The sequence below is a fragment of the Microcoleus sp. A6-C6 genome (assembly GCF_036705955.1).
In the GTDB taxonomy this organism is placed as follows: domain Bacteria; phylum Cyanobacteriota; class Cyanobacteriia; order Cyanobacteriales; family Microcoleaceae; genus Microcoleus.
Window position 1 is genome coordinate 28,861 of record NZ_JAUBVR010000003.1, and the last position, 57,671, is coordinate 86,531.

The following is a 57,671-nucleotide window of genomic DNA, read 5'->3' on the forward strand; positions in this document are numbered from 1 at the left end:
TCTTCCTGTGACGGGATTGGGAGGTACTGATCCAGACGGCTCGATCGCCTCCTACGCCATCAACACCCTACCACCAGTAGCCCAAGGAGTCCTGTTCCTAGGAGATCCGGCCAACGGTGGAGTTGCTGTCACCCCCGGTCAAGTGCTGACACCGGTACAGATTCAACAACTATATTTCCAATCCACAGGCAGCTTTACGGGAGCCAATTTCACCTACACTGCTACTGATAATTTAGGTCTCGCCAGCGCAGCGCCTGCGACTGCAACTCTCACAGCTCTGACACCCGCCAACCAACCGCCAGTTGCCAACCCTACCACTGGGTCGGTTCTTCCTGGAAATACTCTTCCTGTGACGGGATTGGGAGGTACTGATCCAGACGGCTCGATCGCCTCCTACGCCATCAACACCCTACCACCAGCAGCTCAAGGAGTCCTGTTCCTAGGAGATCCGGCCAACCGTGGCGTAGCAGTGACAGCAGGACAAGTCCTAACTCCGGCACAGCTTCAACAACTATATTTCCAATCCACAGGCAGCTTTACGGGAGCCAATTTCACCTACACTGCTACTGATAACCTCGGTGCGGTTAGTCCCGCTGCTACCGCTACAGTTGCTGCTTCTCCCGCGACGAACCAACCACCAGTAGCGACAAATACTAACCTCAGCACTCCGCCCAACACCAGCACATTAGTCACCGGATTAGCAGGAAGTGACCCCGATGGGTCGATCGCCTCCTACACCATCAACACCCTGCCACCAGCAGCCCAAGGAGTCCTATTCCTAGGAGATCCAGCCAACGGTGGTGTAGCGGTGACACCAGGACAAGTCCTAACTCCGGCACAGATTCAACAACTATTTTTCCAATCGACAGGCAGCTTTACGGGAGCCAATTTTACCTACAGCGCCACCGACAACCTCGGCGCAGTTAGTCCCCTAGCTAACGCTACTCTCGGTTTAACAGGAGCGACTCCCAACCAACCGCCAGTAGCGACAAATACTAACCTCACGGTAGGGCCAAACAGCAGCGCGCCGGTGCCGGGATTGGGAGCAAGTGACGATGGGTCGATCGCCTCTTACACCATCAACACCCTGCCACCAGCAGCCCAAGGAGTCCTATTTTTAGGAGATCCAGCCAACGGCGGCGTAGCGGTGACACCAGGACAAGTTTTGACACCTGCACAGATAGGACAACTATTTTTCCAATCCACAGGTAGCTTTACCGGTGCCAATTTTACCTACAGCGCCACCGACAACCTCGGCGCAGTTAGTCCCCTAGCTAACGCTACTCTCGGTTTAACAGGAGCGACTCCCAACCAACCGCCAGTAGCGACAAATACTAACCTCACGGTAGGGCCAAACAGCAGCGCGCCGGTGCCGGGATTGGGAGCAAGTGACGATGGGTCGATCGCCTCTTACACCATCAACACCCTACCGCCAGCGGCCCAAGGCATCCTGTTTTTAGGAGATCCAGCCAACGGCGGAGTAGCCGTGACACCAGGTCAAGTTTTGACACCGGCACAAATAGGACAACTATTTTTCCAATCTACCGGCGACTTTAGCGGAGCCACATTCAACTACAGCGCCACAGATAACCTCGGCGCAGTTAGTCCCCTAGCTAACGCTACTCTCGGTTTAACAGGAGCGACTCCCAACCAACCGCCAGAAGCCGACAATACTAACCTCACGGTAGGGCCAAACAGCAGCGCGCCGGTGCCGGGATTGGGAGCAAGTGACGATGGGTCTATCGCCTCTTACACCATCAACACCCTGCCCCCATCCGCCCAAGGAATCCTGTTTTTAGGAGATCCAGCCAACGGCGGAGTAGCCGTGACACCAGGTCAAGTTTTGACACCGGCACAAATAGGACAACTATTTTTCCAATCGACAGGCAGCTTTACCGGTGCCAATTTTACCTACAGCGCCACCGACAACCTCGGCGCAGTTAGTCCCCCAGCTAACGCGAATCTCGGTTTAACAGGATCGACCCCCACACCGACTCCAGCACCAGTACCAACACCCACTCCCACACCATTACCAATACCGACTCCAGCACCAACTCCCACACCAACTCCCACACCGACTCCCAACCAACCGCCAGCAGCCAACAATACTAACCTCACCCTAGACCCCAACAGCACCGCGCGGGTGCCGGGATTGGGAAAAAGTGACGATGGGTCGATCGCCTCTTACACCATCAACACCCTGCCCCCATCCGCCCAAGGAATCCTGTTTTTAGGAGATCCAGCCAACGGCGGAGTAGCCGTGACACCAGGTCAAGTTTTGACTCCGGCACAGCTAGGACAACTATTTTTCCAATCCACAGGCGACTTTACCGGCGCCAATTTCAGCTACAGCGCCACAGATAACAACGGCGCTACCAGTCCCCTGGCTACCGCTACTCTCGGTTCCACAGGAGCAACTCCCACACCAAATCCCCTGAACTTACCGCCAGTAACCAACAATGCTAACTTCACGGTAGACCCCAACAGCAGCGCGCGGGTGCTCGGATTGGGAGGAACTGACCCCGATGGGTCGATCGCCTCTTACACGATCAACACCCTGCCCCCATCCGCCCAAGGAATCCTGTTTTTAGGAGATCCAGCCAACGGTGGCGTAGCGGTGACACCCGGACAAGTCCTGACTCCGGCACAGATTCAGCAACTATTTTTCAAATCCACAGGCGACTTTACCGGCGCAAATTTCAGCTACAGCGCCACAGATAACAGCGGCGCTACCAGCCCCGCCACTGCTACAGTTGCCGCTATCTCCCCGACTTCCAACCAACCGCCATCGATTAACAATGTTAACTTCACGGTTCCGACTAACGGCATCGTGCAGGTGTTGGGATTGGGAGGAAGTGACCCCGATGGGTCGATCGTCTCTTACACCATCACCAGCGTCCCCCCAGCCAACCAAGGAGTCCTGTTCTTATCAGATCCAGTCAACGGCGACGTACCCGTGACAGCAGGTCAAGTCCTGACTCCGGCACAAATAGGACAACTATTTTTCAAATCCACAGGTGACTTTAACGGAGCAACTTTCAGCTACACCGCCACCGACAACCTCGGCAAAGTCAGCCCCGCTAGCGCTACTGTTGCTGCTATCTTGAGGCCAGTTGGAACTGTTCCCCCACTCACACCTACACCCACGCCAACGGCCGGAATCTCAAATCCGATCGCCGAACCAGATACCGACTGTCTGTGTCAGCCCATTCCTGAAAAACCGGGAATTAACTTTGCACCGCCACAGCAACCGCCCGCAGTGAGATTTGTCCGACCGATTTCGCAACTTGGAGAGGGACAAACCACCAAAGGAACCAATGGCGATGACTTGATCGCAGACACCAAAGGCAACCAAAAAATCCTCGGTTTGCAAGGCAATGACCTGCTTTTAGGTCAAAATGGCGCTGATGAAATTCACGGCGACGAAGGCAATGACACGATTTTTGCGGATACTGACACCGATATTGCCTATGGCGGCGATGGCAACGATATCATCCATGCTGGCAAAGAGAACGACTGGATTTCAGGAGACTTAGGCTCTGACACGCTGTTTGGAGATCAAGGTGCCGATACAATTTTGGGAGACAACGGCAACGATAACTCTCGCAGCGCTGCGGATAATCGTGATTTGATCTTCGGATGCGCTGGCAATGACATCATTAACGGTAACGAGGGAAACGATACTATCCATGCCGGCAAAGATAACGATATTGCCGTAGGAGGCAAAGAAAATGACCTCATCTGGGGCGAACTCGGCTCCGATACGTTGATTGGCGGCACAGGTTCCGACAGCTTGTTTGGTGGTTTCAGCGGCAAAACAGACCTCGACTTACAGGGACGCGACTTGCTCTATGGAGGCGACGGTAATGACTTCCTCAGCGGCCAAGAAGGCGACGATACGCTGGTTGCAGGCAAAGATAACGATCGCGCTTACGGAGGCAAAGGCAATGACCTGATCTACGGTCAATTAGGCTCAGATACCCTCTACGGCGGCGAAGGAGCCGATACTCTGCTCGGCGACAGCGGCAGTTCCCAGTCAATCGGGGATACCGGCGAACAAGACTTAATCTTTGGTGATACCGGCAACGACATTATCGGCGGCGGCAACGGTAATGATACCGTCCAAGCTGGCAAAGGCAACGATGGCGTTTGGGGCGGCAAAGATAATGACTTGATTTGGGGCGAACTCGGTTCTGATACCCTTGTCGGCGACAGCGGCGATGACACCATGTACGGCGGCGCTCGCAGTCGAGCTCAAGATGTCAACGGCCAGGACTGGCTCTTTGGTGGTGATGGTGCTGATGCGCTGTTCGGCGATGAAGCTGACGATACCATCAGTGGCGGTGAAGGCAACGACAAAATTTACGGCGGCAAAAATAATGACCTCGTACACGGAGATCTCGGCAACGACTTGATTTACGGCGGTGACGGTAGTGATGAACTCTGCGGTGGCGAGGGCAACGATACCATAAGCGGCGATCGCTCCGATAACCGGGGTTTCGCGGTGGGCGCAAACGACCAGCAAGACTGCATCAACGGCGGTGACGGCGATGACTTGCTCTACGGCAATGAAGGGCAAGATAACATCAACGGAGATGCTGGCAACGACACCCTCTACGGAGGTAAAGATAGCGACATTCTCAACGGCGGTGCTGGCGATGACTGGCTGTTTGGTGGCGCAGGCGAGGATACTTTAATTGGAGGGCTTGGGAGCGATCAATTTGTGTTGGGTGCTGACGGTGGCATCGATACTGTGATTAACTTCGAGGTAGGCGTCGATAAGTTTGTTTTGACTGGCGGCGTGAGTTTCCAGCAGTTACAATTTAGCGCCACTCCTGACGGTACGTTGCTGCGAGTCGCAGGAAGTGGTCAGGTTTTAGCGAATCTGGTGGGGGTTAATGGGGCGATCGGCTCCTTGGATTTCCTATCATCAAATCTCTTCCGTTCTGAGGGTTAGAATTGGCGGCGAAAGTCCGCTATTCTCATAACAAAACGCCACAGAAGTTGCAAGCTGCTGTGGCGTTTCCATCATTTTCAATACTCGTCTAAAACTCGACTTGAAGTACATAAATTGGGAGCATCTCATTAGTGAAAAAAGCATTTTTTATTATAGTGCGATCGGGACGCTGGCGAGTCTTGCACCGATCGCACTATTAAATGCAAGGTTGTCCCTTGGATGTCTTTGGTTGGTGTTCACGCGAGACTGCTATCCTAAAATTACAGCTTGGTGCGATCCACTGCTTGCCCGTCCCTCTTGGCAGCAAACGCAAGTAACGGAGGCAGACATGGCAGCTTTTGCAGCTCGGAGACAAAGTTTTTTGGCACAATCTGAAGTCTAATGAATAAATTAACTCTGGTGCGATCGCTCTTTTTCCTAGCTGTGTTCGCCTGCATCCAACTTCCCGTCGCAGCACTTACACAGCCGGCAAGTCGATCGGGCTATGAAACAATTAACCCCAAACAGTTCATTGCCGATCGCAAAATCACCGTCTCCAACCCCAAAGATATCGCTGCCAAACTCTTTATTCTCGATCGAGAATCTGAAGGCAGAAAAAGCGACCAAATTTCAGTTGAATATCCCACGCGAGACACCGCCGTAATTGTCCAAACTGTCATCGGTTTAGCTGACGATTCTGTTGCCGGAATGCGGCACCGCATCGAGCTCAGACTCAGGCAAAATAAATGGGAAATTGTCTGGATTGGCCGACAATCTCAGTGTCAACCAAATCGCGGACACCAAAATTGGGCAAGCGGGCGCTGTCTGTAGAAAGGTCGATCGGCTTTTTGCTTATTACCCATCAGCGCCTAGAAACCCGCACCGCAAAAGTTTGATGGTTTCTGAATAATCGCGATCGCCTGCACGATATCACCTGGGATGAATTGCCGATAATTAATTCGACCGAAATAGCCAAAGCACAGGGGATTTAAGCCCCCATCTTTAGGTGGATTGTTTTTAGGCCGGGGATTTAAGCTCCAGCCTAAAAACTTCGCTGTCAACTGTCAACTGTCAACTGTCAACTGTTAATCAGAAGTCTACTTGCACATGATCAAGTTTCCAGCCGAGATGAATCCGGGTACAGGGGCTGAAATCTCAACCCAATTGCGGTCTTCTCCATTCTTGTCTTTCACTAACTGGAAATTCGGCACTAGCGTTACTTGACCGTTAGCCGCTACGCCACCTTTAACAGCAGCAGTTTTTGAAGGCTCCGTGCGGATTGCTAGACCCTTCGGCGCTACGCGAGGTTCTACTTGGCGGCACAGACTGACAGGGCCCGTTGCAGGTGCAGGTGCAGGTGCTGGTGTCGGTGCAGGTGCTGGTGTCGGTGCAGGTGCTGGTGCTGGTGTCGGTGCTGGTGTCGGTGCTGGTGTCGGTGCGGGCGCAGGACTTGGACTGGGTGTCGGTGCCGGTGCTGGTGTCGGTGCAGGACTTGGACTGGGTGTCGGTGCTGGTGCTGGTGCTGGCGCTGGCGCTGGTGCTGGCGCTGGCGCTGGCGCTGGTGCTGGTGCTGGTGCTGGCGCTGGTGCTGGCGCCGGTGCTGGTGCTGGTGCTGGTGCTGGCGCTGGAGTTGCGCTTGCTGTTGTGCACGAAACTAAATTACTTTCGTCTTTGGGATATCCGCTAGCCACATACCCTTTGACGGGAGCGGTAATTTGAATCCAGAGGCGGCCGTCGGAGGCTTTAACAGAAGTAGCGCCTTGGAACAGCGTTACCTTAGTATTCATTGCTACACCGCCAACTCTCGGAGATTTGGGGTCTGGGTTCTGGCGAACGGTCAAACCTTCTTTGGGAGTGACTTTGCGACAAAGGGTGTCAGCTTGGGCTATTTGAAAGGTGGCGCTGTTTTCAAAGGAAATATTTTCAGCATCCTGACTGGTAGTGGATGTTGGTAGGGCGGCAATACCGATCGCCTGAGCCTGCAAACTTCCGGCTACGATCGCGATCGCGCCCAGGAATGCAGCGGGTTTGTTCCAGCAATTCAAATTTTTCATCCGTTCAACTCCTCACTTAACCACAATCATTATCTTAATTGCAGGCCAATATAGCAAAAAATAGATTTCTATTCCATACCCACGTTCACATAACATTTTTATGGGGATAAGTCAATTTTGATTTATATAGCTTAATATTTGGTGAGTTAAGCAAGGACAAATTAAGCTGCTACGCCGATCGATGGCTCGTTATGGCAGGGCAGGGGAGACTGAGAGTGGGAGAGAGTGGGAAAGTCAACAGTCAACAGTTTAAATGCGTCACCTGCGATCGCACCTTACTTAAAATTACCGCGAAAAATAGACAGTGGCAGCAAGTGGAAGAACGCCCAGATTCATCTGTAAAGTCAATTCTTGCATCTAAATTATCAAAATTTACTGATTTTAGTTTATCCTTCCAGAGAGCGGCTTTGGAGTCAATTTTTAGATCTAAAATCTCTAGTCTAAAATCTCAAATTGACTCAGTTTTTTTGCTTCAATCTATCAAAAGACTGATTTTTTATAAGAAGTCGTCGCCGGATAACCTCTATCTGGAGAATGGTTTAACCGATCGCCCAAATCGAGTAAAAATAGAATGTCATATCTGATTTTGTATTCTATGAAACTGAATTATTTTATCAAACGGATTTCGACCGTCGGGCGCTATCTAGCTGCAACTGTGCTTTGCGTGTCAGCGATGGCATTTGTTTGGCAGAGTTCGTTGTTCTCGAACACCGCAGCAATGGCCTCTCCTGCTGTAAGCTCGATCGCAGCAGCAGATTTGGGCGATCAAGTTCAAAACAAAGCGAGCACAGATGCTGGAAGAGCCAAGAACTTCATCCGAGATACAGAAGAGAAGGTGAAGGAAACAGCCAAGACAAATGCTGCTAAAGTCGATCGAGCATCAGAAGATGGTAGTGTGGCCGAGCGCAAAGCGAAGAAAGATGCCGCTACAATCGAGAAAAGAGCAGAGGAAGATTCTGCTCGCACTCAGAAAGCAGTAGATAACACCAAGAATGCTGTGGAGCGCGCTGTTGACAGCATCAAGGATGCTTTTAACTAGACAATCAATCAGATCGTGTTGACTCTCCCCACCACTGTCAAACAGGTTCCTAGTGAGGACTTTAGTCCTTCTTTTGAAAAATACTAAAGTCCTCACTAAAAACCAAAAGTATTAAAGGTTCGTAGTGAGGACTTTAGTCTTTCTTTTGGCAAATACTAAAGTCCTTACTAAAAACCAAAAGTATTAAAGGTTCGTAGTAAGGATTTTAGTCCTTCTTGTCCCAAATACTAAAATCCTCACTCAAAACCAATTCAATCGGGGTGATACTATTCGGACATGAGATCGTGTTTTTTCGCCCTTTTCTCATTCCTCGAAACCAAAAGCATCGCTCTGCATTGACAGAAACCTCTATACCGAACCTCAAACCGATCGCAATCCATCATTTAAAATTGCCGCAAAAAACGCAAATCGCTAGCATAAACCCGGCGAATATCGTCAATTTCATAAAGTACCATTGCGAACCGCTCCACACCAAAACCAGCCGCAAATCCAGTATATTTTTCTGGATCTAAACCGACTCCTTTAAGAACATTTGGATCTACCGCGCCGCAGCCCAAAACTTCCAGCCATTTGCCGTTCCACTGCAAATCAACTTCAGCAGAAGGTTCTGTAAACGGAAAGTAACTCGTGCGGAAACGAATTGGCAAATCTTGCCCGAACATTTGCCGCAAAAACTCTTTAATTGTGCCTTTCAAGTCAGTAAATGTCAGATTTTCACCAATTGCTAAAAGTTCGATTTGGTGAAAAACTGCTGCGTGAGTAGCATCCACAGTATCGCGGCGGTAAACGCGGCCGGGAGAAACAATCCGAATCGGCGGTTTGTGCTGTTCCATGTAGCGAATTTGCACCGATGATGTCTGAGTCCTTAGCAAGTCGCCACCGGGCAGGTAAAATGTATCTTGCATATCCCGCGCCGGGTGGTCGGGCGGAGTATTTAGCGCCTCGAAGTTGTAATAATCTGTTTCCATTTCCGGGCCGTTGGCGACGGTGTAACCCAGCCCGACAAAGATATCGAGAGCGCGGTCTATGACGGCATTTAAGGGGTGAATTCGGCCTTGGGGACTGAAAATCCCCGGCATGGTGACATCGAGGGTTTCTGAGGCTAATTTGGCTTGAATTTGGGCGGTTTGGAGGGCGGCGCGTTTGTCTTCTAAGTCGGCTTGGAGGGCTTCTTTTACAGTATTGGCGATCGCGCCTACTTTGGGCCGCTGATCGGCAGACAATTTGCCCATCATGCCTAAAATTTGAGAGAGTTGGCCTTTTTTGCCGAGGTAGCCGACGCGCAACTGTTCGAGTTGTTCGAGGGTATTCGCGGTGGCGATCGCACTTTTGGACTCGCTTGCGAGGGTTTCTAGTTGAGTTTCAATGTCGCTTAGTTGGACAGTCATCTTGATTTTAGATTTTAGATTTTAGATTTTAGCTAGACAGACGGGAATCCCCACACTATACCACTTCGGTTAGTGTGGGATGAAAGACTTGCTGAAGATGAGGATTCCAGACGCCCTGAGCCTCCTACGCCGTAAGCGTTGAGCCGTGAGCGTGTGGATGAGGACATCAAAGCACAATAAGTTCTTTATTGTTTTTAAAAGAATCCCCCACTCTAAATAAGTATAGTGAGGGAATTATTCTTTGAACTAATTTAAGTTCAACTCCTTACGGAGTGGTTTTCTTCGTCAATGTTTGTCCAGGTTTTCATCAGCAACACTTTCCCCTTAACTCCAGAGGTATGTTTAATTACTGACCGCAGTGTTCAGCGCTAGAAAACGGTTTACCAAACCTGTACGCTGAAGTGCCTATATATTCTGAACAAACGTAGCGACCAAGAGTTTAACGAGCCACTGAGACGGTGGGACACGCTCCCTAATTTCTTAAGAAGCCCACACGCTCGACGGTCTTCCGTTCAGTGTGTGGAGTTGTCACATTGATGGCAGTTTTGAGCCAAGCTGAGTTTAGCGCAATTTTGGCTCGACAGTCTTGGAGATTTTAGATTGTAGATTTTAGATTTTCGGTAGTTACGGATAATTCGTAATAGGTAATTGGATGTTAGAGCGATCGCCCTACTTGAATCTAGTTTAAGATTATTCTCAGGCCTCTAAAAATTTCAATGAAACTTTTAATTAGTAACGACGACGGCATCTTTGCCCAAGGCATCCGTAGCCTCGCCAACGCTCTCGCCGCCGCCGGCCACGACGTGAGTGTAGTCTGTCCCGACAGAGAGCGCTCCGCTACGGGCCACGGCCTCACACTACACCAACCCATCCGCGCCGAAATTGTCGAATCTGTTTTTGATCCCGCCGTCACAGCTTGGGCTTGTTCGGGCACTCCCGCCGACTGCGTGAAACTAGCTTTGTGGGCTTTACTTGACAAACCGCCGGATTTTGTGATTTCCGGCGTCAACCACGGGCCGAATTTAGGCACGGACATCATCTGTTCGGGCACGGTTTCGGCGGCAATGGAAGGAATCATGGAAGGCATTCCCAGCATTGCTTTCAGCCTCGCCAGCTATACTTCCCAGGAATTTGGGCCGGCGGTAGATTTCGCTGTCACCTTGCTGGGACAGTTGGAAAAACAGCCAATGCTGAAACCGATGCTGTTGAATGTCAACATACCAGCGGTTACACAAGCAGAAATTACCGGAGTTGCGATCGCCCGTCAAGGCATTCGCCGCTATTTCGACATATTTCAAAAGCGCACCGATCCGCGCGGCAAAACTTATTATTGGCTAGCTGGGGAATTGTTAGAAGATGTAGAAGAAACCCTAGATCTGGCCGTGCCGCATGATATTCCTACAGACGTACAGGCTATTCGCCACAACAAGATAACCGTTACTCCGCTGCAATACAATCTCACCTGCGCTCCCGACTTGCACTCGTTGCGGGATTGGCAATTTGAAGGTTTTCCCAAACAGTCAGCTCCGATCGACCCGATTCGAGCGGTAAACTAGGAATTAAGGAAAAGTGCCTATAAAGGTCTATGCCCCAGGCGTTAACGCAGGCTCTAAATTAGTTGTTGGTTTTTTACTCAAGAAAAACAGTTATGAACGCTCCCACCTATAACACTCATTCTGTCACTTGCCCGATTTGCCATCGTTCCAGCGTCGTGGGCCCAGTCGGAATGGTCAGCGGACTATTCACCTGTCCCCACTGCCATTCTCATATGGTAATTAGCTGGAGTGGCCATTTTGTCCGCGATCCTTTTAGTCTCAAACAATTGACGGTAGGAAAGATGCTCAGGCGAGAGAGCAGGCCACTAGCTCGCCTTCAGCGGGACTTTGGGCTGGGTAAGCATTTTCCGCTGCTGGCAATTTTGGGAAGCGTGGTATTTTTGGGATGTGCGATCGCCGCTACAGAACAATCGCTGCCCCGACAGAATTCATTTCAAGGGTTTGTAGAGTGGGTCAACGGAACTGGCAATTCTCAAGATGTCTCGCGTTAACATTTCTCAACAGTGTGACAGATACTCCGTGCAAACATCTATTCCTTTAGATAGAAATAAGGATACAACACTTACGCATTCCGACTCCGAGAAACCGGGTTTTTACCGTTTTGATGGGATTTAACGAATTATTTTCGTTAAAAACCCGGTTTCTGATCCCCGTGCGTAAGTGCTAGTGGTTTGAACTTATACCCATTTTGAAAAGTATGGCTGCTCTTAAGAATTGGTAATTTTCGATCGCTCAATAGACTTATTGCATAAATCTTTGATTGATAAGTCAACCGCAGATCTAGGCGGATCAACGCAGATGCAACGCAGATAATTTCATTCTTAGGAGAGTGCAGGAATGCAATCTTTGTAATTGAGAAATTAATTGAGAAACTCAGCAATTTTTCTAACTGCTGCTTCCAAAATTTCTGGTGACTCAACTAGGGCAAATCGCACGTAGCCTTCTCCTGATTTCCCGAAACCGGCGCCGGGGGAAGCTGCGACTCCTGTACTCTGTACTAGCTGAGTGCAAAATTTCACCGAATCCGAGGCCCAAGGTGCTGGTAGTTTCGCCCAGACGTACATGGTGGCAGGGGGTACGGGTACTTCCCAGCCGATCGCCCTAAGCGCATTTACAAAGGCATCTCGCCGTTTTCTGAAGGTTTGTACACTGGTGGTGACGGTATCTTGGGGGCCTGTTAATGCCGCACTCGCTCCGTTCAAAATCCCTAAATATTGGTTGAAGTCTACTGTGGCTTTAACTTGTCGCAGGGCTGCAATTAGTTCGGGATTGCCGATCGCATATCCGACTCGAAAACCTCCCATGCTGTAGGATTTGGATAGCGTGAAAAACTCGATCGCCACACTCTTATCTCGATCCGCCTGAAAAATCGACGGCGCCATCAATTTACGCAATTCCTCGATATCCGAGGGCGGGCGCGCACCATCCACCGCCCCTACGGAATCGTCAAACACCAAATCCACATAGGGGAAATCGTGCACTAAAACGAGATCATGTTGACGACAAAAAGCCACGGCTTTCTCAAAAAATGCCAGCGGGGCGATCGCAGTTGTAGGATTGTGAGGATAGCTCAAAACCATCATCTTCGATTGGGCTAATACAGGCATCGGAATATCTTCAAATACTGGCAAAAACTGATTTTCTGCTAATATTGGCATCGGGTAAATTTGACCGCCCGCCAAATACACACCGCCCGCGTGGGAAGGATAGCCCGGATCGAGCAGCAAAGCAAAATCTCCGGGGTTTAGTACAGCTAAAGGCATATGCGCCGTGCCTTCTTGGGAACCAATTAGTGGCAGCACTTCTGTTTCGGGATTGACTGAAATTCCAAATTTTTGTTCATACCAGCAAGCTGCGGCTTCTCGGAAAGAGCGGGTTCCGTTAAACAGTAAATAGCCGTGGGTGCTAGGATCGGATAGCGAAAGGGCGATCGCATCTGTAATGTGAGCAGCCGCTGGCAAATCCGAAGAACCCAGAGACAAGTCAATCACATTTTGTCCGGCGGCTCTGGCTAGAGTTTTCGCCCGATCCATGTCGGCAAATACATTAAATTTGAGGGGTTCTAAACGTTGGGCAAATTGCATATTTTTGTAAGTTTTGGCGATATTAATAAATCATTTTAAATCGCTGAAAAATGATTCTTTTTGATGGTTCTTTAGAGAATGTTTTTTAACCGCAGAGAGCGCAGAGGGCGCAGAGTCAGAGAGGAAGATTGAGGAGAAAAGAGAGATGTTTACAAATTCTTTGGGATTGTTATAGTTGTGACTTGGGAGTTGGAAACTCCCGAATCAATTCAAAATTTTATAAGTGACCGTCGAGCAAACCGATCAAAGTTTGTTTAGTAATCGCTCCCTCATGGGAAAGGACTACTTCGGCATTTTTAAACAGTCTCAGTGCTGGGACTCCTTCTACTTTATACTGCTTGACAGTATTCGGATTAGGGTCAATTTCCATTTTAACCACTTTCAGGTCGCTGTAGTTGGCAGCCACCCAGTCTATCGAAGGCGCAATCAGTTTGCAAGGCCCGCACCAAGATGCCCAAAAATAGGCAAGCACTGGTTGCTCTGCTTTCAGAACTTCTGTTTCAAATTTTTCGTCGTTGATGACAATTACACTGTTGCTCATGATTTTACGATGATTTTTCCTGGTTGGTTATTTATAAAAAAGCACGGGCGGGCTTGAAATTTGCACTAATTTAGAAGAGGGACACAAAAACTGTTACTAATTTTAAAACATTCTGTGAATTTATTGAGTAGAAACTCAGGATTTGAGACTGATGGCTAATTCTGTATGGCGTTTAATTCCGCTGCTGCAAGCGTCTGGTAGTGTGCAGATGGCGATCGACCAATGGCTGCTACAACAGCATCTAGCGGGGAAAAATCCGCCAACTCTGCGATTTTACACCTGGGCACCGGCGGCGATTTCCTTGGGCTACCATCAGCAGCGGTGGCCTGAGTTTTGGCAGCATTTGTCCTGGGAGGGAACGCCTGTGGATTTGGTGAGGAGGCCTAGCGGTGGGCGCGCCGTGCTCCACCAGGGTGATTTAACTTACGCAGTTGTGGCGTCGGGATTTGGCAGCAGTCGCATGAAAGCTTATCAGACTATTTGCGAGTTTTTGATTGAGGGTTGGCGGGCGATGGGTGTGGATTTGCACTACGGGGAAGCTGGGCGCGGTTATATTCACAATCCGAATTGTTTTGGTACTGCTACGGGTGCGGATTTGGTTACACCTGATGGCGGCAAGTTAATTGGTAGCGCGCAATTGCGCCGGGGTGATGCTATTTTGCAGCATGGTTCGATGCGTTTGCGATCGGATATTGGTTTGTTTTCTCAAGTTTTTGGGGAGGAATTAATTCCTGTGAAGTTACCTTTATTTCAAGGGGGAGATGATTTAATCGCCACTGTAATTGATGCTTTGAGTGCGGCGGCTTGTCGGTGTTTTGGGATTGACTTGGAAGTGCGGCCGCTTTCGGAGGAGGAATGGCAGGATATTTCGGAATTTAACACAAAAAACTCTATTTGTCGGTAGGCATTGCCAGCTATATCTAGGTAGTGCGAACAGTAAAAGATATATTTTCTAGCACTACATTAGGAATATTTCCTGCACCTAAAACCTGTGTACCATCTAAAACTTCTATCCCTACCAATAACTCATTTTTACCAATATTTAAAGCAATTTTGTCAGTTAACTGTAATCACACTGATGCTTACCTTCTACAAGCCTAATGTAGAGAGCATCAATTTCTGAATCATAACTAATCTTCATAAAATTTTACCTCAAAAATCAAAAGTATCGATCGCGCTCGCCGACTCTTGACCACTAAAATGAGGGCGATCGCTACTTTTTTCTGATTCTACGATTTTAGATCGGAGTAAGATACTTTGTTAACGAGAGACACAATTTCTGCTATTTTTGCTGAAACTATTGTGGGCGGGCAGACAATCCAGCCCAAAAAGTTAGATTGAAATGCTTTACAGCTTATGGTTTCGGATCAGTTTGAACTTGGACGATCGGCTGTTTGGCAATTTTGGCCAATTTCACCGCATCGAGCAAGCTTTCCCAATCAGAATCCAGCACTGTATCCGAAGGGCGATCGCGGCGAGCAGCAGCTAAATTGCTGAGAGCATCTTGCCAAATCCCATTTTCAGCATAAATCGCGGTTTTTCGGCGCGGATCTGCCTTTTCTAATTGACTGCGGATATCTGCACTGAGTTCAACTCGGCGTACAGTACCGATGTCGAGCAGATCTGCCGATCTATCTTCAGCCTCGCAAATCACTGTAAAATTCCAAGTGTAATTTTTGCCTACTTCCAACGGAGGCACATTTTTGTTAGCGGGGATGCTAACGCCGATTACTCCTGATAAATTGGTAACTGTGAGAGTCTGTTTATAAATCTCGTTCCCGCTGGGATCTAGTAGGATGAATTCGGCTGATTCCGCCTTTGTTGGAGGCAAGTAGAAAAAGAATGTTGGATAGTCAGAAACAGTCCGTCCGATTTTATTTTCAGGGACTAAGCCTGTGAGATTTATTGGATTTAGCTGACTGTTGCGGCAGTTACCGCGAGTCGATCTGCCCGATCGAGGGGGCGATTGATCCATATCTTCAGGGGGCTGAGTGAAACGCGGCCCTCCCGGTACAGTTTGGCGCGGCTTACCACTGCCCCCCAACCCACTTGGCAGCTCTTGTGCCAGACTTACAAATTGGCAAGTCTGAAATGCTCCTATCAACAATAGGGAAGAAAATACCAGCCATTTTAGTGTGAATTTAGTCATTGTTTTCCTAGCAGTTGTATGATTGTTTCAAGATATTTTGTCAGTTGTTATTTTTTCGATCTTTTTTCTCCCAAGACTCGGTAGACATCAACTTTTTTATCCCTGCCTTTTAAAGGTAAAGCTCCCCAAGATTCTACCTCAAATTTTCCCTCAAGATGCACTAAAGTTTCTTCGGCAATCAAGATGCGGCAGGTGTCCTCTTGCCGATTTTTTTCACAGCTTTCTAGGCGAGAAGCGATATTGACACTATCGCCGATTACTCCATATTCTAAACGGGTTTTACCGCCCAAACTGCCCACCATCACAGGCCCTGTAAAAATTCCGACTCGCATTTTTGCTGGCGGCAAACCCCGATCGCTCCAACTTTGATTCAGGGCTGGTAAGCACGCACTTATAGCTACAGCGCAAGATACGGCAAGGCGAGCATCTTCGGCAATTTCTTCGGGAGTTGTGCGGGGAATAGGCACGCCGAATACAGCCAGCATTCCATCTCCGGTAAATTTATTAATCACCCCTTGATGTTTTTGCACTTCCTGGGCCATTGCTGATAAATATTCATTTAACCAAGGCATTACTACTTCTGGCGGTAGTTGTTCGGAAATGGTGCTAAAACCCTGCAAGTCAGTCATGATCATTGTAGCAGTGAGTCTTTGCCCTGGCAATAGCCCCGACTGGAGGAGATGGACGCGCTCTTTCCATAGCGCATTGGCGATCGCCGGTGAAGTTTGCTGTCCTAATAATTTCATCACAATTTCTTGCTGCTGCTTTGACTGCTGGTACTTGTATGTGATGATCACTCCTAAGGTGATTAAAAATCCCAGTGTCGGCCCTGTCACAGATATCCACCCTTGTTGAGTGAATAGAAAAAATGTGAATCCCCATAATATGCCGCCAAGTGCGATCGCGCTCACCATGAAATTGAGCGTATTTTCTAGCCTCCAAGCTAAACAGCCGCCAACTCCTACCCAAACAGCGAGCCAAAGCATTTCTTGCCATTCATCCCAAAACCAAAATAGCTTTTTACCGTCTAAAACTGCGCTGATAATTTGGCTAGTTGCTGTTGCATGAATCAATACCCCAGCCATCATGCGGTTGTCGCTGGCACTAGCGCTATAAGGGGTAGAAAAGACATCTTTTACAGTTGGAGCTGTAATCCCGATTAGCACTATTTTACCCTTCACCAAATTGGGGTCAAGTTTTCCCTCCAAAACTTGAGTTAGGGTCACGGTTTTTGCTATATTTTCAGGAGAGCGATAATTAAGCATAATTTGATAGCCTCGATCGTCAATAGTCTGATAACCTCCTGAGTACGATCGCAGTAGCGGAAAGACTGTTTCTCCGAGCTGAATTTCTTTATTTTCTGTGACTTTTGTCTTGACTTTCTGGCTGGTTAGATAGTTAAAAGCTAGTACCATAGAAAATGAGTTAGTAGTCAATTCTTCATCGGGAAGAAACATCAAATTTCGGCGAATTATACCGTCTGGATCGATGATTAAATTGTTAAATCCTCTGCGTTTTTTGGGTATGTTGGGAGGTGGCAGAGCTCGATCGTACTCTAAGTTGCCGATGAAAGTAATGGCGATGACTTTGGGGTTTTTGAATTGAGCAGTCAATTCTGCGTTTCCCGGTTCGTAGGGGATATCGCGGATTATATCCAAACCAATCACGGTGGGTTCGAGACGCGCTATTTCGGCGATCGCTTTTGCTAAAACGCGATCGGAAATTGGCCATTTTTTTAGAGCATGAATGTCCTTTTCTGTGACTGTCACTACCAGCAACCTCGGGTCAGGCCCTGCATCGGGGCCCAACTGCACCATCAGGTCAAAAAATTTTAATTCCAAGGGCTGCAACCAACCTAAATGTCGCACTCCTAAGAGAGTTCCTGTCACGACAATGCAGGTGATGGCAAGAGGTTGTAAGTCAGCGAATGGGAAGGAGAAACTTAACTTTTTCCAACTCCAACGTTTCTCTCCCAATTGATGATCAAATATCTTAAAAAGATTGGGCATGAGAAATCTTTTAACCATCTTTGACAAAATCTGCTAAGTAGGCGGTCATGATTAACGGAGAAATTCCATCGGTCATAATTTCCTGACAGCAAGGAAATTAGATTTTTAGGTTTAACGTTTAGTTTATTTCTGCACACCTATTTACACCTGAAGTTGTGACTAATCTCGATGATTCATGCCAAATTTTTAATTAATTTTCTTGTACGGTTTTAGCGATCGCACTTAGCTGCAATCCTTGGGGATAACTGTTCTCTGCTTTGCTGCGCTTGATGTCGGCTTCGGAAATCTGGGGTTTGAGGTATTTTGCCAAAACTTTCACCACGTCGCCCCGATCGATCGTCCCTACGACTGAACCAATGGGCGAGAGGACAATGATTCGCGGGAGTTGGCGGGCTTCCATGCTGTTAATCACGTCTGCGATGGATGCTTTTTCTGAGACTGTGGGGGTTTTTTCCAGGGGCTTCAAAATGTTGTGCAATGTCTGAATTTCCCACTGACTGCGCTCTGTGCAGCGGATATCGTCGATCGACACTAAGCCCAAATCCCGCCCGTTGGTCGCAGCGATGTAAAATGGAAACGGATTGACTTCTAATAAATAGCGATCGGCAAATTCTCGCAAAGTCAAATTTGCATCGACAACTCGAAACTCGCGGCTCATTGCATCGGCGGCCTTAGTTTTGATCAGCGCTTCTTGCAACGAAGTAAAGCGGCTGTAGCTACTAGCATTCCGAATCGCAAACCAGCCGATCAGCGCAATCCACAAACCGCCGTACTGGCGCGCTAACACACATAAACTGACACCGAAAGCAACGGCCAGCCAACCCAAAACTTGTCCTGTTTTTGCCGCCCAGCGAACGCCGGCAAATCGAGAGCCGGTGATTTTCCAAATTGCTGCTTTTAAAACTTGTCCTCCGTCCAAAGGCAGACCGGGAATTAAGTTAAATAATCCCAAAACAAGATTGATTACTGCTACCTTTTCTGTGATAATTGATAGCAAACTTGTCGGGGGGAAAACTTGAGAACCCAAACCGAGGATTAAAAACAGCGCGAAGCTGACGAGAGGGCCCGCAATAGCTACTTGAAAAGCTTGACCGGGAGTTTTTGATTCCGAGTCGATCGAAGCTACTCCGCCAAATAAGAATAGAGTAATAGAATTAACTTTAATGCCTTGGGACATCGCCGCCAAGCTGTGTCCGAGTTCGTGCAAGAGCACGGAAGCAAACAGCAGCAAAGCTATTGCCAACCCGGCACTCCAGGAGAGCGCAGGCCCCCACAAGCGGTAACTGCTGGCGTATTCGCGGGTTGCGAGGGCTAAAATTATAAACCACGAATAATCTATGAGTAGCGGAATGCCAAATAATGAGCCGATTCGCCAACCTGTCTGCATGAAATTTTCCTGCCGCATGAGAGGAAGAAAGAGTTTCTATTATATCTTTTTATACCTCTTGCCTTCCCCTTCCCGTGATTTTTAAAGCACTCCGGCGTTACCCAAGCCCAAGATTACTCCAGCCCCGATCAAGTGGCCCAAGCTGGTTGTGGCTAGCAATTCTGGGATGCCGAAGCCTTTGAACATTCCTGGGACTGCAACGGGTAAGGCTGGGCCCTTGCCTCGGTTTTGCTTGTTTATGCCGTAGTAGCCGATCGCGATCGCCAGCAAATTGCATATAATCATTGTCAGTCCTACCATTGGTGTCCACTCCACCGTTAAGGCAGTTGCAGATGGTACGGCTAACAGCAAAGATGAGTTAATCATGTTCTTATGCTCCTGATTTCAGAAATATATTGAGTTCCAGAATTATAAAAAGCGTTTTGCATTAAACTAAGATTTGTTTTAATAGTTAACAATTCCTTGATATTTTGATACAAAGAAAGGAACGGAGGAGCCGGAGTGCGGGTTAAAATTTGTGGAATTACCAAATTAGACCAGGGAATTGCGATCGCAGCTTTGGGAGCCCAAGCTTTGGGGTTTATCTGCGTGTCGGCTTCCCCGCGCTATGTCAGCCCTCAAACAATTCGCTTGATTGTTGAGCAGTTGCCCGAAAATGTCGATCGCATTGGCGTGTTTGCTAATAGCACAATAGAAAATATCTGTCAAGTAACGGCAGAGTCAAATTTAAGCGGGGTGCAGTTGCACGGAGATGAAACAGCGGAATATTGCGATCGACTGCGCGAGTTTTTGCCGGGAATTGAAATTATCAAAGCTTTGAGAGTTAAGACTGCTGAAACTTTAGCCACGGCTGCAATTTACGCCCTTTGTGTCGATACTTTACTGTTGGATGCTTACCATCGAGATCAACTCGGCGGTACTGGCAAAACTATAGATTGGATGATGTTAGCAGAGTTTAAACCGCCTTGTCCTTGGCTGCTGGCGGGCGGTTTAACAGCGGATAATATTTTAAATGCAATCGATCGCACCAGAGGCAATAAATTCAGCGGTGTTGACCTTTCTAGTGGCGTAGAAATAGCGCCGGGAGATAAAGATTTGACCAAAGTTGCTCAGTTGTTCGATAAATTAAAAGCTTTCAAATAAACAGTCCTGAACGTATAAAAAATATGTAGGGTGCGTATTGCGCGAGAACCCGATAAAAAAATGCCTTTTCTCTCTTGCTTCTTGCTTCTTCCCTGGGAGTTACTCCCACGCCGCCTCACCCACGCTTTTTCAACTATTCCCGATTTCACCGATTTACTGGTTACAGCTATGCTCGCCCTAGTTTACAGTGCGATCGCCCTTCCCATCGGTTTTTGGTCGGGATTTCTGAAAGTAGACGTGCAAACTTCTCGGCGTATAATTGCTGGAGCACTCGTGGGCTGTTTGTTGAGTCCCGGTATCACCGAGGAATTATTGTTCCGGGTGTTAATACTGCCGCACCCGTCTGAGAATGCTTCTGGCTTAATGCTGTGGTTTTGGGGATGCTTGAGTTTGGTGCTGTTTGTAGTTTACCACCCGCTGAACGCGCTGACTTTTTATCCGATCGGTCGATCGACCTTTATGAATCCCGTGTTTTTGCTACTGGCGGCTGTTTTAGGGGTAGCGTGCTCCATCGCATACCTGCTCATCGGTTCTATCTGGCCTGCGGTGGCGGTTCACTGGCTCGCAGTCACAGCTTGGCTGCTGCTATTGGGCGGTTACAGGAGGCTTTATGGTTAAATGTACACAGTCCAGCATCACTATATTGTCAGGAGGAACTCCATCGTGGGTATCATAGGAGCGATCGTAGGTTTTTTGGCAGGGATAGCAGTTGCTTACTGGTTAGTGGAAAAGCGGTTGCACAAGCAAAAGCAAGAACACTTGCTGCAAACTCGCAGAATAGCTCAGGATATAGAACTAGCTCAGATATCTCGAATGCAACCAACTACCGAATCTCAGCACGGAGAAGGAGAAGATCGGTTGAGAAAAGCTACTGTTGAACACGAAAATTTACTCAGACAAGTTACTACCCAATACGAAAATCAGCTCAAACAAGTTGCGGATCAATATGAAAATCGGCTCCAACAAGTTCTAGTAGAACGCGATCGGCTCCAACAAGTTGCAGGCGCTCACGAGCAGCAGATCCGACAAGTCAGCCAGGAATTAGAGGCTGCTCACAATGCTAGGCTGCAAGAAAATCTGCAATCTTTGCAAGCAGAACACGAACATCATTTACTCACAGTTTCTGATGAATTGCATCACAGTTATCAAGCTCAAATGGACGAACATTTGCAAAACCTGCAAAAACAACACGAAATTCAATTGAGACAAACTGCTTCGCCATCTGGGAACAGCGAAGTTGAGATGCAATTAACTAGGGAGGCTTTGCAACAGCAATATGATAGTCAGTTGCAAGCTGCTTACGCTCAGTTTCAAGCTCACGAAGCTCAGATGCAAGCTACTATCAAGTCATTGCAAGAGCAGTACCAGAGTAATGTACAACAAGAAGTCCCCGAACAGCAGTTCAGTCAGTTAAATCAAACAGAATTTGGATCGGATTTACCACAACAAGAAGTTTGGGAAGAACAGTCAAGTGAGTTAAATCAAACAGAAGTTGAACAAGAGTTAAATTACACAGCATTTTCCGAACCAGAATCAATTGATTTAGAACAACCAGAAATCGGACAAACGCTTGAATCTCCCATACAAACACCAAACTACTCATCGGTATCAGAATCAATTGATTTAGAACAACCAGAAATCGGACAAACGCTTGAATCTCCCATACAAACACCAAACTACTCATCGGTGGCGCAGTTGATGGGATGCGTTCAAAGTCAGGACACAGAAACCCGCAAGTTTGCAGCGTCTGCTTTAGGTAATATGGGTGCTGCTAATGCTTTGAGAGCCGACGGTCAGCGAGCAATAGAAACCTTGGGGAAATTAGCTCAAGATTTTCACCCGGAGGTGCGGCAAGCTGCTGTGGAAGCACTAGCAATGATTAAGTCTGAAAAAGTGATTCCGCTCTTGCAAAGAGCTTTGCGAGATACAGATAGCGGTGTGGCAAAATCGGCAAGTGCTGCGCTCAATAAGTTTAAGTTTTATCCGCGCACTCCGGCGGTGAAACCGAAAATTGTTGATGTGAAAAAACCCAAGCCTTAAGCAGTTACTGCAACACCGTAGGGACACAAAATTGTGTTGTGTCCCTAAATTTTCTGTGCTTGTCCAGGTGATGCAACGCAAATTAACGCAGATAATTTCTAGATAGTCTGGCAACGAATGCCATCTTGTCTAAGATGGAACAAGGAAGAAGATTTATTGATTAATTTTTTGCCTCTTCCCTCTTCCCTCTTCCCTCTTCTATCAACTATCAACTGCCAACTGCCAACTGCCAACTGCCAACTGCCAACTATCAACTGCCAACTGCCAACTATCAACTATTTAAAATCGCTGCTTTGTACCGAGGACAAATTTGATGTCGCCGCCATCGCTAACACCCAAATCTAAGCGAATTAATCCCAAGGACGATCGCACTCTGACACCCAAACCAACACCAGCCCCAGTCCCCGGTTTATCCCTCACCGAAGCGGGTTTTCCCAACACGCTGTCACCAGTCCCCAAATCCGACGCAAAATCAGCAAATATCACGCCGCCGACATCCCTGCCCACCGGAAACCGATACTCACCTGAAGCCAAGAAATAACTCCGCCCGCTACCAATATCCCCGCCATCGTAACCCCGCACAGAATTGCGGCCGCCGAGTCGAAACGCTTCCGTGGGCGGCAAATCCCCGATTACCGTCCCCCCTTGCAAGTTAAAAGCCAGCATTTCTGGCAAGGCCTCGGACTCGCTGATACCCAGTAAAGTTACTGGTACATATTGTATATAATTTGCCAACAGGCGGTTGCTCACAATGTTACCTCCCCCCAGAGGTATCGATTGCTCGGTGCTGAGGCTGAGAATCGAGCCGCTGGTGGGGTTGAAGGGATTGTTTCGCCGATCGCGAACCGCGCCAAAAGAAACAGTGTATAACTCATCAACGCCCGAACCGCTGAATGTGAGAGGATTGCCCAGTTCGTCGCGGCGGGCAATATTTAAATCGCGATCGCGCGTGCTGATATTTGTATAATTTAATCCTAAAGTTCCCCGCCAATCGCCCAAAGGTCGCGTAACTGCGAGATTTCCCCCGATCCGAATTTCCCGAACTCGATCGCCATTCTGCAAATCGATATCCTTGTTGAAAATTTCGGAGATTTTGCGATCGCCAAAAGCTCTCACACTGTATCCCAAACGGTCATCGGCGGCAACGTAAGGGCTGACAAACTGGACATCGTACTCGATACCTCGGAGGCTGGGCTGAATTTCCACCGCCAACCGCTGCGGGTTTGTGCCGAAAGTGCGATCGACATAGGAAAGAGGAACAGCAACACCAACATCATCGCTAATGCTAGCACTCACGCCAAACGATCGAGCCGATCGCTCTTGAACGTTGTAAATTACATTAACATCCGTCCCAACTTCTTCAGTAGAAACCGTCACCTTGTCAAACAATCCCAACTGCTGCAACTGCTGCAAGTCTAGTCGTACAACTTCCGGGCTGTAATTATCCCCCGCCTTAAGTTTGAGCTCACCCCGAATAAAATCTTCCGAAATTCTGCCCTGAATCGGATTGCCTTTTTTATCAACTGCTTCGCCTTTGGAATTGACAAAGCGAATTTTCACCTCAGCCACGTAAACGCCCTCAGCATTGCCCGCTTGACTGATTTGTCGAGTACCGCCTAGTTGTTGCGCGTTGCTGTTTACTGGTTCGGTTTCGGGTTTGGTGGCGATCGTCCCCGCAGTTGGTAACAGAGAGGTAAAATCTTTATGGTTGCTGAACTTGACTGAGGGCGATCGAACTTCTCCAGCAACCGCGATCTCATCAGATGCCGGCAAATCCCGCACAATTGGACTCACCTCATCCTCCTCCCTCTGTGCCCTTGTGGGATAGGCGTCTCGCCTGTCAATCTCTGCGGTTCCTTCTCTCAACTCCACCTCACGCGGTGCGACTGTCGGATCGATCGCCCGCGCCCCCAATTCACCACCAGCCACCGCCGCCAAAGTCAAAAATGCAATAATTGGAATTCGCATAAACATAAAACTAAAGCATACTCAACGCATATTAACCAAAATTGGTCATGATGCCTAATCCCAAACCTGGATTTAATATCGCTCTATTCTTCAACCCGCCTCCGCGGGTTTTGTCTGTGTAGACGCCATCTCAACCGCCATCTCAACCGCCATCTCAACCGCCATCTCAACCGCCGTCTCAACTACCGTCTCAACTACCGTCTCAACCGCCATCTCAACCGCCATCTCAACCGCCGTCTCAACCGCCGTCTCAACCGCCCAAAAAGAAACCCGGTATTTTTGAAGATACCGGGTTTCTGCGATGCCCTGAAATGTGGGGAAAAGTCCATCGCGGGCGATCGTACAATTGGGAAACCGAAAATTTGTTTAAATAGCTTGTCGAGAAACACGCTTCTCAAAATTAGCCTGAGTCTGCTGCAACAGTTGTTCGCGACTGTCCTTAGCAGTGGTAATGTTAGGGAGCAAGTTGCGAGCTTGTAAAGTCATGTGAAGCTGTAGGTCTGCTACGTACTCACTGACATCTTCGCGCAGGGAGCAAGCCGGGTACCGTTTTAAAGTAGAGTTCAAAGTGTTCTCCTGCTTTGAGTTTGCAGTTATTTCAAATAATAATAGAGACTATCACGCTCTACTTCTAATTGTGTACTCCGTAATGAAGTTTAACCTTTGGACTGCTGTTTTGTTACAATTATTTACATATAATCTTTCTGAAGCCTCAGGAGTCGATCGCCCGTGCAGTCAATAGCAGTAACACATAACACAGTAACCACATTTGTCAATAGCAGCAGCCAAACAGCCGCCTACCTCGACATCGGCAGTGGCCCACCCTTATTGCTGTTGCACGGTTTTTTCGGAGAAAAAACCTGCTGGCTACCCTTAATTGAATTATTGCAATCTCAATTTCGGTGCATCAGTTTAGATATGTTAGGTTTTGGAGAATCTAGCAAACCCAAAATCCAGTACGACGTAGCCGTAGAAGTTGCCTTTGTGCGGCAAGTTGTAGAACAACTAAACATCGAACCCTGCGGCATCATCGGACATTCTTTTGGCGGTTGGGTAGCCTCTGCATACGCCCTAAAATATCCCAATTCTGTCAGCAGTTTAGTGTTAGCAGCACCTGCGGGAATTCGGGACGACAGTTTTTGCGGTCAATACGATGCTTTGCGGCCGCTGCTGTGGGAAACCCCAGCGGTTGATTGGGCCTTACAGTTAGCCAAACCTTTTGCTAGTTTAGTGGGGAAAAGTGAAAAATTGCAGCAAATTGCCGGGTGGCGCAGAGAGTTAATGTCTCAACCCGTAGCAAGGTCATTTTTAATGAGCCGGATGCGGCCGGAAGACGCCGTTGATACCGTAGAAAAAGAAATTCATAAATTGCAAATTCCTGCCTTAGTTATCGCAGCAGCTAGCGACGAAACCATTCCTCTATGGCACTGCGAAACCTACGCTAACGAGATACCAAGGGCTGAGTTAGCAATTATTCCCAATGCTACTCACGGGTTGCCACAAACTCAATCTCAAATCATCGCGGAGTTGATTGCTAAATTTTTGGATCATTAAGAAAAAGTGCGATCGACCACAAACTTGAAACAATAGTGCCTGATTATACCACAGATGCGATCGATACGGAATATATTGCTGACTGTACTTGTACAAAAAAGTTTTTATGGCAATAAAATATTGTGTCAGCACAAGCTACAAACATTTAGTTGATTCTGGAGTATTACGAATGGCGGCACTGAGCAACTACTTTAATCTGGAAGAAATTACGACAGCCAGAAAAGTTAGTGCTGCGGTAATTAACATCAGCGGCCGCCAGCGAATGCTTTCCCAGCGATCGGCATTTTTTTGCATGAGGTTAGTTTGCTCTGAGAATACCGCAGAAAGAGCAAAACTGCGCGGGAATTTGTTAGAGGCGATCGAACTTATGGAAAAATCTCACCACGACTTAATTAATACTGACAGCAGCAACTTATTGAGTTCCCCTTCACCCACCGTCAAGGCGATGTATTTTGAGGCGCCGCTATATCTAGACAAGCAAGTCCGCAAATATATCGATCGCATAAAAGCATTAGTGCAAGTTCCCGACACCGAACTCAACCTAGAAAATCCTCATCTACAGTACATTATCGAAGCTGCCGGTGGCGAATTGCCAGCAGCTTTCGATGCCGTCGTGAGTCAATACCAGCAAGAAAGCGAAATCGAACAATTTGAAATCGACCTCAAACAGGTTGAACTCTATCAAGAAAGTTGTGCAGCTACCTCGAAAGCCGAAGCTCAAGCAGCCCAGATCGATAGCGCACTTCGGGAACTGAAACAAACTCAAGCTCAACTTCTCCATAGCGAAAAAATGTCTTCCCTGGGAGCCCTAATGGCTAGTATCGTCCACGAAATTAATAACCCAGTTAGTTTTATTTACGGCAACTTGAGCCATGCCGAAATTTATACTCAAGATTTACTCTACCTGCTGCGTCTCTATCGAGAATACTATCCGAATCCCTGTGCCGAAATTCAGGATCAAATCAAAGAGATGGATCTGGAATTTCTAGTTGAAGACTTGCCTAAAGTTATGTCTTCTATGCAAATGGGTTCAGTTCGCATTCGCGAAATTGTCAAATCTATGGGCAGCTTTTCGCGAACAGACAACAGTAACATGACGCCGTGCGATTTGCATGACAGTATTGACAGCACCATCTTAATTTTGAGAAACCGTCTTAATGCTAAAAAAGACCGTTGCGAAATTCAAATAGTTAAAAATTATGAAAAATTGCCTGGTGTAGAGTGTTATGCTGGACAGATTAATCAAGTATTTATGAATCTAATTAGCAATGCGATCGATGCTTTGGAAGAGGTAGCAGAAAATCAGCCCAATGCTCAGCTAAAAATTTCTATCCGCACAGAAGTCGTTGGTTGCGATCGCGTCAGAGTGCGGATTGCTGACACGGGATCGGGAATGACAGCAGAGGTAAAAAAACGGATGTTCGAGCAGTTTTTTACCACAAAGGCGATCGGTAGAGGTACAGGTTTAGGATTATCTATTGTCTACAAAATCTTAGTAGAAAATCACCGAGGAACACTCAGGTGCGAGTCCGAACCGGGGAAGGGAACCGAGTTTATCATTGAACTGCCAATACAACAAACTTAAACAGTTGATAAACATCCCAATTTATCTGCATAAATTGTGGCACGTCCCGCCTGTGCAAATAATTGTGGCACGATTCATTACTCCAATCCTCTTCCTTCTTTTGTCAAGTGCTGTCAACTGTCAACTGTCAACTGTCAACTGTCAACTGTCAATTGTCAACTGTCAACTGAATGAAACATCACCTACTCCAATTCTAACTTCAAAGTTGGCAACAACTTTTCTAAATTTTTGAGAGATTTCTGTTGCCAAGGAACATCATTTGAACCCAGTACCAAAAGTTGAATCGTTTTCTTTTTCCGCACACTAATCACAAACTTAGACAGCATATTAATACCAGAACTGTTAACAAAATCCAATTTTTTTAAGTTCAAAGTAATAGTAGGCGGTTCGGGATTAGCGACCTCCTCTAATAAATCAACTATTGGCTTATAATCTGGCGCTCCATCTAAGCTGAGTTCGCCTTGGAAACAGACTGTCACCGATATTGGATCGTATTGAATACTGTAGTCTTGACCTTTGATTTCCTGAATGTCCATTGTCTTGTAGTTTCCTGAGTGAATTATTGTGGCACAACAAAGTCAATATTGAAAAAGTTAAAACTAAACACTAATTTGAACGATCGTCGTAATAGCGATCATATTGGAACTATCAGACATCCTCTCAAATTTCCAACCGATCTTAGCTGAATAGTCATTAATCATCGTCAGCAATCCCAGTCCCGATGTTTCACTTTCAGATTCAGCATTCTTTTCAAGCTGCTGTAAATATAATTCATCAGAATCAGAATTAAGCAATTCTACAATAAATTCCTGCATTTTTTTTGCCGCAGGTTGCTGCACATAGTTAGTTGCAAAAATTACTGCAATAACATCAGCTTCTCCTATAAAATGTATCCCAAATTTTACCTTATAATTGCAACTATCATCAGTAAACTTGATCGCATTTTCTAATAGTTCATTGGCAATGTAACTCACGGCTCCCTTACTTTGTTTAATCCGTTTCTCGCTGCTAGCATCCTGCTCATCCACTGGTAGAAAGCTAGACAAATAATCTGCTACAAAATGAGCAGATACCCTATTGTTGCGCCAGCGCTGCTTGATGGGGCGAGAACTGGGCGTAAATGTAAGTTCCAGGGAGTCGTGATCCGGTGGAAATTGTTCGATGAATTCTCCAAAAATTTCTGTCATAGTTTGTAAACTTCCAGATGTCATTATTTTTCTACCTCTTTTAAATTAATGTATTAATATCATTTATGGGTAAATTTTCACACGCCATTCCAGTTAGCAGGAATACTATTTTCTAACAGTGATTGAATGCGTTTTAGGTAAATTTTGCCGGGTTCATCAGCGGGATTTAGCGCCACTATCTGTTCAAAACAAACTTGGGCATTAGCAAAATTTTCCTGACAATATTGTTCGAGTCCTTCCTCAAAAATAGGCAAAGTTTGAATTTTGAGCGATCGCACTGGTTCTACTTCAACATCTAACACCTCACAAACAGTAATGGCTTCTTGTCTACCTTTGACAATTGCCCGATCCAAAAAACGAATATGATACTTTTCAGGTTGACTCAAACGTTTTACCACATTTCCTGAAATTAATAAAGATACGCCATAATACTTAGTCAAACTTTCCAGACGAACTCTTTCAAGCCCCCACTATATCGGTACTCCGATTAGTGGTGGGTGGTTGACTCGCTCGTACATTACTATAATTTATACGGGCGGATCTGAAAATCCGGCTTCTGCTTCGATGCTTCGCCACTAAATTCAACAGCGATGTTAGAAACCGGGTTGATGACTGTCAATCATAAATTATGCACAATATTTCCCTGTTGCTTCAATACTAGCAAAGTAATGTCATCAAATACCTTTTGTTCTCCAATAAATTCTCGCAAATCATCGATCGCAGCTTGTTTAATTTCTTCGGCGCTCAAATGCCAGTTTTGAGAAACCACTTCACAGAGTCTTTCGATACCGTAGAATTTTTTGTGGATATTTCTGGCTTCGGGAATGCCGTCAGTGTAAAGCACCACGCCGTCCCCTGGCTCTAACTCTACTAAAATATGGCCAATCAAAGCTGAAATATCCTCATCTAAGCCGATGGGAAATCCTAAATCCATTGTATCGATCCGCTCGATTTTACCGCTTTTTCTGACGACAATAGTTTCCTCATGCTGACCGCTGATGCTGATTTTCCCATCGGCATAATTGAGGATAGCCAGTGTCAGATTCTTATCTGAGTTCATGCGCTGAATATTTTGATAAATAGTGCGGTTGAGAGTATCTAAAAAGCGTACCGGATCTGATTCTCGGATTTCGTGAAGAGTGCGGACAACCGATTGAGTCATCACCATCAAAATGCCACTTTCTAGTCCGTGTCCGGTGACATCGCCAATGCAAAGCGTAACCACCCCGTCATTAAAAAGTACGTCGTAGTAATCGCCACCAACTTCATCGGCGGCTTCCATAAATCCGGCAATATCTAAATCTTTAATTGCTGCGAGTTCAGCAGGTTTGGGCAAAATTAACTGCTGCATTTGTTTGATTAGATCGAGTTCGGAACTCATGCGCCGATTTTCCGCTTTCAGCCGCTTGTTGAGTTCTGCAATTTCTTGATTAGCTGTGGCGAGTTCTGAGGTGCGTTCGGTAACTTTATATTCGAGAGTTTCAAAGGATTCTTTTAGTTGTTGTGCCATACTATTGAAGGAATTAGCTAATGTTTCAAATTCAAAAATTTTGCTATGATTAATATTCTGATTTAGAGCGCCACCTGCGATATTTTCGGAAGCCTTAGCAATTTGTAAAATCCGGCGAGTAATCTTGTTGGCGCTGAGAAAGCCGAGTCCTATTGAGGCAATTAGAGCCGCAATACAAAGCAAGATGGTGTTGCGAGTATTGGCATAAATTTGGCTCATAAAGTCGGATTCTGGTACTACAACTACAATTAGCCAGTTGAGACCGTACTTGTCAGTTAGGGGAGAAACTTGGAGAAATTGCCGCTGACCGTTGAGGTTTAAATTAAGTTGAACAGTTTCTTTAATATTGTCTAAGCGTTTGAAGCGATCGAGTAAATAAACTACACTTTTGCTCATCAGCGGGTTGCTGTCATCCTGTGCTTTGATCCGCTTTTGGTCTTGGCCTTTGCCGAGGGACAGAGCCTGATTTTTCAGCGAGCTAGCGATTAATTTGCCGTCCGGCTCAATGATAAATATTTGACCGGATTTACCAATGCTTAAGGTTTGCAGGAAGCCGCGAATTTGATCTAGCCCGATCCTGCAAGTCAGCACGCCAATCAGTTTGCCTTCAGGGTTATAATAGGGTTGACTGGCATTCATTTGCAGCGTACCGTAGGCTAAATTAATGTAAACATCGCTCCAAGCAGCCTGTTTTTTTTCGACAACAACGGTGTAAAAGGGGCGGATGCGAACGTCATAATTGGGCTGAGACCTTTCAATTTCGGTCGGATTTCCATCAGCATCAAGGTTGTAGTAAATTAAGTCTCCACCTCCGGGAGTCAGTTGCTGAGCAAGCTGAGGTTTCTCAGATACATCCAGTCGGTTCACCCAACCCATTCGCAGGTACTCGCCTTTTTCGTTGGCAATTCCCGCGTGACCGATCGCACTAAACCGCAAAAGTTGCTTCCAGAGATAAGGTCTAGATCGCTCCAAATCGTCGAAATCCAACAGTCCCAGAGGTACAGCATCATGATTGAGTTGATTGACTAACGGCGGAGTTTCGATGTAGTTTTGGACGCGATCGTAAACTCTGGCACTGATGGAGTGCTGTAACTGACTGGCGAGATCGTTGACTGTCTTCTGTCCGTTTCTGTAAGAGAGATAGCCAACCCAGCCAACAGCAGCGACAATTTGCAACACAAACGGCACCACCAAGACACGACTGAGACCGATTTGGCGCCTACTGGGGGCGATCGCCCGTTTTTGAGAAACCATTGTTAAAATCACTTCTAGCGGGTTGTTTACCTTGCTTCAGCATCGTCAGCACAAGACAAAATACGATAGTTGAATCTGCTGAAAGTATATCAAATCACCAAAAACTCTGGGCTTTTGGCGGAGTCGCTCTACAGTTATAATTAAAAATTAATTGTTTGCCAACCATGAAAATTACTCAATCCCTCCACGCCGCCCTAGTTATCTCGAATATCGAAAAATCCGAACAATTTTATAGCAAAGTTTTAGGACTGGAAAAAATCGATCGAGAATTAAAATTTCCTGGAATCTGGTATCAAATCGGCGACTTCCAACTTCATCTAATTTTAGCAGCAACAATTATACCAGATGCCATAGATTCCCAAAAATTGGGACGCAACCGACATCTGGCATTTTCTGTGGCAAACTTAGAGGAGGCAAAACAACAATTAAGAGCCAGCAACTGCCCGGTGCAAATGAGTGCGTCAGGTCGATCGGCATTATTTACCCAAGATCCCGACGGTAACATCATCGAACTCAGCGAGTAACAGATGAAAATCATCGCCTATTCATACAGCGAACCGCTGCTAGAATCCACGCCAGCAGCCGAAATTTGGGGCCAAGAGGTCGATCGCACCTATCAAGACTTAGGAGGGCGCCAGCAACTCCAGCAACTCCTCAAAGACTGCCAAACAGAACCAGTCAAATACCTGTTAATTCAGCGCCTTGAAGAACTCGGCGACACAGTACAGCAAGTGTGCACCCACCTAGAACAACTAGAAACCCTCGGCATCCAACTAATTGTCACAGACGAAAAACAAACCGAAAACAGAGCAAACTTACTCAAACTCCTCGCAGAAGTCCAGCGCAGCCAACAAAGCCGCAGCATTCGCAAAGGACACGCCCGCAACCGCATCAAATCCCTTCCCCCACCCGGAAAAGCCCCCTACGGTTATCGGCGCGGCAAAGATAAATATGCGATCGACAAAACCGCCTCCCCCGCCGTCAAAGACTTTTTTGAACACTTCCTCATCTACGGTTCCCTGCGCGGTTCCGTGCGCCATTTAGCCAAGAAATACAACAAAAAAATCTCCGTCAGCACAGGCCGCCGCTGGCTGACAAATCCCGCCTACCGAGGCGATTTAGAATATCAAAACGGCCAAGTAATTTCTAACACCCACGTCCCGATAATTTCCAGAGAAGAAGCCGCCCAAATAGACAGATTGCTGCGGCGCAACCGTAGCCTTGCTCCCCGCAGCGCCAGCGCCCCGCGTTCCCTCGCAGGATTAGCAATTTGCGCCGAGTGCAAATCGCCCATGACAGTTGCCAAAGTCACAGCCTACCGCAAAGAAAAAGAATACCTTTATTTGCGACCGATTAACTGTCTCCAGCAGCCTAAATGCAGCGGCATTTCCTACGAAGAAGTATTGCAATCAACCATAGCAGGAATTTGTCGGGATTTGCCCAATGCTGTTGCTGGCTTGCAAATGCCGGAGATGAAGGGAATTAAAGCAGGAATTGCCGGGGCTATCTGCTCGAAACAACAAATCTTAGAGCAACTTCCCGCCATGATTGAAAGCGGCATTTTAGACACAGAAACAGCAGAATTGAGAGCCTACAAAATCCGCACAGAAATTGCAGAACTCCAAAGCAAATTAGCGCAACTGCCGCCAGTGAATTTGCGAGAAACAGCGCAAACTGTTTCTCTTCCCCAATTTTGGCTGGACTTGTCGGAATCGGAACGCAGGTTCTATTTTCGAGAGTTTATCGATCGCATTGAGATAGTCCGGGAAAAATCCCAGGTAAAACTGCAAATTATTTTCATTTTTTAATTACCCAAACCATTAATTTTATAGCATTTTTTTCTTCCTTCTTCCTTCTTTCTTCTTCCTTCTTCCTTCCGATCTAACTTACCAATTAGCTTGAAATAACTTTTTTAGCCTTGAGCCAATAGGCGATCATATCTCCTTTCCCTTTAAGCAGAATTGCGCCCCGTTCCTCAAATAAATATCCATCTTTTAACTGTTCGTAAACAGCCGCAGTAACTTGAATATACCCCGGCAATCCTTGACATTCCATCCGAGAAGCAACATTAACAGTATCCCCCCACAAGTCATAGATAAATTTTTTAGTGCCAATTACGCCAGCAACTACTGGGCCTGTATGAATCCCAATCCGAATTTGAAGTGGTTCGCCTGTGTCGGTTTGAAAATCTGCGATCGCCTCCTGCATATCCAAAGCCATATTTGCGATCGCCTCAGCATGATCTGCCCTCGGCACCGGCAACCCCCCCGCTACCATATAAGCATCTCCAATTGTTTTAATTTTCTCCAAACCGTGTTTTTCAGTTAATTGGTCAAACTTGGAAAAAATCTTATTGAGAAAATCCACTAATTCTAAGGGTGAAATTCTCGCAGCAAGAGACGTAAAATCGACAATATCAGCAAAGAGGACTGTTGCTGACTCAAACCTCTCAGCAGGAGAACCCTCGCCCTTTTTCAAATTTTCAACAATCGCTGCTGGTAAAATATTCAGCAATAAATGATCCGACTTTTTTTGAGCAAGCCGTAAAGCTAGCTCAACCCCCTGCCGCTCTTTAATTTCGTTTTGCAAACGTTCGACAAGTCCTTCTAATTGCTTCGTTTGCTCTTGAAGTAGCTTTTGCTGACTTTGAATTGTCAACTGACTTGCCACTCGTGCCAATACTTCTTTATCTTGAAAAGGTTTAGTAATATAGTCAACTGCTCCCACATCAAAGGCTTTCACCTTATCTAAAACGTCATCTAAGGCGCTTAAAAAAATCACTGGAATGGAACTGGTTTTTGGTGAAGCTTTCAACTGTGCACACACCTCATATCCATTCATCTCTGGCATCATCACGTCCAGCAGAATTAGAGTCGGCGGAAACTCCTGCACTGTAGCGATCGCCCTTTGTCCGTTCAGCGCTTTACGAACCTGATACCCTTGTGTGGTCAAAATTGTAGATAAAAGCCGCACGTTATCTGGCTTATCATCAACTATTAGAATGTTGGCGGAAATTATAGGACATTGATTGCTGTTCATGTGAGCGTTCACGGTATTTTTTTAATACAAAATATATTAACACTGACGTGCCGTAACTGCCGATTTAGCTAGCTCTATAATATCGTCAAATAGGAAATTATGCGCTAAATTAGTTAAATATTGTGAGGCAGAAGCAAATTCTCTAGGCATTTCCTCTATCAAGCTAAAAATTTTATCATCGCAACATTCATAAGCAGCATTATATATCTTCTCCACCCACTCAACAGGCATTTGACAGAGTTGTGATTCTACAGATTGATTGCTAAAAACTCCGCTAATTTCGCTTTCATTTTCTAGTTTTGTATCAACAGGTTCCTCGTAAATGTAGCGTACTCCTAAAAGTTCTGCGATTTTTGCAAATAATATTTTTGCCTCAAAAGGTTTACGCATGAAATCATTGCAACCTGCTGCCAAAATAGTTTTTCTATCCTCTTCAAAAGCGCTCGCAGTGAGAGCAACAATCACCGTTTCTTTTCCAAGAGGATGAGATTTAATGTGTGTGGTGGCTTCATAGCCATTCATCACCGGCATTTGCATATCCATCCAAATCAGGTGTGGCTGCCAATCCTCCCATATAGCAACAGCCTCTTGACCATTTCTAGCTTCTCGCACGACTAGGCCTAATGGTGACAATAATCTATCTATAACTAGACAATTATCGGCGCGATCGTCAACCACCAAAATGCGATATTCTGGTTGATTGGGTTCTAAACCAATTACTTTTTTATGTGGTTTTAGCATTTTAACATCGGTAGGAGCGGCTAGGCTGATTTGAATATCAAAGGCAAATTTACTGCCCAACCCAATCATACTGTTTACAGTAATATCTCCTCCCATCATTTCTACAAATTTGCGACTAATTGGTAAGCCTAACCCAGTCCCCTGTTGAGATTGCTGACCTGTTTTTGTTTGCTCAAAGGGTGCAAATAACTTATCCATTTCTTCTGCGGCAATGCCAAGCCCAGTATCTTCAATTTCAAACTGAAGGCGTAAAAATACCGGGCGAATGGAATTCGCGTCTACACAATCAAAGTCCGCCTGCGGGGACTGATCGCAACCCGCGTCGGCGGGTTTTGTTTGTGTGCCCGTAAACTCTGCGGTTTTAACCGCCAAGCTTTCTTCTACCTTCATTTTCACTCGCAAGGTAACGCTACCCGTCTCTGTAAACTTGATCGCATTTCCTAATAAATTAATCAAAACTTGGCGCAATTTGCCTTCATCTCCATTGACAAAGTGCGGTACGCCATCAGCCACTTCAAAAATTAGCTGCAATTTTTGAGATTTTGCTTTCAAGCGGAACATCTCTTCCAAGGTTTCTAGTAAGCGGATTAAATTGAAACTGCTTTCATTAAGCTGACTTCTGCCTGCTTCAATTTTAGACATTTCCAAAATGTCATTAATTAGCGACAGCAAATGTTCCCCAGCGCGATTAATAATTTCTAGGTGTTGCTGGTGTTGATTGTTGAGAGATGAATCGCGCACCATCACCTGACTAAATCCCAGAATTGCATTCAAGGGAGTACGCAATTCGTGGCTCATAGAAGAAAGAAATTCACTTTTGGCGAGGTTAGCAGCATCAGCAACCACAACAGCTTTTTGCAGCGCTACTTCTGCCAACTTGCGCTCGGTAATTTCAGTTTTCGCTTGTTCAAACAGGGTGCATTGCTGGATGGCGATCGCTAGCTGTACGGAAATTTGCTTGAGAGATTCTATCTCAGAAGAGTGCCACTGCCTTTGACTGCGGCAGTGATGAGCAATGAGTAGCCCCCATAATTTTTCACCTTGCAAAATGGGAACCACGAGGTTAGCTTTAATTTCAAACTGGCTGAGTAAATTAATGTGGCACTCTGAAATACCAGCCGTATAAATATTATCGATCGCGCGAATGTGTCCCTGCTCGTAAACAGAAACGTAACGTTCCCGAAAACAAGGGTCATTAATGTCAATTCCGTGAATTGGCATCACACCCCCTGCTACCGATTCGACAGCTATAAATCCGCTCCAATCTGGGTTGAATTGGTAAATAACTGTCCTATCAGTTGACAAAAACTGGCGCACTTCTTCCACAGCCATTGTCATAACTTCTTCTAGGTTAAGAGAAGAGCGAATCCGCTCTTGAATGGAATTCACCAGTCGCTCCCTTTTTAGTTGCTGCTGCAAAGCTGCTTCTGCCTGTTTGCGAGCAGTAATATCTACTCCATAACCAACACACTCCACAGGTATGCCAGCAGCATCTTTGACCAACTTAACTTCATCGTAAATCCAGCGATAACTACCGTCTTTGTGCCGTTCGCGGTATTCGTAGGAAATCCATTCTTTTTCCAATATCTGAGCGAATGCAGTATCTACAGTTTTTCGATCTTCCGGGTGAACGAGGCTGCGCCAATCAAGGGAACCTTCAAAAAAATCTTGCGCTTCGTAGCCAATCAATGAAATAATGTTTTCGCTGACAAATGTTACGTCATAATTTTCCCCTAATTTGCAGCTAAAAATAACTGCTGGAGTAGTAGCCAATAAATATTGCAAGCGTTCGGTAACAGAGCGCAAATTTAACTCGGCTTGCTGGCGCTCGCGAGCTTCCATTGCTAAGCAAGTATTGGTTTCTGTCAACTGTGCGGTACGCTCTTGCACTTTAAGTTCTAAATCTTCATAGGCGCAGCGCAGAGCTAATTCTGCCTCTTCGCGCACGGCGATTTCCCGCTGTAATTTGATATTAATTACTTCTAATTCTTGAGGGGTTTTTAATGATAAAAACTGGGGGATTAGCCCGAACAGCGTTCCAGCAGTGTAGCAGGAAACGAGGCCAGTAATTCCTTTTTCAATCCCCGACAGCCAATAAGCGGAATGCCACAGCGTCCAAATGTCTATCAAGTGACCAGTACCGCAAAGAACAATAAATGTACTAAATAAAGCAAATATTCCTGAGAAGGGAACGTCGCGTCGCTTCAAAATAAAATAAATTAGCATCGCCGGAATTGAATAGTAGGCGAGCGCGATTAAAAAGTCGCCGGTTACGTGCAGCCACACCAAAGGCGTTTGCCACAGATAGCAGTGACCGTGCGGCATATACTGAGTTGGAGAAAAAATATTTTTGAGTAATTCCCACATAATACTTGTTATTGGCAGATAATATGGATTTGATGATGCCTAAGTTAGGCAAAAAATAAAATAAACCGAAAATTGTATGTAGCTGGATTCAGCATTATTTATTAACGCCTCAACCCAGCTTGTTCATAACAGCTTGCTTCTGCACTAGGTGGCGCTCGCCAAATTGCGATCGCCAAGGAATTTCAATGATAAACTCAGTACCTCTCCCAACCTCGGAAGTGCAGCGCAAATAACCTTCATGGGCTTGAATAATCTGATAAGAAATCGCCAAACCCAGCCCGGTACCAGCACCGATAGGTTTCGTTGTATAAAATGGATCGTAAATTTTAGCGATCGCATCATAATCTATGCCAGTGCCATTATCAGCAATGTGAATCTGCACCCACTTGCCATCAACTAAAAGCGTGCGGATGCGAATTTTTAGCAGTGGGCAATGGGCATTTTGTAAGTTGTCAGATAAATTATTTTCCCAATAGCCGTTGGTCAAATCTCCCTGCTGTGCCATCTGTTCTAAAGCATCAATAGCATTAGAACAAATATTCATAAATACTTGGTTAAGCTGCCCAGCGTAGCATTCCAATAGTGGCAAATCTCCATACTCTTTAATCACTTGAATCGGCGGACGGTTTGGTTGTTCTTTCAAGCGGTGCTGCAAAATCATTAAAGTGCTATCGAGTCCTTCATGAATATTTACCTTTTTCATGTCGGCTTCGTCTAACCGGGAGAAAGTTCGTAAAGATTTAACAATTTCCCTAATTCGCTCTGCTCCAATTCTGATTGAACCAAAAAGTTTTTGCAAGTCTTTTAAAATAAAATCGAGTTCGATAGTGTGAATTTTGTCTGCAATTTCCGGCGCAGGAGTGGGGTAATAAACTTGATAAGCCTTAATCAATTCCAAAATATCTTTAATGTATTCCTCCGCCGGAATCAGATTGCCATAAATGAAGTTAACAGGGTTATTGATTTCGTGAGCAACGCCAGCTACCATTTGTCCCAAAGAGGACATTTTTTCAGTTTGCACAAGTTGAGTTTGGGCGCCTTTGAGTTGTTGCAGAGTCTTTTCTAGCTGCTGAGTTTGTTCGAGCAGTTTAGCTTCCGAGTGCCGCAATGAATTTTCAGCCAAGGAGCGATCGCGATTTTCTTGTAGCAAAAGTTCATTGGTTGATTCTAAAGCCAGCGTCCTCTCCAGAACCCGTTTTTCCAATTCCAGCATTAATTCTGAGAGTGCTTCCTGAGCTTGTTTGCGATCGCCAACCTCATTTTGTAAAGCCAAATTGGCCGCCGCCAATTGATCGGGACTGGGGATAGCCAAGATTTTTGGGATTAGTTCCACCAGCACTGCTGCTGTACATAGCGAAATCAGCGCCGTAATCCCTTTAAGAAAAACCAGAGAACCAATAATTAGGATGCCACAGCGTCCATATTTCCATAATATGGGTAATGCCGCAGCAGACAATAAAAGAGCCAAACAACATGAAAATCCAGTCAAAAGGCACGTCTTTCCGCTTCTTGACAATATAAATCAGCGTGATGGGTATCAAAAAATAAGCGGTGGCAATCAAGGCATCGGACAAAATGTGCAGCCCCACTAATCCAGGCTTCCACAAGTAGCAATGACCGTGAGGAATAAAATAATTTGGGAACATTTTATGAACCATTTGCATCTAATCAACTCGGTTATTTGCTAATATTGGTAGTCCTATTTAGGTAAGGATGGATATAGCTCTTTTCCTGTATGTAAGGCTTTCAGAGCTTGGAGCCAACCTTACAGACCTGAAGTATCCTGGCTTTTTTAATGTATTTGCAGCTACAAAGCCAAGACATTAACGAAATAATCAGCACTTTGAACCCTGTCCTGAGCAGATACTTGGATCTTTCTACATGGTAGTAAATCAATGAACTCCAGACTGCCAAGGAATTTCAACCATCCTTACCTTTAGGGCACTACCCTAATATTTTGTATAGGGATTACAGGAGGAGTGTCAAACCTGCTGGCACAAAAAGAAGAATTAGGCTTTTAAACTTAACACTTGTGATGAGTAGATACAGCGATCTGAAACTACCTTTAATTAAATTAACATCAATCCACTAAGCTTTAGCAAGGTCAACTGTCACATTTTTAATTGTTGCTTTACGACCAAATGTGACACCTGCATGACATTTTGGCGAATTCGCTTTGAAAAACTGAGCACTGCTACCTGAAAGGGAACTCAGCCAACGCCTCTTGAAATTGGGTTATGGCGCTCAGCATAGGTGTCAACTTAAGTCTAGATCCCCCCTAGCCCCCCTTAAGAAGGGGGGAACCGGAAGTTATCAAAGTCCCCCTTCTTAAGGGGGATTTAGGGAGATCTCGCCAGAGGATAAAAGCGAGATGTCTCAGGTTTCATACTTAAGTTGACACGCCTTTGGGCGCTCAGTGACCAGTAAATCCTTTATTGATATTGGTGCGCCGCGGTGAGATTTAACGGATTTGACCTGTTATTCCCTGAGAAATGTAGGTACAGGCTGGCGTCGCAATCCAATAGGCGATCGGCTTTACAGTCAATCATAAGTGATAATATCAACGATATACTTACTTATAATTGCAAATTATGACGATAGATGAGGTAATACAGCTAACTCGTGCCCGATCGCAAAAAGACTTACATCCCGTACAAGAAATCATACTCCGCCAAGTTTGGGAAGGAAAGACTTATACAAGCATCGCATCTGCCTCTCATTACGGAGAGCATTACCTGAGAAACATCGCCTCCGGTTTGTGGCAATTTCTCTCTGAAATCTTGCAGACACCTATTAGTAAATCAAATTTTCGCTCCTCTCTAGAATCGCGTTCCTTGACTGCGAAGGAACAAAAATTAATTGAAGAATTCACCCGCAGCCAATGCCTAGTAACACCTTTAGAATATCCCGGCTCTCCCGTACCCCTCGGTTCGCCATTTTATATTCCTCACCCGCTAATTCAAAAACTCGCGTATCAAGAAATTGCCAAACCTGGAAGTGTTCTGCGGATTAAAGCTCCCAGGAAGATGGGTAAAAGTTCCCTCCTGCTACGGATTTTAGATCGCGCTAATTCTCTTGGCTGCCGAACTGTAAGTTTGGATTTTCAGCAAGCCGAGGAAGCTGTTTTAGACAACCTAGATAAATTTTTACGGTGGTTTTGTGCGAACATCAGCCGTCACCTAGAATTGCCACCTCTATTAGATGATTATTGGGATGAAGATATGGGTAGCAAAGTAAGCTGTACCATTTATTTGCAACAATATATATTAACTGAAATTAATAGCCCTCTGGTTTTAGCTTTAAATGAAGTCAATAGAATTTTTGAGTATCCCAAAATTGCTAGAGAATTTTTGCCACTGCTGCGAAGCTGGCATGAAGAAGCAAAGCGGACTGAAACTTTGGGAAAACTGCGGTTAATCGTCCTTCATTCCACAGAAATTTATATTCCTTTAAAGCTCACTGAATCGCCTTTTAATGTCGGTTTGCCGCTGCAATTGCCCTATTTTACAGAAGAGCAGATACTTGCTTTAGCGCAGCGTTACGGACTGGATTGGACAGATAGCCCCGATGCCAAGCGACTGATGGCAATGGTGGGGGGACATCCTTATCTGGTACGGCTCGCTTTTTACCACCTCTGTCAAAAGGCTATAACGCTAGATCAGCTTCTACAAGAAGCTCCCACAATAGGAGGAATTTATAAAGATTACTTGCGGAGTTTTTGGGTGACATTGCAAGAAGATCCCGAACTCGCAATTGCACTTAAACAAGTCGTAAAATCTGAGCGTGGCGTGGAATTAGATCCGATAGTAGCTTCTAAATTAGTTAGTATGGGTCTGATTAATATCGATAACAACCGCTGTATGCTGAGCTGCGAGTTGTATCGCCTGTATTTTGGTTCCCACAATTTTATTTAAATCGAGGTTTTAGAGTTTATTTGTGTAAGTTATATTAGAATCAAGCGATCGCACCACATCCTCACCTCTCAATAGATTCATTACATACTCACCTTTAAACCAACCTATAAACGGCATGACCAAAATTACATACCAAATTGGCGGCAGTCTCGCCAATGATGCACCTACTTATGTAGTGCGACAAGCAGATTCCGAACTCTATCAAGCCTTAAAAAACGGCGAGTTTTGTTACGTCCTCAACTCGCGACAAATGGGAAAATCTTCCCTATTAGTCCGCACCCAACACCGATTACAAGCAGAAGGCTGCCAATGCAGCACCATTGACATGACCCGCATTGGCAGCGAAAATATTACCCCTTTACAATGGTATAAAGGCATAGTTGGGGAACTTTGGCGCAGCTTCAATCTCTTAGGAAAGATGAACTTAAAAACCTGGTGGCGCGACGAAGAAGATATCTCCCTGCTTCAGAGATTGAGTAATTTTATTGAAGATATCCTACTCGTCAAATTTCCTCAAGATAGAATTTTTATATTTATTGATGAAATTGACAGTATTCTCGGTCTAGATTTCTCCGTTGATGATTTTTTTGCCTTAATCCGGTTTTGCTACAATCAACGAGCGATTAATCCAGAATATAATCGCATTTGTTTTGCAATCTTTGGCGTAGCGACACCGAGCGATTTAATTGCTGATAAAAAACGGACACCTTTTAATATTGGTCGTGCTATAGATTTGCGGGGTTTTGAACTGCACGAAGCCCAGCCATTAGTAGAGGGATTGGTAAGTAGAGTGAGTAATCCTCAAACAGTTATCAAACAGATATTGTTTTGGACTTCAGGACAGCCATTTTTAACGCAAAAGCTGTGTAATTTAGCTTATAGAGCCAGCCGGGAAGCGGCGCGAGGCTTAGTAAATATTCCACCAGGAACGGAGGCATTTTGGGTGGATAATTTAGTGCAAAAAAATATTGTTACTAAGTGGGAATCCCAAGATGAACCAGAGCATTTAAAAACAATACGCGATCGCATCCTTCGTAACGAACAGCGTGCTGGTAGATTACTCGGTATCTACCAACAAATTTTGGAATCAGAATCATTTTCAATGGTACTAGGAGGTATTTTAACCGATGATTCTCCAGAACAAATCGAACTATTATTATCAGGATTAGTAGTTAAAGAGAATGGTTATTTGCAGGTAAAAAACAGGATTTATGCTGAAGTTTTTAACCTTGAATGGGTAGAGAAACAATTATGGCAACTGCGCCCTTACTCGCAAACCTTCGATGCTTGGATTGCTTCACAACAAACAGATTATTCGCGGCTATTGCGCGGGCAAGCTTTAAAAGATGCCCAAATCTGGGCGCAAGAAAAAAGCTTGAGCAACCTAGACTATCAATTTTTAGCTGCTAGTGCCGAACTAGACAGGCGAGAAGTTCAACAAGCTTTAGAAGCAGAACGCACTAAAGAAGTTGAAGCACGACTAATAGAGGAACATAAGCGATTAATTCAAGAGAAAACAGCAGCCAAACGACAGAGAAGATTACTATTTGCAGTTAGTATTGCACTGCTGCTTGCCTGTGGTTTAGGAGTAACAAGTTATTTTCAATACCGACGTGCAGCTATTAGCGAACGCGAAGCAAGAATTAGCGAAATTCAAGCGCTGGTTTCTTCTTCTGAGGGACTGTTTGCCTCTAATCGCCGATTGGATGCACTAATAGAAGCGATTAAAGCTAAACGCAGACTGCAAAAGTTAGGCAATACAGACACAAATATTGAACATCAAGTTATCAATGTATTGCGGCAAGCAGTTTATGAAGGCGATGAATACAACCGTTTATCGGGACATAAAGCGGCGGTGATGACTGTCGATATTAGTCCTGACAGTAAGCTAATTGCCTCTGGAAGTGTAGATAAAACTATCAAACTGTGGGGGAGGGATGGTACAGAAGTGGCAACCCTCAAAGGTCATCAGGCGATCGTGAGATCGGTTAAATTTAGCCCTGATGGTCAGTTAATTGCTTCTGGAAGTGATGATGGTACTGTGAAATTATGGCAACAAGACGGCACGTTGTTAAAAACTTTTCAAGGTCACAGTGCTGGCATTTGGCTAGTAGCATTTAGCCCCGATGGTCAAACTATTGCCTCTGCTAGTGTGGACACAACTGTAAAACTTTGGCAAAAAGACGGAAGTTTGCTGAAAACTCTCCAAGGTCATACTGCTGGGGTATCCTCAGTAGCATTTAGTCCCGATGGTGAAACGATTGCCTCTGCCAGTGGAGACAAAACGGTAAAACTTTGGCACAAAAACGGCACTTTGCTAAGAACTCTTCAGGGTCATACTGCTGTGGTATCCTCAGTAGCGTTTAGTCCCGATGGTCAAACTATTGCCTCTGCCAGTGGAGACAAAACGATAAAACTTTGGAATAAAAACGGCACTTTGCTAAGAACTTTTCAGGGTCATACTGCTGTAATATCAGCCGTTGTGTTTAGTCCAGACGGTCAAATTATCGCCTCAGCAAGTCGAGATAAAACGGTAAAAGTTTGGAATATTGACGGCACAGAATTGATGACATTTAGAGGTCATAGTGCTGGGATTTGGGGGATAGCTTGGAGTCCTGACGGCAGCTTTATTGCTTCGGCGGGTGCAGAAAATAGCGTCATATTATGGCGAAGTCAAAATCCATTGCGTAAGATGATTACTGCACATAAAGCTGGGATTTGGGCTTTAGATATTAGTGCTGATAGTTCTACAATTGCCACAGGTAGCGAGGATGGCACGACTAAAATTTGGAGTCGGCAAGGTAAATTGGTAGCAACTTTGAGCGAACAAGATGCTGCGATTTATGCAGTTGCTCTGAGTCACGACAATCAGTTAATTGCTTTTGCGAAAAACGATAATATTGTGAATATCTGGGATCGTAAAGGCGTTTTGCGGGAAAGTTTTGTAGGTCATAGCGCTAGACTGACTGGATTAGCTTTCAGTCCTGACGATCGCACGATCGCATCCGCAAGTCAAGATAATACGATTAAGCTTTGGCGGCATAACAGCATTTGTAGGGGGGAAACATCCGCCGCCAAATCTCTAGGCAACACCAATAGATGCGCCCCTATCACCCTCATAGGACATCATACTCCTATTTGGCAGGTAGTATTTAGCCCCGACGGTCAATTAATTGCCTCCGCAGGGGGAGATGGTACTGTAAAGTTATGGAAGCTTGATGGTACGTTAGCGAGAACTTTCCGAGGTCATCAAGCTGCGGTATGGAGAGTGGCATTTAGCCCTGACGGTAAGATGGTCGCTTCTGGCAGTGGGGATAATACGATTAAGCTTTGGACTATTGATGGCAAGTTGTTAAGAACTATTGAAGGTCATCAAGCTGCGGTATGGGGAGTGGCGTTTAGTCCTGATGGTCAAATGATTGCTTCTGGCAGTGTGGATAATACAGTAAAGCTTTGGAAACTTGACGGTACGGAATTAACAACTCTCAGAGGTCACAGTGCGGCGATTAGGGGAGTGGCTTATAGTTCTGATGGGACGTTTGTGGCTTCCGTTAGTGAGGATAACACGCTGATTCTGTGGAATGTGCAGCGAATTCTGAGTCTGGATTTATGGAGTTATGGGTGCGATCGCGTGGGGGATTATTTGCGGGTGAATGCGGAGGTGGAAAAGGGCGATCGCTTATTGTGCTCGCGCAACTGAGATGCTCCCCCTTCGAGTTTCACACCCGAAGCGGTTAAAACCAATTTTTTATGAGGCTGCACATATCTCGATCCCCCCTAGCCCCCCTTAATAAGGGGGGGACAAGAATGCTCTCAAAGTCTCCCTTGCTTTCGGGGGATTTAGGGGGATCGAGATATGTGCAACTTCACGTTAAATTGGTATAAAACCGCCGCATGATACGCCGAAGCATAAAAGGGGTCACTACAGAGTAATGAAATCGCTAGCGGTGAGAGTACCGGGTGCTACACCGTTAAGCTTAGCTAACAATTGATTAGTTCCAGTCACACTAATCAAAGTTTGATTGTTGCTAGACGTAATACTGAGTTGATTGAAACTCAAACTGGGATTCAACCCAATTAAATCCTCGCCCTTGTGGAAATCAGTAATGATATCGCTACCCAAACCTTGATTTAGCAGAAATACATCATTTCCCGAACCTCCAGTCAATGTATCGTCCCCAACATCCCCGGAAAGGAAATCGGAACCGCTGCCACCGCTGAGAATATCATTACCTTTGCCGCCGTAAAGCGTATCGTTACCAATGTCGCCGCAGAGTACATCATTCTCATTGTTGCCGAACAGCAAATCATTGCCCTCGCCGCCATCGAGACTGTCGTTTTCTTTGCCTCCGTAAAGCGTATCATTTCCCGACCCGCCAAAAATCAGGTCTGTACCTTCATTGCCAAACACAATATCGTTGCCATTCCCAGCATTAATTGTGTCATTTCCCAAGTTGCCTAAAATGTAGTCGTCGCCATCTTCACCCAGCAAAATATCGTCATCTTTGCCGCCAAAAATGGTATCGTTGCCCAACCCACCAGCAACAGTATCTTTGCCGATATCTCCCCTCAAAAAGTCCTCGCCATCTCCGCCAACAACAGTGTCATTGTCTTTGCCGCCGTAGATGGTATCGTTGCCAGCGTCGCCAGAGATGAAATCGCTGCCTTCATTGCCGAAGATTGAGTCGTTATCTGCACCGCCTTGAATGTTGTCATTGCCGCCCATGCCGTAGAGAGTATCGTTGCCGGCTTGTCCGTTAATTGAGTCGTTGATGTTACCGCCCATGATGAAATCGGTAGTGTCGCCGCCGTTGATAGTTTGTTGGACGGGGTTGGGGGTGATGGCAGCAGAGTCGAGATCTGGGGCGGTCAGGTCATCTAGCAGGCAATCATCTTTGTCGGGTGTGGGTGTCGGAGTTGGTACAGGTATCGGAGTCGGAGTCGGTGCAGGTATCGGAGTCGGAGTCGGTGCAGGTGTTGGAGTTGGAGTTGGAGTTGGAGTTGGAGTTGGAGTTGGAGTTGGAGTCGGAGTTGGTGTGGGAGTCGGTGTCGGCGTGACTGTAGTTGTGAATTCAAAAGCGCCGATATCGACGATCGCACTTCCGTTACCATCACCATCAGCCGGGCGAGTCACACCGCGCTGATCCTTAGCTGGCGCACCCGCACCAGTACCTGTGTCAATGGCAGGACTTCCGACTAGCAGCGGCAGCACGAAAGCGCCGTTAATATTTTGCAAAGGGCCGAGTTTCGGATCTGCGATCGTAATACTTGCCGTCGCATTATTGTCATTAGGATCGCCCGTCGTCAGTTTAGCAGGAAATTGCAGATTATTTCCCCCGTCAATTAGTGCCCTTCCAGTTTGGTATTTAACTTTAAAAGGATTGCCAGCCGTATTGCTATCAAAAATCGAATTCTTGACAGTAATTGGCTGATTTCCAAAAGTCGCAATACCGCCAGAATACTCTCCAGCAGTGTTCTTGGCTAAAGTCGAGTTGACAATGTTAGTGGAAAAGGAATCTCTGTTGCCGACAACTATTCCCCCGCCCTGTTTAGCAGCGGTATTGCCGGAAAACGTACTGTTTACAATGCTGACATTTCCATCTTCTCCTATCCACAAACCGCCACCGTTATCATCCGCTGTGTTGTTGGCAAAAGTGGTATTTGTTACTGTCAAATCAACATTTCCGTGGCGGACTCCGCCGCCAGAACCTCCTTGGCCTGCTGCATTTTTGATAGCCTTGTTGTTAACAAAAGTGCTATTTTCCAAAACTACTTTGTCTTGGTTGTAACCAAACAAAAAGGATCCACCTCCTTCTCCTGTCCCGATATTGCCGTCAAAAGTGCTGCCTCGGATGATAATATTGCCAGCAACAGGGCCCGGAGTTGCATTGGGGCCCGAAGCATTAGCGCCATCGACGTAAACCGCCCCGCCAGGGCCTTTATCTGTGCGGTTGCCAGTGAATTTAGAGTTTTCGATCGTCATGCTGCCCAACAGGTTATTCACAGCCCCGCCGTAGCTGCCTTTGTTGTTGGTAAATTCGCTATCTCTGATATTCAGAACACCGCCGCTTTTAGTAGCGATCGCCCCGCCGCCGCGTTCGGTATTGCTAGCCAAAGAACCGTCATTGCCACTAAACTTGCTGTTAATTACTGTTGTGGTGCTGCGAAAACCCGTGTAAATTCCGCCGCCGAAACCGGCAACATTATTGTTGACTTGGCAATTTTCTAAAGTTAAAGTGCTGTTACCGCCAGTTTGAATGCCGCCGCCGCTGCTAGTTGTCTCGTTATTGGGATCGGTTCCCGAAACTTTGCCATTGGCAACAATCAGGTTTTTTAGAGTAACATTTGTTGAACCTTCGGTGAGGATTACCCGCGAAGTGTTGTTGCCACTGATGGTTAAATTACTAGCACTAATTGCATCAATTGTCAAGTTTTTGTTGATGACAAGTTGACCGGAAGTCAGAGTAATTGTTTGATTGGCAAGAGTGGAGGCAAATTGAATGGTGTCGCCGGCTGCTGCGGAGGCGATCGCACTTCTCAAGGAACCGGGCCCGCTATCATTATTGTTGGTAACGGTAACAGTCGCTAAAGTCCCTTGGTAATTTGCCATTGCTTCTGGAGTCAACGCTAGCGGTGCTTCAATATCACCCTTGGTAAACTCCAAATTCCAGTTACCACCGCGGCCAGTGCGATCGCTAGATGCCGCAATATCAGCCCCGGTTAACTCCGAAAGGCGATCGACAAAATCGCTTCCATCACCCGCAGCCACATCGCAACCATAAAGCATGATATCAGCTTGGTCGCTCAGTGCAGTGCGCCACCCTTGCAACTGGCTTTCATACTGCGGCAAATTATCGGAATTCAACGTCGCCGAACCTAGCTGCAAACTGCCAGAATTCCCGTGAGAAAAAATGTGAATTTGGTCTACAGTTCCCCCCGCAGCAGCAATTGTTTGCAGTTTCGCAGTAATTTGCTCGACTCCGTTGCTATTTTTATCTAAAATGATTGTCTCAGCATTCCCGATCACGCCCCCCGCCAGGGTTTGATAGTCATCTAAGTCCGAGTCAATGAAGACAAGAGATTTAGAACGAGACTTGCCGAGAACAGACTGTGAATCAATACTGGTAAAAGTTGAGTTCATTTTGCATACCCTATGATCGTGTTTACTATTTGCTGGTAGATTCACCTTCAAGGCAGAAGGATCTCTGATGCTGCCTTCACTCGGTCGAATTAAAACCTCCGCGATAAATCGGGGGATTTCAATTAAGAAGAAAACCAGGTTTTCCTCGATGATTTAAATTCGTGAAGTGCATCAAAATTCAAATTCTGGTAGGTGGCAATTGCTGTTATTTCAATTAACCGTAGAGGATGTAATGTCAATCCTGAAAAGAGATGCTGCGGTTCCGAATTACTGAGGATTGATTTAGCGCTGCATACATTCGTCTTACCTAGAACCATAAAATCTGCACTCCTGCTCGGTCAATCTCACCTGGAAAGCGCGATCGCAAAAAGTTCCAAAAAATCCGAAATTTAGGTAACTAACAGTAGGGTGCGTCAGGGAGAAAATCCTTGGTCTTTCGTCAAAACATTCAGCCCTGACGCACCTACAAAAACTAACAGATGTCGTGCCAGTAGTAAGGTGCGCGTTCACACCCTACCAGAGGCAATTAGATTGTTACCTGAGTGAAATCGCTAGCAGCGAGAGTACCGGGTAAACCGTTCAGTTTCGCTAACAATTGATTAGTCCCAGTGACGCTAATCAAAGTTTGATTGTTGCTAGACGTAATACTGAGTTGATTGAAACTCAAACCGGGAGCCAATCCAATTAAATCCTCGCCCTTGCGGAAATCAGTAATGATGTCGCTACCCACACTTTTAGTTAGGAAAAACACATCACTTCCCGAACCGCCAGTCAAAGTATCATCTCCTACATCGCCGGAAAGGAAATCGGAACCAGCACCGCCAATGAGGAGATCGTTACCCTTACCGCCGTAAAGCGTATCATTACCGACGTTGCCCGCAAGCACATCGTTTTCATTGTTACCGAATAGCAAGTCGTTGCCCTCACCGCCAGCGAGACTGTCGTTGTCTTTGCCACCGTAAAGAGTGTCATTTTCCGCCTCACCAAAAATCAGGTCTGCACCTTCATTGCCGAACACAAGATCGTTGCCGTTTCCAGCACTAATTGTGTCATTTCCTAAGTTACCCAAAAGGTAGTCGTCCCCATCTTCACCGAGCAAGATATCGTCATCTTTGCCGCCAAAAATAGTGTCGTTGCCCATACCGCCGGCAACAGTATCTTTGCCGAGATCTCCCATTAACGAGTCGTTGCCATCCCCGCCAACAATAGTGTCATTATCTTTGCCGCCACTGACGGTATCGTTGCCAGCGCCACCTTGGATAAAATCGTTGCCATTATTGCCGAAGAGCAAGTCATTATCCGCACCACCATCAATGTTGTCATTGCCGCCCATGCCGTAGAGAGTGTCGTTACCGGCAAGTCCGTTAATCGACTCGTTGATGCCACCGCCCATGATGAAATCGTCTGTGTTACCGCCGTTGAGAGTTTGTTGGGCGGGGTTGGGGGCGATCGTAGCAGGGTCGAGTTGCGGGGGGTTGAGACCATCCAGCGGGGAACCATCCCCAGCCGGAGTTGGAGTCGGCGCGGGTGTGGGAGTCGGCGCCGGAGTTGGTGTGGGAGTTGGAGTTGGCGCGGGTGTGGGAGTCGGCGCCGGAGTTGGTGTGGGAGTTGGAGTTGGCGCAGGTGTGGGAGTTGGCGCCGGAGTTGGTGTGGGAGTGGGAGTTGGCGCAGGTGTGGGAGTTGGCGCCGGAGTCGGTGTGGGAGTGGGAGTTGGCGCAGGTGTGGGAGTTGGCGCCGGAGTCGGTGTGGGAGTTGGAGTTGGCGCGGGCGTTGGAGTCGGCGCCGGAGTCGGTGTGGGTACGACTGCACTGCTGTATTCAAAAGAGCCACTGTCAACGATCGCACCTGGAATGGTATCGCCATCTTGAGGGCGAGTCACACCACGCTGATCCGCAGCAGGCGCACCACTTGCAACCCCTTTATCAATTGCCGGACTTCCGAGCAGCAGAGGCCTGACGAAAGCGCCGTTGATATTTTGCAGAGGGCCGAGTTTGGCGTCTGCGATCGTCACACTTGCCGTAGCATTGACATCGCTGCCGTCATTGGGGTTTTTTGCAGGCCATTGAAAATTCCCTCCTTGATCGGCGTATTGGGCAGTGACGTGTTGCTGAATTCCCCAAGGGTTTCCTCCGTTAGCCGCTGTATTGTTGGAAAAAATCGTGTTTTTGAGGGTGACATTATTGGCATCGGCGAAGATACCTCCACCAACCCAGCCGGCGCTATTATCGGCGATCGTCGTGTTGACAATAGTTGTAGGTGCACCAAGAGTCATTGCACCGCCGAGTTTGTTGAAATCACCAGCAGCAAACACCGTGGAGTTGCCAGAAAACGTACTGTTAGTAATCGTAGCAGGGGCATTGCTTGTCCACAGACCACCACCTTGATTGTTGGCTTTGTTGCCAGCAAAGGTGGTGTTGGTAATGGTCAATCCCTGGTTGGTGCTGTCGCTCAAATTCGTTACCGCACCACCGTTTCCAGAACCTCCACCGTTGGGTAGCGCCAGAATTTCGTTATTTTGGAAGGTGCTATTTTCCAAAATTACCTTGTCTTGGCTGCCGGTGAACAGATAAGCTGCTCCTCCTTCGCCCCGACCTTTATTGTCTTGAAATACGCTGCCACTAATCCGAATTGTGCCGGAAGCTTCAGTTGTAGAACTAGCTCTGTCTGTGTAAACTGCGCCACCAAAACCCCTTAAAAAGGGATTATCTTGGCCTGTTGCGTAAACGGCTGCGGTGGTGTCGTTGCCGATGAATCGGGAGTTTTCAATTGTTAACTTGCCTTGAAGGCTGTTAATTGCTCCACCATTAATTCCTTTGTTGTTGGTGAAGTCGCTGTTGGTGACAGTAAAAGTTTTGGAGCTCAAAAAGCCGATCGCACCTGCACCGCGTTCGTCATTACCTGCGGTGGCGATGTTGCCGTTAAATTTACTGTTCGATACTGCCAGGGTATTGTTGAAATTACCGAAAATTGCGCCACCACCTTGATCGGCAACGTTGTTATTGAACTGAACGTTGTCTACTGTGAGGCTTACTTCGTCGGTTGTGCCGATCGCGCCACCTGTCCCAGTCGTTTTACCGTTGACAATAGAGAGATTTTTGACGGCAAAATTCGTGGCAGTCACAACGTTTGCATTGACAAAAAAGGCGCGGGATGCGTTATTACCGCTGATGGTTAAACCCGCGGCTGCCGTGCCGTCAATCGTGATATTTTTGCCAGCAGGAATATCGAGTTGACCGCTGGTGAGGGTGATGGTTTGACCAGCCAAACCGGGAGCGAAGGTAATTGTATCACCAGCTACAGCGGAGGCGATCGCAGCCCTTAACGAACCTGCTCCGCTATCGCTATTGTTGGCTACAACGATAGTAGCTAAATCACCTTGGTAATTTGCCATTGCCGAAGACTGTAAAGCTAAAGGAGATTCTATTTGACCCTTAGCAAATTCTAAGTTCCAGTCGCCGTCTTTGCCGGTGATATTGGTAGACGCGGCAACGTCAGCTCCAGTAAATTCACTGAATTTGTTAACGAAATTAGCACCTGTACCTGCTGCTACATCGCAGCCGTACAGCATGATGTCTGCTTGTGGGGCGAGTGAAGTTTGCCACTTTTCCAACTGGCTTTTATATTGCTCGATGTTATCTGAACCCAGAGCGGTATTACCCAGTTGTACGCTGCCAGAACTCCCGTGAGAAATAATGTGAACCGAATCGATCGCCCCATTACTAGAGGCATATTTTCCAATTTCAGAGGTAATTTCTTCGATGCCATTTTTAGTGCGATCGAGTATTACCACCTGCTGTCCTGGCAGCACTCCTGCGGCAATTGACTCGTAATCTTCCACACCAGAATCAATGAAGACTAAGGAACGGGGTGGCAGTTTTTCTAAAGAAAGTTGTGAGTTAACTTGAGCGAACGTAGAACTCATATTTGATACTCCATTATGGGCGTTATTGGTAGATACAGCCCTAGAGTAATCTTATCAGTCTTGTTTGATTACATATTAACACAAATTTTTGGTTTAGTGCAATATTGAAAAGTTTTTTTTGAACATCTTTTGATCCGGATTTACTTTTGAGCGCTTGTAGGAACTGGGATTTTTGACTGCAATCACTGGGGAGTAAATAACAAAAATTATCGGGAACATTTAAATAAATTTAGCTTCTACTAGCCGAATTTTGTCATAAAAATGGGCGGTTGAAATAGTATCTATACAAACAAAACCCGATTTCAGAAAGGTTGAATATCGGGCGGTTTAAATTACCTTATTTTCTTTACCCCACGGAGGTGAAATACCCTTCCCGAAGGCTAAAGCGTTTTTATAGACGCGGTTTTAACCGCCGTCTAATCTGATATTAAATGTTGGTTAATCGATCGCAATTAAGTTGTTTTTGTGCTGCCGCGCGTACTTTGGGAAATGCCGTAGTTACTACAAAGGTTATGAGAATTATTGAGCGGGAGTTGATCTGATCGATCGCACATTCAGTCAAATTTAATCGTTGATTGCGATCGCCCCTACATCCGCTAATGAGCGTTGCACTCTAGCCAGTTGCCCTCAGCACGCTCCACATCCTCAATTAAATCTCTCCTTAATTAGCAAACAGTCGATCGCCCGTGCGGTCGTTGCTGAGTGTGTCGATATCTCGATCGGCATAAGCCAAGGTAATATTCTTGATAAGTATGTGGGTACATATAAACATTAGATTCGGAGTTTCAAACCGCTGGAGTCAGATCATCGGAAATTGGTAGTGACCTGGTTTGTTTCGCCGATCTTTATCAACCTACATATTAGTCTCGCCTATTTCTGCGATGCTGCCATCCGCGATCGCACGGAATTTATGTTCTGCATATTTTCCCAAACGGCCGGCAGGCCCGTAATTACCGATCGATCCTGTATCCTGGCATTAACATCGCTCAAGATTCTGTGGAAGATGGCGGTTTTTTCCCAGAATTCCGAATATTAATAATCTTGTTGAGGGCATCGAACCAAAAACTAGCTCCCATTGAAATAGCTACGCCGCTCAATATCCAACCAAACAATTTTGCGATCAAAGCCGGCAACAATAAATTACCCTGCGCGTCTATTTCTAACCTGTTCGGTTCGCTCCATCCAAAAGGCAGAGCTACATTATCCAAAGCTCGATCGACATCCTGCTGAACTTGGCTCAGACCGGTTAAATTATCTAATTTAGTCTTAGCGTTTTTTTCCACCAACTGCTGAGCATACAAATTGACAGTCGATCGCAGCATCGAATCCTTCGACAACCGATTAACAATATGAATGCTATCAGCATTAACGGTAATCGCGATCGCAGTTCCCAGCAAAATCGCCACCCCTCTAGAATTCCGCTTGTAAACCCCCGAAGCGCGCTCCATCGATTGGTCAAACCAAACTTCAATTTCTTGCTGAAACCGCTGCAACTGGTCTTGAGTATCTCCGCCACCTGTTTCAGCGCGCTGAGCTAAAATATAAAGACTGCGTTTCAAAGATTCTGGCATACTGTCCAAGGTTTCTTGAATTTGCTTGTAAATCGGACTCTCCTCTCTCTCATCCATAATTTGTGCTACCGTCTCCTGAGTTTTGCTAACTTTCCTCACAGTATTTAACAGATTACTCAAACTGGGTTGCAGTTGCGCCCGCAGCGCCGCCCGCTCAAATTCGCTATCAAAACTCGCCTTAACAAAAGCCATCTGTCTCTGAAATTCTCTCCCTCCCAGCTCGGTTTCTGGCAGATAAACCTGAGAATCATTAATATAAAATCCCAACTTTTCCGACATCCGATCTAAACTGTTGTTCAAACTTCCCAAATCGTTTTTATAATCTTCAACAACTCGATTGAACTCCGCAGTCAGCCAGCCAAATTCTTGTTCAATAATCGGTTTAGTAGACTCCGGCAGATTCAGACCCTCTCCAATCACTTGAATTTGTGCCAACTGTAAATCTTTAAATCTTTCCAGTCTACTTTTAGAGAGCGATTCCACCAAACGAGAAATTTTTAAAGTATCCAAAAGGCTCGCAGCAAAACTATCTGCTGGAATATAAGAAGGCCCACTTGATTTATTACCAAAAATATTTTTAGTCCCAGTGATTTGGAGGAAAAAATGCCCCAAACGGTGCGTAATAGAGCGGAATCCCTCTGGTAAAAGTCCTTTCGCTCCCTGATTCAAATCCTTGATGATTGGATTGGCGTAAATTGAATTAGCCAACTGTCCGACTCGCTGAAATTGCACCGAATCTTTCGCGCCTTCGCTGCCTCCAGAAATCAGCACTTCGATCGACTTCTTTAAATGTTCCGCCCGCCACTGCAAAACAGTAGCAATCAATTCCTGAATTTCGGAAGCTAGCAAGCTTAATGTCAGGTAGATAAACACTAAGCCAATGATAATATCTATAATTACAGGCAAGTTCATGGTATTTCCCCGATCGCAAATAACTGCTGTCTAAGTTTACCTTCTCTTTGGGACGCTAAAAACTCTCTTAAGTTATGTCAGAAATCTTTCCATTCCCAGACCGCAAACCGAAAACTCGCTTCAATGACAGCTTGACAGACAAACTGTGGATGCTGGCTTTGCTGTTGGCTGCGGTGCTAATTTTTGGGCTGAATCTGGGCGGCGTGGCGTTGCGGGATTGGGATGAAGGGATTGCAGCCCAGGTAAGCCGGGAAATTTGGCGCGGCAATTTAAATTGGCTGTATCCAACGATCGGCTCCGTGCCTTATTTGAACAAGCCGCCGCTGGTACACTGGCTGATCGGGCTGTGTTTTGGCGCCGGCGGTGTCAGCGAATTGACGGCGAGGTTGGTACCGGCGATGCTGACAGCGGCTTCAGTGCCCCTGCTTTACGCCATTGGGCGGGAGTTGTATCCGCAGCGCTCGATCGCCATTTTTTCGGCTCTCGTTTACCTAACGCTGCTTCCGGTAGTGCGGCACGGACGTTTGGCGATGTTAGACGGAGCAGTTTTGTGTTTTTTGCTCGTCTCGATGTGGTGTTTGGTGCGATCGCGCCGCGACTTGCGCTACGCCTTGGGGGCGGGGATCGGGTTCGGGCTCATTTGCCTAACTAAGGGCGTGATGTTGGGGCTGTTGCTGGGCGCGATCGGCTTTATTTTCCTGGTTTGGGATACCCCGCGACTCCTCACTTCTGGGTATCTTTGGGGCGGATTGGCGATCGGAACTTTCCCCGTAGCTGGTTGGTATTTTGCCCAATGGCTGCACTACGGCCAAGATTTCATCAACGCTAATTTACTTAACCAATCTTTCCGACGCATTTGGGAAACATTAGGAAATCACGAAGGCCCGCCCTGGTATTATCTTTTAGAAATTTTAGAATCAGCTTGGCCGTGGCAGTTATTTTATCTGCAAGGGCTGTATTTGAGTTGGGAAAATCGCAATTTTCCTGGGCCAAAATTAGTATTAGTTTGGACGGGAGTATATCTGCTCGCTATTTCTGTGATGAATACCAAATTGCCTTGGTATGTTTTACCAGTTTATCCAGCTTTTGCTCTAGCTGTTGGCAGCTATCTCGCTGAAGTTTGGGAGCAAATGTGGCTACCGGAAGAGCAGATCAAAGATGAAGCAGAAGAACATTTTAATGCTATATCTTTGTTACCTCATCCCGCGATTTTTGGAATAATAGCAGTAGTTGCTGTCGTCGGTTGTGTGTACTTCAGCGGCTTGCTAAGGCTGGGCGGACAAATTGTGTCTCCCCAGCGAGATTTGCAATTAATAATGATGTTTTTAGCTTTGACAATGACACTGGCTGGCGTATTACTGCACCGCAAAGATCGACAGTTTTTATTGGTTTTAATTTGGGGAACTTACGTCACGCTGTTAGTATTTGTGGCTTCTGATAACTGGGTTTGGGAACTAGCGGAGGATTATCCAGTTAAGCCGATCGCCGAAATTGTCCGCCAAGGAACCCCAGTCGGTCAGGAAATCTTCACCTCTCATAAATTACCTCGTCCGTCGCTGAATTTTTATAGTGAAAGACAAGTGATTGTCGCCGACGGGCTGACACTTAAAGAGAAATGGCAATCTCTCCCGCAACCTTATTTTCTGTTGGAAAAACCTGTGTTAAAACATTTAGCTTTGGAGAATGCTGAGGTTGTGAAAACAGCGGACGATTGGGTTTTAGTCACTAGAAAATAAGTGCAGCAATGAGAGTTAATATAGCCCAATATACTTCAATACGGTTCACTTAAGAAAGATCCACCCTAACCCCCTTAAAAAGGGGGGGACAAGAATGCCCTCAAAGTCCCCCGACTATCCGGGGGATTTAGGGGGATCTCCGGGGGTATAAATAGTGTTAAATGAACCGTATTGCAATATACTTGGGTGAGCGCTATATGTCATTGCGCTCTCGTATAGCGAACCAATCGCCTGGACTATGGCGCAATAAGCTTGGGTTAGCTAAGCGTGTCCGACCTCGCAATGACAGTGAGATTGCTTCGTTCCTGGCAATGACAGTGAGATTGCGATGCAAACGGACATGATCTAACAGCTAACAATCAACAGCTTGCTGTTCTATTTTTAACGCCGCTGCGACTCTTTGATATTCCGCCTCAACCTGTTGTAAAAGCCCGCAGGAGTGCCCAGATAAAGGCTGGTTCGCATTTGTCCCCATCCGGCCCATGATTTCGAGTTCCTCGCACAACTCAAACAAGCGAAAAGCACCGAGAGTTCCGCTAATCGATTTCAAGGAGTGAGCCGATCGCCTTAAAGCTAGCGGATCGGCATTGCTCAGGGCCACAGAGATGCCTCGCAGCAGTTGGGGAGCTGTTTCGAGGTAAATGTCGATCACCTCCTCCAAAGCTTCCACATCTCGCAGTCCTTCTATAATCTTGGGATTCAGGCAATCGCCAGTTTTTGGTAAAGCCCGATCGACATTTGATACATCACACGCGACAACTGCGGGCGAATTGGGCATTGTCAGTTGTTGATTTTCCGCAATAGCCCCGTGCGATCGCGATTTACACGCGCTCAAAGCTCGTACCAACTCCTCAATGGCGATCGGCTTACTCAAATAATCGTCCATCCCCGCAGCCATGCACTCTTCGCGATCGCCCTGCATCGCATTTGCCGTCATCGCCACA

38 protein-coding genes and 1 pseudogene (1 of these 39 running past the window's edge) are annotated in these 57,671 nt (G+C 46.3%); 17 read left to right on the top strand and 22 right to left on the bottom strand.

Annotated elements, in window-relative coordinates; genetic code table 11:
* The 3 genes from QUB52_RS02575 to QUB52_RS02585 all read left to right on the top strand — a co-directional run.
* Window positions 1-4,957 (top strand): beta strand repeat-containing protein (locus tag QUB52_RS02575; protein ID WP_332976103.1); only part of this gene is annotated, 4,957 nt, incomplete at its 5' end.
* Between the two features lie 100 nt (window positions 4,958-5,057).
* The gene (locus tag QUB52_RS02580; protein ID WP_265235733.1) at window positions 5,058-5,339 is read left to right on the top strand and encodes a hypothetical protein; all 282 of its coding nucleotides are present in this window, start codon (window positions 5,058-5,060) and stop codon (window positions 5,337-5,339) included.
* Entirely contained in the window at window positions 5,339-5,767 is a 429-nt protein-coding gene (locus tag QUB52_RS02585) for a hypothetical protein (protein ID WP_265235734.1), read from the top strand. The genes QUB52_RS02580 and QUB52_RS02585 overlap by 1 nt, the downstream gene beginning before the upstream one ends.
* A 266-nt stretch (window positions 5,768-6,033) precedes the next feature.
* On the opposite strand, the gene QUB52_RS02590 is transcribed toward QUB52_RS02585, so the two are convergent.
* A complete protein-coding gene (locus QUB52_RS02590) occupies window positions 6,034-6,990 on the bottom strand; it encodes an SH3 domain-containing protein (protein WP_265235735.1) in 957 nt (318 codons plus the stop codon).
* 571 nt (window positions 6,991-7,561) lie between these two features.
* On the opposite strand from QUB52_RS02590, the gene QUB52_RS02595 reads away from it, so the two are divergent.
* A complete protein-coding gene (locus QUB52_RS02595; RefSeq protein WP_332976105.1) occupies window positions 7,562-8,029 on the top strand; it encodes a hypothetical protein in 468 nt (155 codons plus the stop codon).
* Window positions 8,030-8,412: 383 nt separating this feature from the next.
* Here QUB52_RS02595 and pheS read toward each other — a convergent pair whose 3' ends face one another.
* Window positions 8,413-9,417, bottom strand: a complete 1,005-nt coding sequence (gene pheS, locus QUB52_RS02600; RefSeq protein WP_332972350.1) for a phenylalanine--tRNA ligase subunit alpha — start codon at window positions 9,415-9,417, stop codon at window positions 8,413-8,415.
* Between the two features lie 716 nt (window positions 9,418-10,133).
* Here pheS and surE point away from each other — a divergent pair.
* Both surE and QUB52_RS02610 read left to right on the top strand, forming a co-directional pair.
* Entirely contained in the window at window positions 10,134-10,973 is an 840-nt protein-coding gene (surE, locus tag QUB52_RS02605; RefSeq protein ID WP_265235738.1) for a 5'/3'-nucleotidase SurE, read from the top strand.
* A 92-nt stretch (window positions 10,974-11,065) separates the two neighbouring features.
* Window positions 11,066-11,464, top strand: a complete 399-nt coding sequence (locus tag QUB52_RS02610) for a hypothetical protein (protein WP_265235739.1) — start codon at window positions 11,066-11,068, stop codon at window positions 11,462-11,464.
* Window positions 11,465-11,833: 369 nt separating this feature from the next.
* Here QUB52_RS02610 and QUB52_RS02615 read toward each other — a convergent pair whose 3' ends face one another.
* Complete coding sequence (locus QUB52_RS02615; protein WP_332972351.1) at window positions 11,834-13,057, bottom strand: LL-diaminopimelate aminotransferase; 1,224 nt, start codon at window positions 13,055-13,057, stop codon at window positions 11,834-11,836.
* Window positions 13,058-13,274: 217 nt separating this feature from the next.
* Window positions 13,275-13,598 (bottom strand): thioredoxin family protein, encoded by a 324-nt coding sequence (locus QUB52_RS02620; RefSeq protein ID WP_265235741.1) that lies wholly within the window; start codon window positions 13,596-13,598, stop codon window positions 13,275-13,277.
* Between the two features lie 151 nt (window positions 13,599-13,749).
* Here QUB52_RS02620 and QUB52_RS02625 point away from each other — a divergent pair, with 151 nt between their 5' ends.
* Complete coding sequence (locus QUB52_RS02625; protein WP_332968174.1) at window positions 13,750-14,502, top strand: lipoate--protein ligase family protein; 753 nt, start codon at window positions 13,750-13,752, stop codon at window positions 14,500-14,502.
* Between the two features lie 156 nt (window positions 14,503-14,658).
* Here QUB52_RS02625 and QUB52_RS29200 read toward each other — a convergent pair whose 3' ends face one another.
* From QUB52_RS29200 to psaK, 5 genes are all read right to left on the bottom strand, one after another.
* On the bottom strand, window positions 14,659-14,739 hold the full coding sequence (locus tag QUB52_RS29200) for a DUF2283 domain-containing protein (RefSeq protein WP_332971241.1): 81 nt from the start codon (window positions 14,737-14,739) through the stop codon (window positions 14,659-14,661).
* A gap of 213 nt (window positions 14,740-14,952) precedes the next feature.
* On the bottom strand, window positions 14,953-15,747 hold the full coding sequence (locus tag QUB52_RS02630) for a DUF928 domain-containing protein (RefSeq protein WP_265235743.1): 795 nt from the start codon (window positions 15,745-15,747) through the stop codon (window positions 14,953-14,955).
* Between the two features lie 47 nt (window positions 15,748-15,794).
* A complete protein-coding gene (locus QUB52_RS02635; protein WP_332972352.1) occupies window positions 15,795-17,756 on the bottom strand; it encodes a CHASE2 domain-containing protein in 1,962 nt (653 codons plus the stop codon).
* Between the two features lie 190 nt (window positions 17,757-17,946).
* Window positions 17,947-19,143: a site-2 protease family protein gene (locus QUB52_RS02640; protein ID WP_265235745.1), complete on the bottom strand. Its 1,197-nt coding sequence runs from the start codon at window positions 19,141-19,143 to the stop codon at window positions 17,947-17,949.
* An 81-nt stretch (window positions 19,144-19,224) separates the two neighbouring features.
* Entirely contained in the window at window positions 19,225-19,509 is a 285-nt protein-coding gene (gene psaK / locus QUB52_RS02645) for a photosystem I reaction center subunit PsaK (RefSeq protein ID WP_265235746.1), read from the bottom strand.
* A gap of 135 nt (window positions 19,510-19,644) precedes the next feature.
* Here psaK and QUB52_RS02650 point away from each other — a divergent pair, with 135 nt between their 5' ends.
* From QUB52_RS02650 to QUB52_RS02660, 3 genes are read left to right on the top strand one after another with little or no spacing between them, the layout of a single operon-like run.
* Entirely contained in the window at window positions 19,645-20,286 is a 642-nt protein-coding gene (locus QUB52_RS02650; RefSeq protein ID WP_265235747.1) for a phosphoribosylanthranilate isomerase, read from the top strand.
* Window positions 20,287-20,346: 60 nt separating this feature from the next.
* On the top strand, window positions 20,347-20,904 hold the full coding sequence (locus QUB52_RS02655) for a CPBP family glutamic-type intramembrane protease (protein ID WP_332972353.1): 558 nt from the start codon (window positions 20,347-20,349) through the stop codon (window positions 20,902-20,904).
* A gap of 45 nt (window positions 20,905-20,949) precedes the next feature.
* Window positions 20,950-22,326, top strand: coding sequence for a HEAT repeat domain-containing protein (locus QUB52_RS02660; protein WP_332976107.1), 1,377 nt, complete (start codon window positions 20,950-20,952; stop codon window positions 22,324-22,326).
* A 279-nt stretch (window positions 22,327-22,605) separates the two neighbouring features.
* Here QUB52_RS02660 and QUB52_RS02665 read toward each other — a convergent pair whose 3' ends face one another.
* Both QUB52_RS02665 and QUB52_RS02670 read right to left on the bottom strand, forming a co-directional pair.
* On the bottom strand, window positions 22,606-24,294 hold the full coding sequence (locus tag QUB52_RS02665; RefSeq protein WP_265235750.1) for a BamA/TamA family outer membrane protein: 1,689 nt from the start codon (window positions 24,292-24,294) through the stop codon (window positions 22,606-22,608).
* Window positions 24,295-24,660: 366 nt separating this feature from the next.
* Window positions 24,661-24,861, bottom strand: a complete 201-nt coding sequence (locus QUB52_RS02670) for a hypothetical protein (RefSeq protein WP_265235751.1) — start codon at window positions 24,859-24,861, stop codon at window positions 24,661-24,663.
* A 162-nt stretch (window positions 24,862-25,023) separates the two neighbouring features.
* Here QUB52_RS02670 and QUB52_RS02675 point away from each other — a divergent pair, with 162 nt between their 5' ends.
* Both QUB52_RS02675 and QUB52_RS02680 read left to right on the top strand, forming a co-directional pair.
* Window positions 25,024-25,848 (top strand): alpha/beta fold hydrolase, encoded by an 825-nt coding sequence (locus QUB52_RS02675; RefSeq protein ID WP_332968188.1) that lies wholly within the window; start codon window positions 25,024-25,026, stop codon window positions 25,846-25,848.
* 106 nt (window positions 25,849-25,954) lie between these two features.
* Window positions 25,955-27,433 (top strand): ATP-binding protein, encoded by a 1,479-nt coding sequence (locus tag QUB52_RS02680; protein ID WP_332972355.1) that lies wholly within the window; start codon window positions 25,955-25,957, stop codon window positions 27,431-27,433.
* A gap of 182 nt (window positions 27,434-27,615) precedes the next feature.
* Here QUB52_RS02680 and QUB52_RS02685 read toward each other — a convergent pair whose 3' ends face one another.
* The 4 genes from QUB52_RS02685 to QUB52_RS02700 all read right to left on the bottom strand — a co-directional run bounded on the left by QUB52_RS02685 (window position 27,616) and on the right by QUB52_RS02700 (window position 31,384).
* Window positions 27,616-27,969 (bottom strand): slr1659 superfamily regulator, encoded by a 354-nt coding sequence (locus QUB52_RS02685; protein ID WP_265235754.1) that lies wholly within the window; start codon window positions 27,967-27,969, stop codon window positions 27,616-27,618.
* 63 nt (window positions 27,970-28,032) lie between these two features.
* A complete protein-coding gene (locus QUB52_RS02690; protein ID WP_442923158.1) occupies window positions 28,033-28,620 on the bottom strand; it encodes a DUF6272 family protein in 588 nt (195 codons plus the stop codon).
* 77 nt (window positions 28,621-28,697) lie between these two features.
* Entirely contained in the window at window positions 28,698-29,060 is a 363-nt protein-coding gene (locus QUB52_RS02695; protein WP_265235756.1) for a hypothetical protein, read from the bottom strand.
* A 179-nt stretch (window positions 29,061-29,239) separates the two neighbouring features.
* Window positions 29,240-31,384 (bottom strand): SpoIIE family protein phosphatase, encoded by a 2,145-nt coding sequence (locus tag QUB52_RS02700; protein ID WP_265235757.1) that lies wholly within the window; start codon window positions 31,382-31,384, stop codon window positions 29,240-29,242.
* A 164-nt stretch (window positions 31,385-31,548) separates the two neighbouring features.
* Here QUB52_RS02700 and QUB52_RS02705 point away from each other — a divergent pair, with 164 nt between their 5' ends.
* Together QUB52_RS02705 and QUB52_RS02710 are read left to right on the top strand one after the other, a co-directional pair.
* Window positions 31,549-31,908, top strand: a complete 360-nt coding sequence (locus QUB52_RS02705) for a VOC family protein (protein ID WP_265235758.1) — start codon at window positions 31,549-31,551, stop codon at window positions 31,906-31,908.
* 3 nt (window positions 31,909-31,911) lie between these two features.
* Window positions 31,912-33,192 (top strand): recombinase family protein, encoded by a 1,281-nt coding sequence (locus tag QUB52_RS02710; RefSeq protein WP_265235759.1) that lies wholly within the window; start codon window positions 31,912-31,914, stop codon window positions 33,190-33,192.
* Window positions 33,193-33,277: 85 nt separating this feature from the next.
* Here the strand turns inward: QUB52_RS02710 and QUB52_RS02715 are convergent, their stop codons facing one another.
* The 3 genes and pseudogenes from QUB52_RS02715 to QUB52_RS02725 form a co-directional block, all read right to left on the bottom strand.
* Window positions 33,278-34,423, bottom strand: a complete 1,146-nt coding sequence (locus tag QUB52_RS02715; RefSeq protein WP_265235760.1) for an adenylate/guanylate cyclase domain-containing protein — start codon at window positions 34,421-34,423, stop codon at window positions 33,278-33,280.
* A 36-nt stretch (window positions 34,424-34,459) separates the two neighbouring features.
* Window positions 34,460-37,531, bottom strand: a complete 3,072-nt coding sequence (locus tag QUB52_RS02720; RefSeq protein ID WP_265235761.1) for a response regulator — start codon at window positions 37,529-37,531, stop codon at window positions 34,460-34,462.
* A 109-nt stretch (window positions 37,532-37,640) separates the two neighbouring features.
* Window positions 37,641-39,195, bottom strand: a pseudogene (locus QUB52_RS02725) (sensor histidine kinase).
* A gap of 927 nt (window positions 39,196-40,122) precedes the next feature.
* Between QUB52_RS02725 and QUB52_RS02735 the strand changes: the two are divergent.
* Window positions 40,123-41,445 carry an AAA-like domain-containing protein gene (locus tag QUB52_RS02735; RefSeq protein WP_265235763.1) on the top strand — a complete coding sequence of 441 codons (1,323 nt, stop codon included), beginning with the start codon at window positions 40,123-40,125 and terminating at the stop codon, window positions 41,443-41,445.
* 115 nt (window positions 41,446-41,560) lie between these two features.
* Window positions 41,561-45,145, top strand: a complete 3,585-nt coding sequence (locus QUB52_RS02740; protein WP_332965679.1) for an AAA-like domain-containing protein — start codon at window positions 41,561-41,563, stop codon at window positions 45,143-45,145.
* Window positions 45,146-45,367: 222 nt separating this feature from the next.
* On the opposite strand, the gene QUB52_RS02745 is transcribed toward QUB52_RS02740, so the two are convergent.
* The 3 genes from QUB52_RS02745 to QUB52_RS02755 all read right to left on the bottom strand — a co-directional run bounded on the left by QUB52_RS02745 (window position 45,368) and on the right by QUB52_RS02755 (window position 54,991).
* Window positions 45,368-48,586, bottom strand: a complete 3,219-nt coding sequence (locus tag QUB52_RS02745) for a DUF4347 domain-containing protein (protein WP_332972359.1) — start codon at window positions 48,584-48,586, stop codon at window positions 45,368-45,370.
* A 526-nt stretch (window positions 48,587-49,112) separates the two neighbouring features.
* On the bottom strand, window positions 49,113-52,508 hold the full coding sequence (locus tag QUB52_RS02750) for a DUF4347 domain-containing protein (RefSeq protein ID WP_265235766.1): 3,396 nt from the start codon (window positions 52,506-52,508) through the stop codon (window positions 49,113-49,115).
* A 986-nt stretch (window positions 52,509-53,494) separates the two neighbouring features.
* Window positions 53,495-54,991, bottom strand: coding sequence for a hypothetical protein (locus QUB52_RS02755; protein ID WP_265235767.1), 1,497 nt, complete (start codon window positions 54,989-54,991; stop codon window positions 53,495-53,497).
* Between the two features lie 74 nt (window positions 54,992-55,065).
* Between QUB52_RS02755 and QUB52_RS02760 the strand changes: the two genes are divergently transcribed.
* Window positions 55,066-56,727: an ArnT family glycosyltransferase gene (locus QUB52_RS02760; protein WP_332965683.1), complete on the top strand. Its 1,662-nt coding sequence runs from the start codon at window positions 55,066-55,068 to the stop codon at window positions 56,725-56,727.
* A 352-nt stretch (window positions 56,728-57,079) separates the two neighbouring features.
* Here QUB52_RS02760 and QUB52_RS02765 read toward each other — a convergent pair whose 3' ends face one another.
* Window positions 57,080-57,671: the 3' portion of a response regulator gene (locus tag QUB52_RS02765; RefSeq protein ID WP_332972360.1), read on the bottom strand. It continues 3,758 nt past the right edge of the window; the window shows 592 of its 4,350 coding nt (coding positions 3,759-4,350); the start codon falls outside the window, past its right edge — the gene reads right to left on this strand; its stop codon occupies window positions 57,080-57,082.

Excerpts from the sequence above, each read along its gene's own strand:
- QUB52_RS02585 (WP_265235734.1), top strand. The coding sequence starts at position 5,339 with ATGAATAAATTAACTCTGGTGCGATCGCTCTTTTTCCTAGCTGTGTTC.
- QUB52_RS02590 (WP_265235735.1), bottom strand. The coding sequence starts at position 6,990 with ATGAAAAATTTGAATTGCTGGAACAAACCCGCTGCATTCCTGGGCGCG.
- QUB52_RS02595 (WP_332976105.1), top strand. The coding sequence starts at position 7,562 with ATGTCATATCTGATTTTGTATTCTATGAAACTGAATTATTTTATCAAA.
- pheS (WP_332972350.1), bottom strand. The coding sequence starts at position 9,417 with ATGACTGTCCAACTAAGCGACATTGAAACTCAACTAGAAACCCTCGCA.
- surE (WP_265235738.1), top strand. The coding sequence starts at position 10,134 with ATGAAACTTTTAATTAGTAACGACGACGGCATCTTTGCCCAAGGCATC.
- QUB52_RS02610 (WP_265235739.1), top strand. The coding sequence starts at position 11,066 with ATGAACGCTCCCACCTATAACACTCATTCTGTCACTTGCCCGATTTGC.
- QUB52_RS02615 (WP_332972351.1), bottom strand. The coding sequence starts at position 13,057 with ATGCAATTTGCCCAACGTTTAGAACCCCTCAAATTTAATGTATTTGCC.
- QUB52_RS02620 (WP_265235741.1), bottom strand. The coding sequence starts at position 13,598 with ATGAGCAACAGTGTAATTGTCATCAACGACGAAAAATTTGAAACAGAA.
- QUB52_RS02625 (WP_332968174.1), top strand. The coding sequence starts at position 13,750 with ATGGCTAATTCTGTATGGCGTTTAATTCCGCTGCTGCAAGCGTCTGGT.
- QUB52_RS29200 (WP_332971241.1), bottom strand. The coding sequence starts at position 14,739 with ATGAAGATTAGTTATGATTCAGAAATTGATGCTCTCTACATTAGGCTT.
- QUB52_RS02630 (WP_265235743.1), bottom strand. The coding sequence starts at position 15,747 with ATGACTAAATTCACACTAAAATGGCTGGTATTTTCTTCCCTATTGTTG.
- QUB52_RS02635 (WP_332972352.1), bottom strand. The coding sequence starts at position 17,756 with ATGCCCAATCTTTTTAAGATATTTGATCATCAATTGGGAGAGAAACGT.
- QUB52_RS02640 (WP_265235745.1), bottom strand. The coding sequence starts at position 19,143 with ATGCAGACAGGTTGGCGAATCGGCTCATTATTTGGCATTCCGCTACTC.
- psaK (WP_265235746.1), bottom strand. The coding sequence starts at position 19,509 with ATGATTAACTCATCTTTGCTGTTAGCCGTACCATCTGCAACTGCCTTA.
- QUB52_RS02655 (WP_332972353.1), top strand. The coding sequence starts at position 20,347 with ATGCCTTTTCTCTCTTGCTTCTTGCTTCTTCCCTGGGAGTTACTCCCA.
- QUB52_RS02665 (WP_265235750.1), bottom strand. The coding sequence starts at position 24,294 with ATGCGAATTCCAATTATTGCATTTTTGACTTTGGCGGCGGTGGCTGGT.
- QUB52_RS02680 (WP_332972355.1), top strand. The coding sequence starts at position 25,955 with ATGGCAATAAAATATTGTGTCAGCACAAGCTACAAACATTTAGTTGAT.
- QUB52_RS02685 (WP_265235754.1), bottom strand. The coding sequence starts at position 27,969 with ATGGACATTCAGGAAATCAAAGGTCAAGACTACAGTATTCAATACGAT.
- QUB52_RS02690 (WP_442923158.1), bottom strand. The coding sequence starts at position 28,620 with ATGACAGAAATTTTTGGAGAATTCATCGAACAATTTCCACCGGATCAC.
- QUB52_RS02700 (WP_265235757.1), bottom strand. The coding sequence starts at position 31,384 with ATGGTTTCTCAAAAACGGGCGATCGCCCCCAGTAGGCGCCAAATCGGT.
- QUB52_RS02705 (WP_265235758.1), top strand. The coding sequence starts at position 31,549 with ATGAAAATTACTCAATCCCTCCACGCCGCCCTAGTTATCTCGAATATC.
- QUB52_RS02710 (WP_265235759.1), top strand. The coding sequence starts at position 31,912 with ATGAAAATCATCGCCTATTCATACAGCGAACCGCTGCTAGAATCCACG.
- QUB52_RS02715 (WP_265235760.1), bottom strand. The coding sequence starts at position 34,423 with ATGAACAGCAATCAATGTCCTATAATTTCCGCCAACATTCTAATAGTT.
- QUB52_RS02720 (WP_265235761.1), bottom strand. The coding sequence starts at position 37,531 with ATGTGGGAATTACTCAAAAATATTTTTTCTCCAACTCAGTATATGCCG.
- QUB52_RS02735 (WP_265235763.1), top strand. The coding sequence starts at position 40,123 with ATGACGATAGATGAGGTAATACAGCTAACTCGTGCCCGATCGCAAAAA.
- QUB52_RS02740 (WP_332965679.1), top strand. The coding sequence starts at position 41,561 with ATGACCAAAATTACATACCAAATTGGCGGCAGTCTCGCCAATGATGCA.
- QUB52_RS02745 (WP_332972359.1), bottom strand. The coding sequence starts at position 48,586 with ATGAACTCAACTTTTACCAGTATTGATTCACAGTCTGTTCTCGGCAAG.
- QUB52_RS02750 (WP_265235766.1), bottom strand. The coding sequence starts at position 52,508 with ATGAGTTCTACGTTCGCTCAAGTTAACTCACAACTTTCTTTAGAAAAA.
- QUB52_RS02755 (WP_265235767.1), bottom strand. The coding sequence starts at position 54,991 with ATGAACTTGCCTGTAATTATAGATATTATCATTGGCTTAGTGTTTATC.
- QUB52_RS02760 (WP_332965683.1), top strand. The coding sequence starts at position 55,066 with ATGTCAGAAATCTTTCCATTCCCAGACCGCAAACCGAAAACTCGCTTC.